This window comes from Thermus thalpophilus (genome assembly GCF_022760915.1).
GTDB lineage: Bacteria > Deinococcota > Deinococci > Deinococcales > Thermaceae > Thermus > Thermus thalpophilus.
Window position 1 is genome coordinate 1 of record NZ_JAKTNS010000023.1, and the last position, 40,930, is coordinate 40,930.

Annotated in this window: 43 protein-coding genes; 25 read left to right on the forward strand and 18 right to left on the reverse strand. The window is 67.9% G+C overall.

Features of this window, described 5'->3' with window-relative positions; all coding sequences use genetic code 11:
• Window positions 1-28: 28 nt before the first annotated feature.
• On the reverse strand, window positions 29-169 hold the full coding sequence (locus tag L0D17_RS08675) for a DUF3800 domain-containing protein (protein WP_243094804.1): 141 nt from the start codon (window positions 167-169) through the stop codon (window positions 29-31).
• Window positions 170-191: 22 nt separating this feature from the next.
• On the opposite strand from L0D17_RS08675, the gene L0D17_RS08680 reads away from it, so the two are divergent.
• Window positions 192-1,904, forward strand: a complete 1,713-nt coding sequence (locus L0D17_RS08680; protein WP_243094805.1) for a M3 family oligoendopeptidase — start codon at window positions 192-194, stop codon at window positions 1,902-1,904.
• A gap of 14 nt (window positions 1,905-1,918) precedes the next feature.
• Window positions 1,919-3,001: a tRNA pseudouridine(13) synthase TruD gene (gene truD, locus L0D17_RS08685; protein WP_243094806.1), complete on the forward strand. Its 1,083-nt coding sequence runs from the start codon at window positions 1,919-1,921 to the stop codon at window positions 2,999-3,001.
• On the opposite strand, the gene L0D17_RS08690 is transcribed toward truD, so the two are convergent.
• The 3 genes from L0D17_RS08690 to L0D17_RS08700 are packed head-to-tail and all read right to left on the reverse strand — an operon-like array spanning window position 2,998 to window position 4,449.
• A complete protein-coding gene (locus L0D17_RS08690; protein WP_243094807.1) occupies window positions 2,998-3,432 on the reverse strand; it encodes a hypothetical protein in 435 nt (144 codons plus the stop codon). The genes truD and L0D17_RS08690 overlap by 4 nt on opposite strands.
• Window positions 3,433-3,457: 25 nt before the next feature.
• Window positions 3,458-3,820: an alpha/beta fold hydrolase gene (locus L0D17_RS08695; protein WP_243094808.1), complete on the reverse strand. Its 363-nt coding sequence runs from the start codon at window positions 3,818-3,820 to the stop codon at window positions 3,458-3,460.
• Complete coding sequence (locus L0D17_RS08700; protein ID WP_243094809.1) at window positions 3,817-4,449, reverse strand: alpha/beta fold hydrolase; 633 nt, start codon at window positions 4,447-4,449, stop codon at window positions 3,817-3,819. The genes L0D17_RS08695 and L0D17_RS08700 overlap by 4 nt, the downstream gene beginning before the upstream one ends.
• Window positions 4,450-4,470: 21 nt before the next feature.
• On the opposite strand from L0D17_RS08700, the gene L0D17_RS08705 reads away from it, so the two are divergent.
• Window positions 4,471-4,917: a PaaI family thioesterase gene (locus L0D17_RS08705; protein WP_243094810.1), complete on the forward strand. Its 447-nt coding sequence runs from the start codon at window positions 4,471-4,473 to the stop codon at window positions 4,915-4,917.
• On the opposite strand, the gene L0D17_RS08710 is transcribed toward L0D17_RS08705, so the two are convergent.
• On the reverse strand, window positions 4,858-5,820 hold the full coding sequence (locus tag L0D17_RS08710) for a dipeptidase (protein ID WP_243094811.1): 963 nt from the start codon (window positions 5,818-5,820) through the stop codon (window positions 4,858-4,860). The two genes, L0D17_RS08705 and L0D17_RS08710, sit on opposite strands and share 60 nt — an antisense overlap.
• A gap of 14 nt (window positions 5,821-5,834) precedes the next feature.
• Here L0D17_RS08710 and uvrC point away from each other — a divergent pair, with 14 nt between their 5' ends.
• From uvrC to L0D17_RS08740, 6 genes are read left to right on the forward strand one after another with little or no spacing between them, the layout of a single operon-like run.
• Window positions 5,835-7,613 carry an excinuclease ABC subunit UvrC gene (gene uvrC, locus L0D17_RS08715; protein WP_243094812.1) on the forward strand — a complete coding sequence of 593 codons (1,779 nt, stop codon included), beginning with the start codon at window positions 5,835-5,837 and terminating at the stop codon, window positions 7,611-7,613.
• 10 nt (window positions 7,614-7,623) lie between these two features.
• Window positions 7,624-9,402 (forward strand): arginine--tRNA ligase, encoded by a 1,779-nt coding sequence (locus L0D17_RS08720; RefSeq protein ID WP_243094813.1) that lies wholly within the window; start codon window positions 7,624-7,626, stop codon window positions 9,400-9,402.
• Window positions 9,403-9,406: 4 nt separating this feature from the next.
• Window positions 9,407-10,450, forward strand: coding sequence for a S1C family serine protease (locus L0D17_RS08725; protein ID WP_039458688.1), 1,044 nt, complete (start codon window positions 9,407-9,409; stop codon window positions 10,448-10,450).
• Window positions 10,451-10,453: 3 nt separating this feature from the next.
• Window positions 10,454-11,053 carry a deoxynucleoside kinase gene (locus tag L0D17_RS08730; RefSeq protein ID WP_039458686.1) on the forward strand — a complete coding sequence of 200 codons (600 nt, stop codon included), beginning with the start codon at window positions 10,454-10,456 and terminating at the stop codon, window positions 11,051-11,053.
• Between the two features lies 1 nt (window position 11,054).
• Entirely contained in the window at window positions 11,055-11,663 is a 609-nt protein-coding gene (locus tag L0D17_RS08735) for a deoxynucleoside kinase (RefSeq protein WP_039458684.1), read from the forward strand.
• Entirely contained in the window at window positions 11,660-13,102 is a 1,443-nt protein-coding gene (locus tag L0D17_RS08740; protein WP_039458681.1) for a Mur ligase family protein, read from the forward strand. Before L0D17_RS08735 ends, L0D17_RS08740 begins: the two co-directional genes overlap by 4 nt.
• On the opposite strand, the gene trmFO is transcribed toward L0D17_RS08740, so the two are convergent.
• Complete coding sequence (trmFO, locus tag L0D17_RS08745) at window positions 13,083-14,411, reverse strand: methylenetetrahydrofolate--tRNA-(uracil(54)-C(5))-methyltransferase (FADH(2)-oxidizing) TrmFO (RefSeq protein WP_039458727.1); 1,329 nt, start codon at window positions 14,409-14,411, stop codon at window positions 13,083-13,085. The two genes, L0D17_RS08740 and trmFO, sit on opposite strands and share 20 nt — an antisense overlap.
• Before the next feature lie 54 nt (window positions 14,412-14,465).
• Here trmFO and L0D17_RS08750 point away from each other — a divergent pair, with 54 nt between their 5' ends.
• Genes L0D17_RS08750 through L0D17_RS08775 form a run of 6 tightly spaced genes read left to right on the forward strand, consistent with a single transcriptional unit; the run spans window position 14,466 to window position 19,813 of the window.
• Window positions 14,466-14,999, forward strand: a complete 534-nt coding sequence (locus tag L0D17_RS08750) for a Uma2 family endonuclease (protein ID WP_243094814.1) — start codon at window positions 14,466-14,468, stop codon at window positions 14,997-14,999.
• Window positions 14,996-15,754, forward strand: coding sequence for an imidazole glycerol phosphate synthase subunit HisF (hisF, locus tag L0D17_RS08755; protein ID WP_039458677.1), 759 nt, complete (start codon window positions 14,996-14,998; stop codon window positions 15,752-15,754). The genes L0D17_RS08750 and hisF overlap by 4 nt, the downstream gene beginning before the upstream one ends.
• Before the next feature lie 4 nt (window positions 15,755-15,758).
• Entirely contained in the window at window positions 15,759-16,385 is a 627-nt protein-coding gene (gene hisIE / locus L0D17_RS08760; protein WP_039458674.1) for a bifunctional phosphoribosyl-AMP cyclohydrolase/phosphoribosyl-ATP diphosphatase HisIE, read from the forward strand.
• Window positions 16,386-16,403: 18 nt separating this feature from the next.
• Window positions 16,404-17,372 (forward strand): class II fructose-bisphosphatase, encoded by a 969-nt coding sequence (gene glpX, locus L0D17_RS08765; protein ID WP_039458672.1) that lies wholly within the window; start codon window positions 16,404-16,406, stop codon window positions 17,370-17,372.
• Window positions 17,373-17,381: 9 nt separating this feature from the next.
• Window positions 17,382-19,142: an adenosylcobalamin-dependent ribonucleoside-diphosphate reductase gene (locus L0D17_RS08770; protein ID WP_243094815.1), complete on the forward strand. Its 1,761-nt coding sequence runs from the start codon at window positions 17,382-17,384 to the stop codon at window positions 19,140-19,142.
• Window positions 19,139-19,813 (forward strand): DUF58 domain-containing protein, encoded by a 675-nt coding sequence (locus L0D17_RS08775; RefSeq protein ID WP_039458667.1) that lies wholly within the window; start codon window positions 19,139-19,141, stop codon window positions 19,811-19,813. Before L0D17_RS08770 ends, L0D17_RS08775 begins: the two co-directional genes overlap by 4 nt.
• Here L0D17_RS08775 and L0D17_RS08780 read toward each other — a convergent pair.
• From L0D17_RS08780 to L0D17_RS08795, 4 genes are all read right to left on the reverse strand, one after another.
• Entirely contained in the window at window positions 19,784-21,646 is a 1,863-nt protein-coding gene (locus tag L0D17_RS08780; RefSeq protein ID WP_243094816.1) for an aldehyde ferredoxin oxidoreductase family protein, read from the reverse strand. The two genes, L0D17_RS08775 and L0D17_RS08780, sit on opposite strands and share 30 nt — an antisense overlap.
• 147 nt (window positions 21,647-21,793) lie before the next feature.
• Window positions 21,794-23,044 (reverse strand): ABC transporter substrate-binding protein, encoded by a 1,251-nt coding sequence (locus L0D17_RS08785; protein WP_039458663.1) that lies wholly within the window; start codon window positions 23,042-23,044, stop codon window positions 21,794-21,796.
• 53 nt (window positions 23,045-23,097) lie between these two features.
• A complete protein-coding gene (locus L0D17_RS08790) occupies window positions 23,098-24,291 on the reverse strand; it encodes a carbohydrate ABC transporter permease (protein WP_243094817.1) in 1,194 nt (397 codons plus the stop codon).
• The gene (locus tag L0D17_RS08795) at window positions 24,281-25,474 is read right to left on the reverse strand and encodes a carbohydrate ABC transporter permease (RefSeq protein ID WP_243094818.1); all 1,194 of its coding nucleotides are present in this window, start codon (window positions 25,472-25,474) and stop codon (window positions 24,281-24,283) included. The genes L0D17_RS08790 and L0D17_RS08795 overlap by 11 nt, the downstream gene beginning before the upstream one ends.
• A 30-nt stretch (window positions 25,475-25,504) precedes the next feature.
• Here L0D17_RS08795 and tsaB point away from each other — a divergent pair, with 30 nt between their 5' ends.
• Complete coding sequence (gene tsaB / locus L0D17_RS08800) at window positions 25,505-26,053, forward strand: tRNA (adenosine(37)-N6)-threonylcarbamoyltransferase complex dimerization subunit type 1 TsaB (RefSeq protein WP_243094819.1); 549 nt, start codon at window positions 25,505-25,507, stop codon at window positions 26,051-26,053.
• Here tsaB and L0D17_RS08805 read toward each other — a convergent pair.
• Together L0D17_RS08805 and L0D17_RS08810 are read right to left on the reverse strand one after the other, a co-directional pair.
• On the reverse strand, window positions 26,050-26,703 hold the full coding sequence (locus tag L0D17_RS08805; protein ID WP_243094820.1) for a flavodoxin family protein: 654 nt from the start codon (window positions 26,701-26,703) through the stop codon (window positions 26,050-26,052). The genes tsaB and L0D17_RS08805 overlap by 4 nt on opposite strands.
• Before the next feature lie 45 nt (window positions 26,704-26,748).
• Window positions 26,749-27,735, reverse strand: coding sequence for a lipocalin family protein (locus L0D17_RS08810; protein WP_243094821.1), 987 nt, complete (start codon window positions 27,733-27,735; stop codon window positions 26,749-26,751).
• Between the two features lie 83 nt (window positions 27,736-27,818).
• Between L0D17_RS08810 and L0D17_RS08815 the strand changes: the two genes are divergently transcribed.
• The 4 genes from L0D17_RS08815 (at window position 27,819) to aspS (ending at window position 31,538) form a co-directional block, all read left to right on the forward strand.
• On the forward strand, window positions 27,819-28,571 hold the full coding sequence (locus L0D17_RS08815; RefSeq protein WP_243094822.1) for a TatD family hydrolase: 753 nt from the start codon (window positions 27,819-27,821) through the stop codon (window positions 28,569-28,571).
• Complete coding sequence (locus L0D17_RS08820; protein WP_243094823.1) at window positions 28,556-29,872, forward strand: phospholipase D-like domain-containing protein; 1,317 nt, start codon at window positions 28,556-28,558, stop codon at window positions 29,870-29,872. The genes L0D17_RS08815 and L0D17_RS08820 overlap by 16 nt, the downstream gene beginning before the upstream one ends.
• The gene (locus L0D17_RS08825) at window positions 29,859-30,158 is read left to right on the forward strand and encodes a hypothetical protein (RefSeq protein WP_243094824.1); all 300 of its coding nucleotides are present in this window, start codon (window positions 29,859-29,861) and stop codon (window positions 30,156-30,158) included. Before L0D17_RS08820 ends, L0D17_RS08825 begins: the two co-directional genes overlap by 14 nt.
• 111 nt (window positions 30,159-30,269) lie before the next feature.
• On the forward strand, window positions 30,270-31,538 hold the full coding sequence (aspS, locus tag L0D17_RS08830) for an aspartate--tRNA(Asn) ligase (protein WP_243094825.1): 1,269 nt from the start codon (window positions 30,270-30,272) through the stop codon (window positions 31,536-31,538).
• A 37-nt stretch (window positions 31,539-31,575) separates the two neighbouring features.
• On the opposite strand, the gene L0D17_RS08835 is transcribed toward aspS, so the two are convergent.
• From L0D17_RS08835 to sdhC, 4 genes are read right to left on the reverse strand one after another with little or no spacing between them, the layout of a single operon-like run.
• On the reverse strand, window positions 31,576-32,274 hold the full coding sequence (locus L0D17_RS08835; RefSeq protein WP_243094826.1) for a succinate dehydrogenase iron-sulfur subunit: 699 nt from the start codon (window positions 32,272-32,274) through the stop codon (window positions 31,576-31,578).
• 9 nt (window positions 32,275-32,283) lie between these two features.
• Window positions 32,284-34,017 carry a succinate dehydrogenase flavoprotein subunit gene (sdhA, locus tag L0D17_RS08840; protein ID WP_243094827.1) on the reverse strand — a complete coding sequence of 578 codons (1,734 nt, stop codon included), beginning with the start codon at window positions 34,015-34,017 and terminating at the stop codon, window positions 32,284-32,286.
• Window position 34,018: 1 nt separating this feature from the next.
• Window positions 34,019-34,414 carry a succinate dehydrogenase hydrophobic membrane anchor subunit gene (locus tag L0D17_RS08845; protein WP_243094828.1) on the reverse strand — a complete coding sequence of 132 codons (396 nt, stop codon included), beginning with the start codon at window positions 34,412-34,414 and terminating at the stop codon, window positions 34,019-34,021.
• Window positions 34,404-34,769, reverse strand: coding sequence for a succinate dehydrogenase, cytochrome b556 subunit (sdhC, locus tag L0D17_RS08850; protein WP_243094829.1), 366 nt, complete (start codon window positions 34,767-34,769; stop codon window positions 34,404-34,406). The genes L0D17_RS08845 and sdhC overlap by 11 nt, the downstream gene beginning before the upstream one ends.
• Window positions 34,770-35,044: 275 nt before the next feature.
• Between sdhC and speD the strand changes: the two genes are divergently transcribed.
• From speD to L0D17_RS08870, 4 genes are all read left to right on the forward strand, one after another.
• A complete protein-coding gene (gene speD, locus L0D17_RS08855) occupies window positions 35,045-35,482 on the forward strand; it encodes an adenosylmethionine decarboxylase (protein WP_243094830.1) in 438 nt (145 codons plus the stop codon).
• Between the two features lie 87 nt (window positions 35,483-35,569).
• Window positions 35,570-36,715, forward strand: coding sequence for an NEW3 domain-containing protein (locus tag L0D17_RS08860; RefSeq protein ID WP_243094831.1), 1,146 nt, complete (start codon window positions 35,570-35,572; stop codon window positions 36,713-36,715).
• A gap of 1 nt (window position 36,716) precedes the next feature.
• Entirely contained in the window at window positions 36,717-37,640 is a 924-nt protein-coding gene (locus tag L0D17_RS08865) for an ABC transporter ATP-binding protein (RefSeq protein WP_039455921.1), read from the forward strand.
• Window positions 37,630-38,586 carry an ABC transporter permease gene (locus L0D17_RS08870; RefSeq protein ID WP_039455919.1) on the forward strand — a complete coding sequence of 319 codons (957 nt, stop codon included), beginning with the start codon at window positions 37,630-37,632 and terminating at the stop codon, window positions 38,584-38,586. The genes L0D17_RS08865 and L0D17_RS08870 overlap by 11 nt, the downstream gene beginning before the upstream one ends.
• A 27-nt stretch (window positions 38,587-38,613) precedes the next feature.
• Here the strand turns inward: L0D17_RS08870 and L0D17_RS08875 are convergent, their stop codons facing one another.
• Window positions 38,614-38,994 (reverse strand): cupin domain-containing protein, encoded by a 381-nt coding sequence (locus tag L0D17_RS08875; protein ID WP_039455917.1) that lies wholly within the window; start codon window positions 38,992-38,994, stop codon window positions 38,614-38,616.
• Window positions 38,982-39,608 (reverse strand): phosphoribosyltransferase, encoded by a 627-nt coding sequence (locus tag L0D17_RS08880; protein WP_039455915.1) that lies wholly within the window; start codon window positions 39,606-39,608, stop codon window positions 38,982-38,984. The genes L0D17_RS08875 and L0D17_RS08880 overlap by 13 nt, the downstream gene beginning before the upstream one ends.
• Before the next feature lie 89 nt (window positions 39,609-39,697).
• On the opposite strand from L0D17_RS08880, the gene L0D17_RS08885 reads away from it, so the two are divergent.
• Window positions 39,698-40,930 (forward strand): AMP-binding protein (locus L0D17_RS08885; RefSeq protein WP_243094832.1); only part of this gene is annotated, 1,233 nt, incomplete at its 3' end.

A 40,930-nucleotide genomic window follows, 5' to 3' on the forward strand; every position in this document is an offset into this window, starting at 1 on the left:
AGGCGCGGAAGTCCCTTGGGGTTATGCCCTATGGAGGTTTTGACGTGTACATAGCTTCCCGGTAATGGCTTGGCTCCACCAAGACCCCAGCGAGGACGAAGACGGGATACTGCGGGTCCACCTTTTTCAGAACGTGATCCCCGGATTCATCCAAAAAGCAAAGCAGCATCCCGAGCAAGTATACTAGCCCCGTGGAATGGGACCTTTCCGACCTCTATAAAGGACCCGAGGACCCCGCGATCCAGCAGGACCTCGAGGCCGCCCTCGCCCTGGCGGAGGGCCTAAACCCTGAGGACCTCCTCTCCCCCCAAAAAGCCCAAGACCTATTCCGCCGCTACGAGGCGGCCCTGGAAAAGGCCTACAAGCCCCTCAACTTCGCCAGCCTTTACTTTGCCACCCGCACCCAAGACCCCACGGCCAAGGCCCTCTTGGACCGGGTGCGGAACCGCTTCACCGAGGTCAGGAACCGCCTCGTGCCCCTGGAGGTGGCCCTAAGGCGGCTTCCCGAGGAAGCCTTCCAGGCCCTCCTGGCCCACCCTGGCCTCGCCGACCTCCGCCACTTCCTCCTAAGGCAGCGGGCCTACGCCCCCCACACCCTCTCCGAGCGGGAAGAGGAGCTCCTAAACCTCAAGGGCCTGGTGGGAAGAAGCGCCTGGAGCCAGTTCTATACGGAATACACCGGCCGCTTCCGCTTCCTGGTGAAGGGCAAGGAGCTCACGGAGATGGAGGTGCGGGCCCTCCGCCGCGACCCCGACCCCGAGGTGCGGCGGGAGGCCCACCGGGAGCTCTACGGCAGGCTCACGGCCGAAGCCCCCACCCTAAGCGCCGTCTTCAACGCGGTCTACCTGGACTACCTCCAGGACCTAAAGCTTCGGGGCTACCGCCACCCCCTGGAGCCCGTGGCCCTAAGGGACGAGGTGGAGGTAAGGGACATTGAAGCCCTCCTCGCCGCCACGGAGGCCCACTACCCCCTGGTGGAGCGCTACTACCGCTTTAAGGCCAAGCGCCTGGGCCAGGAGAAGACCCCAAGCCAAGACCTCCTCGCCCCGTTGGGGGAGAAGCCCAAGGTGCCCTTTTCGGAGGCGAAAGCCCTCGTCCTCGAGGCCTTCCGCCGCTTCTCCCCCGAGATGGAGGCCATCGCCCGGGAGTTCTTTGAAAAGCGCTGGATAGACGTCTACCCCAGGCCCGGCAAGCGGGGTGGGGCCTTCTGCAGCGGGGGGCTTCCCTCCACCCACCCCTACGTCCTCCTCAACCACACGGACGACCTGGATAGCGCCCACACCCTAGCCCACGAGCTGGGGCACGGGGTGCACTTTTACCTGGCCCGCAAGCAACGCCTCCTCAACTTCGGGGCCTCCACCCCCTTGGCGGAGACGGCCAGCGTCTTCGCCGAGCTCCTTTTGGACGACCTCCTCATGGAAAGGCTTTCCGGCGAGGAAAAGACCCTCCTCCTGGCCGAACGGGTGGAGGACGCCATCAACACCCTCTTCCGCCAGGTGATGTACACCTTCTTTGAACAAAAAAGCCTCCTCGCCCGCCAGGAGGCCGCCCTCTCCCCCGAGGCCTTCCACGGGATCTGGGACGAGGAGCAAAAGCGCCTCTACGGGGAAGCCGTGGCCTGGACGGAGCTGGACCGGGCCGCTTGGGCCGGCATCCCCCACTTCGTCCACTACCGCTTCTACACCTACAGCTACGCCCTGGGGTACCTGGTGGTCCTCGCCCTCTACGGCCGCTACCAGGAGGAAGGCGAGGCCTTCGTGCCCAAGTACCTGGAGGTCCTAAAGGCCGGGGAAAGCGCAAGCCCCAAGGAGATCCTGAAGCAGGCCGGGGTGGAGCTCGCCTCCGAGGGGTTCTTCCGCTACGGCTTCGGGGTGTTGGAGGCTTGGCTGAAGGCCCTTTCCTAGGCGACAATAAAGGGATGGACCTCGTCTACCGCCCCGAGCGCTACCCCTTCCTCACCCAGGACCTCCCCGGGGTGGGCGGGGCCATCCGGGTGGAGCCAGGGGACTTCCAGGTGGAGGAGGTGCCCGCCTACCTGCCTAAAGGAGAGGGAGAGCACCTTTACCTCTTCCTGGAAAAGGAAGGCCGCACCACCCGGGAGGTCTTGGAGTTCCTGCGGGACGCGGTGGGGGTGCCGGAAAAGGAGATCGGGGTGGCGGGGCTAAAGGACAAGCGCGCCCGCACCCGGCAGTGGTTCTCCATCCCCAGGAAGTACGAGGACGCCCTCTGCCTCTTGGAAGACCTGAAGGGGGTGAGGCTTCTTGACGCCAGCCTCCACACCAATAAGCTCCGCACCGGCCACCTCAAGGGAAACCGCTTTCGGATCCTGATCCGGGGAGCCCAGGGGCGGGAAAGGGCCGAGGCCATCCTGCGCGCCCTTCAGGAAAAGGGGGTGCCCAACTACTACGGGCCCCAGCGCTTCGGCCTGGGGGGGCTCAACCCGGTGAAGGGCTACGAGTTGGTGAAGCGGGGCAAGGGACGTGGAAGCCCCTGGCTCAAGCGCTTCCTCATCGGCAGCCTGCAAAGCCTCCTCTTCAACGAGTGGGTGGCCCTGAGGATGGAGCGGGGGCTTTACGACCGGGTGGTCCCCGGGGACTGGGCCAAGAAGCACGCCACGGGGGGGGAGTTTTTGGTGGAAAGGCCGGAGGAGGCGGAACGGGCCCTAAGGCTGGAGATCAGCGCCACCGGGCCCCTCTTCGGCAAGAAGTACCCCGAGGCCCAAGGGGAGGCCCGGAGCCTCGAGGACGAGATCCTCGCCCGCTTCGGCCTAAAGCGGGAGGACTTCCGGGCCCGCCGGGGAGCCAGGCGGCCCATCCGGGTGCCCCTCGCCGAGTGGAGCCTCGTGGAAAGCCCGGAAGGCCTGTGGCTATCCTTCTTCCTCCCCAAGGGGAGCTACGCCACGAGCCTCCTGAGGGAGGTGATGAAGGTGGAGGTGGACGCCCCCGGGGAAGAAGAAGCGGGGGAGGAGCCTACCCCTCCCCCGGAAAACCCGGCCCTTTAAAAGCGGTAGCCGAGCTTCATCTGGGCCGCCAGGGTACCCCCGGCAAGCCCCACATCCCCGCCCAGGAAGAGGGGAACCCCTAGGGCCGCCTTCAGGTCGTACTCAGCGTCGGCGCGGAAGTAGAACTGGGCGCCGCTAAACCCGGGGAAGACCGCCCCCAGACCCACGCCGGCCTTAAGCCCCTCCGCCAGGGGGTAGAGGTAGCGGAAGAGGAAGGCCCCGTTCCAGGAGCCGCTTACCGTGTAGGCCACGTCCAAAGCGGGCCGCACCTCCCCCACCGGGGGCTGGAAGAGGAGGCAGTGCCAGGAAAGCTCCGCCCCCAACCCCTGGGTGCCGCCCACCAGGGCCAAGGAAGGCTTCAGGTTCTCCACGGAAAACTGGGCCGAAGCCAGGCCGAGCACCACCACCAAAGCGCCGAAGAGCTTCCTCATAGCGACACCTCCCACGGCCAATCTATCACAGGCTAAAGCCTCTTGACAAGGTTTCTATTAAGTTACCCCCGGGGAGCACCCGGTAGCCCCGCTCGGCCAGCGCCTCCCCCACCGCCTCCCCCAAGCCCCGGGTGAGGATGGGGGGCGAGCCCAGGTTGAGCATGACCAAAAAGCCCACCACGTACTCGGCGAGCTCCTCCGGGGCCATGGGGGGCCCTCCCGTGCGCCCGTGGCCGGGAAGGTCCAGGAGGTAGAAGGTGTACCCCTCGGGGAGGTCCTCGGGCCAGCGGGAGGCCTCCTCCGCCAGGAGGAGCACGGAAGGCCCCTTCCCCACCCGGTCAAAGACCAGGTTTAGGCCGTAAAGGTGGAGGTAGCCCGTCCGCCTCACAGGGCAAGCCCCCCCGGCAAGGGGCGGAAGCTTTCCCCCAGGAGGAAGTCCGCCACCAAGGAGCGCACCTCCTCCATCGCCTCCCAGGGCACGAAGTGGCCCGCCCCCTCCACGCTGAAGCGCAAAGCCTCCCCCTTGGCGAAGTCCGCCGCCTCCTGGCCGTGGTGGGGCGGGGTGAAGGCGTCCAGGGCCCCTTGGACCACCAGGACCCGGGCCTTCGTGCTCCTAAGCCAGCGCCTTTCGTCCCCCAGCCCCTCCACCCGTTCCAACCAGGCCCGCACCCCCTCCTCGCTTAGCCCCTCCCGCCACACCTGGAAGACCTCCTCGCTTCCCGCCGCCTCCGGCCCGAAGAAAAGCGCCCGCCCGATGGTGGCAAAACCCTCCACCCCGCCCTTCTCCAGGCCGAAGCGGAGGGCCCTTAGCTTGGCGGCGAGGAGGGCGTCTTTGCGCAGGATGGGGGAAAGGAGGACGAGGCTTCGCACCCCCTCCCGGAAGGCCGCCTTAAGGGCCTCCAGGGCGCCTTCGGCGAAGGCCACCAGGTGGAGCCCCCCCTCGGAAGGGAGGTCCCGGAGGAAATCCAGCCCCGCCGGGGGGGAGAGAAGCCCGGGGAAGGCGCGCACCTCGCCCACAACCCCTTTATACTCCAGGCCATGGAGCTTCCCGCCTTCCTAAAAGGGGAAACCCTGGACAACACCTTAGGGGTGCGCTACCTCAAGCTCACCCCCGAGGAGGTGGTGGCGGAGCTGGAGGTGACCCCTAGGGTCCACCAGCCCTTCGGCTTCCTCCACGGCGGGGCCACGGTGGCCCTGGCGGAAAGCGTGGCCAGCGTGGGGGGCTTTCTGAACTGCCCCCCGGGGCACGCCGCCTTCGGGCTGGAGATCAACTGCAACCACATCCGCAAGAAGCAGAGGGGGGTGATCCAGGCCGTGGGCCGGCCCCTGCACGTGGGCCGCACCACCCAGGTCTGGGAGGTGAGGGTCTACGACGAGGAGGAGCGCCTCATCGCCGCAAGCCGCTGCACCCTGGCGGTGGTGCCCTTAGAACCAGCGGGCGAGCCAAGCAAGCCAGCTTCCCCCCAAAAAGGCCGCGTCCCCTAAGGCCCTTAAGTCCCGGTGGCGCTCTAGGCCCTGGGGAACGGCCTCGAGGCCAAACCCCCCGTCCCAGTCCGTGCCGAGGCCCACGCCCTTGGGCCCGAGGAGGCTTTCCGCATGGGCCTTGTGGCGGAGGAAGGCTTCCAAGGGAAGCCTCGCCATCCCCCGCCGCCAGCCGGGGTCCAGGAAGGCGTTGTAGGGCACGAGGCCCAAGACCCCGCCCCTTTCCCCTAGGGCCTTCAGGAGCTCGTCGGAAAGGTGGCGGGGGGAGGGCACCAAGGCCCGGCAGTTGGCGTGGGTGGCGCACACCGCCCCTCCATAGGCCCCTAGGGCCTCCCAGGCCGCCTCCTCCGCCAGGTGGGAGAGGTCCAGGGCCACCCCAAGCCGCTCCATCTCCTTAAGGAATGCCCTTCCCTCGGCCGTTAGGGGGCCCTCCTCCGCGTTCCCCCCGGCGTAGGGGTTCCGGGTGGCCCAGGTGAGGGAAAGGAGCCTGAGGCCCCGCGCCCGCAGGGGCCTTAGTTCCTCCGGGGCCTCCAGGGCGTGGGCCCCCTCCAAAAGGAGCACCAGGCCCAAGACCCGGTCCTCGGGGTAGCGGGCGAGGTGGGCCAGGAGGTCTTCCCTTTCCCTAAGGATCCGCACCAGGCCCCCCTTCTCCCAGGCCTCGTAGAGGGCCAGTTGGGCGTAGACCTCCTCCAGCCAGTCCTCCCTTCCCCCCTCCCGGGGGTCGGCGAAGAGGGTGGCGAAGGCCACCGCCACCCCCGCCTCCTTGAGGCTTTCCAGGGTCACCAAGGGGGTGTCGGGGTGGGGGTCCTTGGCCCTTAGGGCCTCGAGGGGCAGGGTGAGGTCCCGCCCCAGGGAGCGGGCGTTGTAGGCCAGGTCCAGGTGGGCGTCCACCATCACGGGTTCCATAAGGGCACTCTACAATGGGGCTTGTGCGGCTCGAGGAGCTTCTCCCCCTGCCCGAAACCCCCGGGGTCTACCTCTGGAAACGGGGGGAGGAGGTGCTCTATGTGGGCAAGGCCAAGAACCTAAAGGCCCGGGTAAGGAGCTACTTCCACGCCGAGGGCAAGGCCCGGCGCATCGCCGAGGAGGCCACAGCCCTGGACTTCATCGCCGCCCGGGACGAGGTGGAGGCCCTCCTCCTGGAGGCCAACCTCATCAAGGCCCACCGCCCCCCCTACAACGTCCTCCTCAAGGACGACAAGCACTACCCCTTCCTGAAGCTCACCCGCGAGCCCTTCCCCACCCTCCTGGTGGTGCGGCGGGTGGAGGAGGACGGGGCCAAGTATTACGGCCCCTTCCCCGAGGCGGGGGCCTTGAGGCGCATCAAGACCCTCATTGACCGCCACTTCCCCTTGCGCAAGAACTCGGGCTTCCCCATGAAGCGGCGGCGCTTTCCCTGCCTCAACCACAGCATGGGCCGCTGCCTCGCCCCTTGCGTGGGCAAGGCGGACCTCGAGGCCTACGGGGAGGTGGTGCGGCAGGTGGAGGCAGTCCTGGAAGGGCGGGTGGACGGGCTTTTGGCGGAGCTGGAGACCAAGATGCGGGAGGCCGCCCAGCGCCTAGAGTTTGAGCGGGCGGCGGAGATCCGGGACCAGATGGAGGCCCTAAAGGCCTTCTTCGCCACGAACCAGCAGGCCTTTGACCCTGAGCTTGGCGACCTGGACTTCCTGGGCTTCGCCCGGGCCGGGGCCCTGGCGGCGGTGCAGCTTTTCCAGGTGCGAAGCGGGCGGATCCTGGGGCGCATCAGCCGGGTGGTGGAGAAGGAGGAGGCCACGGACGAGGAGATCCTTTGGGCCTTCCTCCGGGACCACTACCTCGAGGCCTCCCCCCTCCCTCCCCTGGTCCTCCTCCCCTTTCCCCTGGAGGACCTCTTTGGGCTGGAGGCTCTCCTCCGCCGCCGCGCCGGGCGCAAGGTGGAGGTTAGGGTGCCCCAAAGGGGGGAGAAGGCGCGGCTCATGGAGTTCGCCGAGAAAAACGCCCGCCTCGCCCTGGAAACCGAGCTCAAGGCCCGGGAGCGCCGGGGGGACCACCCCGCCCTCAGGGCCCTCCAGGACCTCCTCGCCCTTTCCACCCGCCCCTTCCGCATCGAGGCCTACGACATAAGCCACCTCCAGGGCCAGGCCCGGGTCTTCTCCCTGGCGGTCTTTGAGGGGGGAAAGCCCAAGCGCCAGGAGTACCGCCGCATGCGCCTAAGGGCGGGGAACGACGACTACCAGGCCATGGAGGAAGGCGTCTACCGCCGCTACACGGGAAGCCTCAAGGAGATGCCCCTTCCCGACCTCCTCCTCATTGACGGGGGCTTGGGCCAGGTGCGGGCGGCGCAGCGGGGGCTGGAGCGGGCCGGGCTAAGGATCCCCCTGGTGGGCCTGGCCAAGAAGGAGGAGGTCCTCGTCACCCCGGAAGGGCGGGAGATCCGCCTTCCCCTCACCCACCCCGCCCTAAGGCTCCTCATCCACCTGCGGGACGAGGCGCACCAAAACGGCCTCAAGCAGCACCAAAAGGACCGAAGCCGGGAGCTTTTCCGGGTGCTGGAGGGGATCCCCGGGATCGGGGAGGCCCGGCGGCGCCTCCTTTTGGAGCGCTACGGGGGCCTCAAGGCCCTCAAGGAAGCCCCCCTGGAGGAGCTCGCCCGCCTTCCGGGTATGAACCGCAAGGCGGCGGAGGCCCTCAAGGCCGCCTTAGGGGAAAAGCCCTTATGATGAGGCCCTGATGGTGCGCCGCGCCCTGGAAGAGGCCATACACGAAGCCCTGAAGGAGATGGGCCTGGAGCTAAAGCCCAAGGTGGCCCGGGCCCCCAAGGACAAACCCGGGGACTACGGGGTCCCCCTCTTCGCCCTGGCCAAGGAGCTCAAGAAACCCCCCCAGGCCATCGCCCAGGAGCTAAAGGAACGCCTAAAGCTTCCCCCCTTTGTGGAGGAGGCCGTCCCCGTGGGGGGGTACCTGAACTTCCGCCTGCGCACGGAAGCCCTCCTCCTCGAGGCCCTAAAGGAGAAAAAGCCCTTCCCCAAGCGGGAAGGCCTGGTGCTCATTGAGCACACCTCGGTGAACCCCAACAAGGAGCTCCACGTGGGCCACCTGCGGAACATCGCCCTGGGGGACGCCCTGGCCCGCATCCTGGCCTACGCCGGGCGGGAGGTCCTGGTCCTCAACTACATTGACGACACCGGCCGCCAGGCGGCGGAAACCCTCTTCGCCCTAAGGCACTACGGCCTCACCTGGGATGGGAAGGAGAAGTACGATCACTTCGCTGGCAGGGCCTACGTGCGCCTCCACCAGGACCCGGATTACGAAAGGCTCCAGCCGGGGATTGAGGAGGTCCTCCACGCCCTGGAACGGGGGGAGCTCAGGGAGGAGGTGAACCGCATCCTCCTGGCCCAGCTCGCCACCATGCACGCCCTGAACGCCCACTATGACCTTTTGGTCTGGGAGTCGGACATCGTGCGGGCGGGGCTTTTGGGGAAGGCCTTGGCCCTTTTGCAACAAAGCCCTTACGTCTTCCGCCCCAAGGAGGGCAAGTACGCCGGGGCCCTGGTCATGGACGCAAGCCCCTTCATCCCGGGGCTGGAGGACCCCCACTTCGTCCTGGTGCGCTCCGGGGGCGCCGCCACCTACTACGCCAAGGACATCGCCTTCCAGTTCTGGAAGATGGGGCTTTTGGAGGGCCTCCGCTTCCGCCCCTACGAGAACCCCTTCTACCCGGGCCTAAGGACGAGCGCCCCCGAGGGGGAAGCCTACACCCCCAGGGCCCGGGAGACCATCAACGTCATTGACGTGCGGCAAAGCCACCCCCAGGCCCTGGTGCGGGCCGCCTTGGCCCTGGTGGGGCACCCCGAGCTGGCCCAAGGGGCCTTCCACCTGGCCTACGAGACGGTGCTCCTCGAGGGCAAGCAGATGTCGGGGCGGAAGGGGGTGGCGGTGAGCGTGGACGAGGTGCTGGAAGAGGCAAGGCGCCGAGCCCTCGCCATCATCGCCGAGAAAAACCCCGAACACCCCGCCAAGGAGGAGGCGGCGGGGATGGTGGCCCTCGGGGCCATCCGCTTCGCCATGGTCAAGACAGAGCCCAAGAAGCAGATTGACTTCCGCTACCAAGAGGCCCTCTCCTTTGACGGGGACACGGGGCCCTACATCCAGTACGCCCACGCCCGGGCGCACAGCATCCTGCGCAAGGCCGGGGAATGGGGCGAGCCGGACCTCGCCCAGGCCACCCCTTACGAGCGGGCCCTGGCCCTAAGCCTTCTGGACTTTGAGGAGGCGGTCCTCGAGGCCGCGGAGGAGAAGACCCCCCACGTCCTGGCCCAGTACCTCCTGGACCTTTCGGCGGCCTGGAACGCCTACTACAACGCCAAGGAAGGGGGCCAGCCCGCCACCCCCGTCCTCACCGCCCCCGAGGGCCTGAGGGAGCTACGGCTTGGCCTGGTGCAGCGCCTTCAGGAAACCCTTGAGGCGGGCCTCGGCCTCCTCGGCATCCCCGCCCCCGAGGTAATGTAAGGCCATGCGCCTCGCCCTCCTGGCCCTCCTCCTCCTCTTCGCCTTGGGGCAGCGCCTCACCTCCCCCGAGGAGGTGGCGCGCAGCCAGGTGATCAAGAAGGCCCTGCCCGCGGTGGTGCGCATCCAGGGCACCCCCACCGCCCCCGGGGAAGACCAGGTGGTGGGCACGGGCTTCTTCGTGAGCCCTTTTCGGGTGGTGACCAACTACCACGTGGTGCGGGACCTGGCCGACCTCACCGTGCGCTTAACAGACGGGCGCACCTTTCCCGCCGAAACCTTCGCCGTGGATCCGGGGATTGACCTGGCCCTCCTCACGGTGAAGGGGGTCCAGGCCCCGGGGATCCTCGCCTTCAGCAAGGCCCCGGCGGCCAGCCTCCCCTTGGGGATGGGGCTGGTGCTGGTGGGCTTCCCCTACGGCCAGGGGCCCTTGGCTTCCTACGGCATCCTGGCCGGGTTGGGCCCCCTGGAGGTCCCCACCCCCGACCCCAGCATCGGGGCCGAGGTGGGGGAGTACCTCTTCACCGACGCCCCCCTCACCGTGGGGAACTCGGGAAGCCCCCTTTTGAACCTGCAGGGGGAGGTGGTGGGGGTGGTGGCGGACGTGGTGGGGGGGCCCTCCGGGGTGGGGGGGATTGGGGTGGCCATCCCGGCGGAGCTCGCCGCCCAGAGCGTCCAGGACCTGGAGCGCTTCGGCATCCCCCAGCGGGGGTGGCTTGGGGCCAGCCTGGTGAGCCTGGAGGAGCTTCCCCCGGTCCTCCTCCGGGCCGTGGGCCTCACCACCACCCAAGGGGCCATGGTGGACCGGGTGGAGCCGGGTAGCCCCGCCGCCCGGGCGGGGCTTAGGGGGGCGCAGCGGGACGCCCAGGGGCGGCTTGTGGCCCTGGGGGACGTGATCCTGGCGGTGAACGGCAAGGCGGTGAAGGACAAGGCGGAGGTGGTGCGGCTCATCGCCCGCTACCGCCCGGGGGACCGGGTGCGCCTCACCCTGTGGCGGGAAGGGCGGCGCCTCGAGGCCACCCTGACCCTGGTGGCCCGGCCCAGGAGGTGAGGCGTGTACGTGGCCATTGAAGGCCCCATCGGCGTGGGCAAGACCACCCTGGCCCGGCTCCTGGCCGAGGCCCTGGGGGCGGAGCCCCTTCTGGAGGTGGTGGAGGAAAACCCCTTCTTGCCCCTCTTCTACCAAGACCCCAAGCGCTACGCCTTCAAGGCGCAGGCCTTCTTCCTCCTCTCCCGCTACCGGCAGCTTTCCCGCTTAAAGGAAAGGCCCCTCTTCGGCGGGGTGGTGGCGGACTACCTCTTTGACAAGGACGCCATCTTCGCAAGCCTCACCCTGGAAGGCCCCGAGTGGGACCTCTACCTGGAGCTCTACCGGGAGCTATCCCCCAGGCTTCCCGCCCCCGACCTCACCGTCTACCTGAGGGCCCCGGTCCCGGTGCTCCTGGAGCGCATAAAGAAGCGGGGCCGGCCCTTTGAGAGGGCCATAGACCCCGCCTACCTGGAAGCCCTCTCCCAGGCCTACGAGCGGCACTTCGCCCGCTATCCCCACCCCCTTTTGGTCCTCGAGGCGGACCAGCTGGACTATGCCCCGGGGGGCCCCGACCGGAAGCGGGTGGTGGAGTTGGTGAAGGCCCACCTTTCCCTAGGGGTTTAGGATGTACGTGGCCATCGCCGGCAACATCGGCAGCGGCAAAAGCTCCCTCACCGCACTCCTGGCCGAAACCTTCGGGCTCAAGCCGGTGTACGAGGCAGTGAGCGAAAACCCCTATCTGGAAGACTTCTACCGGGACATGGGGGCCTACGCCTTTCCCTCCCAGGTCTTCTTCCTGGCCAGGCGGGTGCGGCAACACCTCCTGGAGGTGAACGGAAGCCCCCGCGTGGTCCAGGACCGCACCCTCTACGAGGACGCCTTCGTCTTCGCGCAGAACCTCTACCTTGAAGGCCACCTCTCCGAGCGGGACTGGCGGACCTACCTGGAGCTTTTCCACGGCGTGGCCCCCGCCCTGCGCAAGCCCGACCTCCTCATCTACCTGCGGGCGAGCCTCCCCACCCTGAAGGCCCGCATCCAGAAGCGGGGGCGCCCCTTTGAGCGGAACATCCCCGAGGGCTACCTCCTCGCCCTAAACCGCCTCTACGAGGAGCTCATCGCCTCCTGGGACCTCTCGCCGGTTTACGTGGTGGAGGGGGACCAGGTGGACTTCGTGGAGGACGAGCAGGCCAAGGAAGCCCTCTTTACCGCCTTGCGCCCCCTATTACGCCCATGACCCTGCAGGAACTCTTCGCTCCTTTCGGCCTCGAGGCCCCGCCCCAGGAGGTGCGGGGCATCACCCTGGACTCCAGGCGGGTGGCCCCCGGCTTCGTCTTCGTGGCCGTCCCCGGGGTGCCCCTCCCCCACCGCAAGCCCCTGGACGGGCACGCCTTCATCCCCGAGGCCCTCGCCCGTGGGGCCATCGCCGTGGTGGGGGAAAAGGACCTATCCCTGCCCGTGCCCTACCTCCGGGTGAAAGACGCCCGCCTGGCCATAGCCCTCCTCGCCCGGCGCTTTTACCGCGAGCCCGACGCCCTCCTCGCCCTCTTCGGCGTCACCGGCTCCAAGGGCAAGAGCACCACGGCAAGCCTCCTCCACCACCTCCTCCAGGCGGGAGGGGTGAAGGCGGCGCTCCTCTCCACCGTGGGCCTGAGGCTGGGGGAGGAAGCAAGGCCCCCCTTGGGCCACTTCACCACCCCCGAGGCCCCCGAGGTCTACGCCTTCCTCCGGGAGGCGGCGGACCGGGGGCTAAAGGCGGCGGTGCTGGAGGTTTCCAGCCACGCCCTGGCGCTCAAACGGGTGGAGGGGCTTGCCTACCGGGTGGGGCTTTTCGTGAGCTTCTACCCCGACGACCACCTGGACCTCCACGGCACGGCGGAAAACTACTTCCGGGCCAAGGCCCTTTTGGTGGAGCGCTCGGAGGTGGCGGTGCTCCACACGAGCCTCCCCCACCTGGAAGCCCTAAGGAAGCGGCCCCACCTCCTGGTGGGCCCCGGGGGGGAGGTGTGGGCGGAAGGCGTAAGGGAGGAGGCGGAGGGGCTTCGCTTTCGCCTCCAAAGCCCCTGGGGCCAGGGCGAGGCCTTCCTGCCCCTCCTGGGGCCCTACAACGTGGACAACGCCCTCATGGCCCTGGCGGCGGCCCTCCACTTTGGGATTTCCCTGGAAGAGGCCCTAGCGGGCCTTGCCACCTTCCCCGGGGTGCCGGGAAGGATGGAGGTGGTGCAGAAGGCCCCCTTCCGGGTGGTGATAGACTTCGCCCACACGGGGAAAAGCCTGGAGGAGGCGCTAAGGACCCTAAGGCGCACCACGCCCGGCAGGCTCCTCCTGGTGGTGGGGGCGGCGGGGGAAAGGGACCCGAGGCGGCGGGAGGACATCGGCCGGGTGGCGGCCCGCCTCGCCGACCTCACCTTCTTCACCGAGGAGGACCACCGCACGGAGCCCCTGGAGGCGATCCTTAGCGCCCTGGCGGAGGCGGCCCGGCGGGAAGGGGGGAGGTTCCGGATCGTGCCGGACCGCCGGGAGGCCATTCTCCAAGCGGTCCTCGAGGCCCAGGAGGGGGACACCGTCCTCCTCGCCGGCAAGGGGCACGAGAACAGCTTAGAAAGGGGCCAAGAAGCCCTCCCCTGGAACGAGCGGGAGGTGGCGGAGGAAGCCCTCAGGATGCGGGGGCTTTAGCGGGCAGGGGGGGCGTGAGGGCCTGAAGCCAGCGGGCGAAGGCGGAAAGGCCCCGCTGGTACATGGCCTCCCGCTTTTCCCGCTTCCCCATCCGCCCCTCCACGGGGGGCACCAGGCCCCAGTTGGCGTACATGGGCTGGAAGCCCTCGGGGTTGGCCGTGGCCAGGTAGCGGACCAGACCCCCCAAGAGGCTTTCCTCGGGCGGGGCCACGGGGGAAAGGCCTAGGGCCCGCCTTGCGGCGTTGAGCCCCGCCAGAAAACCGGTGGCGGCGCTTTCCAAGTACCCCTCCACCCCGGCGAGGACCCCAGCGGCGAAGAGGCCCTCCGCCCCCTGGAACTCCAGGGTCTCCCGGAGGAGCCTCGGGGCGTTGAGGTAGGTGTTCCGGTGCATCACCCCGTAGCGCACGATCTCGGCGTTTTCCAGGCCGGGGATCATCTGGATGAGGCGCTTTTGCTCCGGCCACTTGAGCCCCGTCTGGAAGCCCACCAGGCTCCAAAGCCGCCCCGCCTTGTCCTCCTGGCGGAGCTGCACCACGGCGAAAGGCTCCTTCCCCGTGCGGGGGTCCTTGAGCCCCACGGGCTTCAGGGGGCCAAAGAGAAGGGTCTGGTACCCCCTTTGGGCCAGCTCCTCCACCGGCACGCAGGCCTCAAAGAACTGCAGGTTCTCCCACTCGTGGGGCACGTGCCGCTCCGCGGCCACCAAGGCCTCGTAAAAGCGGCGGTACTCCTCCTCCGTCATGGGGCAATTCAGGTAGTCAGCGCTTTGGCCGTAGCGCCCGGCGCGGAAGCACTTACCGAGGTCAATGCTCTCGTAGAGGACGATGGGGCTTGCGGCGTCGTAATAGGAGAGGAAGTGGTCGCCGAAGCGGCGCCTCAGGGCCTCTGCCAAGGCCTCCGAGGTGAGGGGCCCCGTGGCCAAGATCGTGATCCCCTCGGGGATCTCCCCCACCTCCTCCCGCACCACCTCCACCCGGGGGTGGCGGGAAAGCCTCTCCGTGATGTAGCCGCTAAACTCCTCCCGGTCCACGGCCAAGGCCCCCCCGGCGGGGACCCGGGCCCGCAAGGCCGCCTCCATGACGAGGCTTCCCGCAAGGCGCATCTCCGCCTGCAAGAGCCCTTTGGCGTTGGCCGTTCCCTCCCCGCCCAGGGAGTTGGAGCAGACGATCTCCGCCAAATGCCCCGTGGCGTGGGCCGGGGTCATGCGCTTGGGGCGCATCTCGTATAGCCGCACGGGGACGCCCAGCCGCGCCAAGGTCCAGGCGGCCTCGCTCCCCGCGAGGCCCCCGCCCACCACGTTCACCCGTTCCACTCCCCCGATGGTAGCACGGGGAAGGCCCAGGGAAAAGGGGCCTATAATGGGACCATGGCGGTGCGGCACCGCTTCACCGTGGAGGAGCTTTCCGCCCCGGCAGGCCTCCATCCCGCCACCCGGTGGGAGCTCCTAGAAGGGGAGGTCTACGAGATGGCCCCCATAGGAAGCGAACACGCGGGGCTTTTGGATTGGCTCCTAGCCGCCTTGGCCCACAAGGTGCTCGGGCAGGTCCAGCTCCGGGTGCAAAGCCCCCTCCTCCTCAGCCAAGACAGCCTGCCCCAACCGGGCCTGCTTCTCCTTAAGCCCAGGGCGGACTTTTACACCCGAGCCCACCCACGGGCCGAAGACGTTCTCCTCCTGGTGGAGGTGGGGCTTTCCGGTCTGGAGTTTGACCGGCAGGTGAAGCTACCCCTCTACGCGCGGCACGGCATTCCCGAGGTGTGGCTAGCGGGGCCTGCGGGCCTCGAGGTCTTCCGGGAGCCCAAGGGGGGCCTCTACCGCCTCCACCGCCTCGTGGCCAAGGGCGAACCCATTGCCCCCCTGCTCCTACCCTCGGTGGAGCTCCTCTACGATCCCCCCCTATGAGCCTCGCCAAGCGCATCGTTCCCTGCCTGGACGTGCACGCCGGCCGCGTGGTCAAGGGGGTGAACTTCGTGAACCTAAGGGACGCCGGAGACCCCCTGGAGGCGGCCCAGGCCTACGATCAGGCGGGGGCGGACGAGCTCGTCTTCCTGGACATCTCCGCCACCCACGAGGAGCGGGCCATCCTCCTGGAGGTGGTGGCCCAGGTGGCGGAAAGGGTCTTCATCCCCCTCACCGTGGGCGGGGGGGTGCGCTCCCTGGAGGACGCCCGGAGGCTCCTCCTGGCGGGGGCGGACAAGGTGAGCGTGAACTCCGCCGCGGTGAAGCGGCCCGAGCTCATCCAGGAGCTCGCCGACCACTTCGGCGCCCAAGCGGTGGTCCTGGCCATTGACGCCAAGTGGCGGGAAGGCTTCCCCGAGGTCCACGTGGCGGGGGGAAGGGTGCCCACGGGCCTCCACGCGGTGGAGTGGGCGGTCAGGGGGGCGGAGCTCGGGGCCGGGGAAATCCTCCTCACCAGCATGGACCGGGACGGGACCAAGGAGGGCTACGACCTAGCCCTCACCCGGATGGTGGCAGAGGCGGTGAACGTCCCCGTGATCGCCAGTGGGGGGGCAGGGAGGGAGGAGCACTTCCTCGAGGCCTTCCAGGCGGGGGCCGAGGCCGCCTTGGCCGCCAGCATCTTCCACTTCGGCGAGATCCGGGTCCCAGACCTCAAGCGCTTCCTGGCGGAAAGGGGCGTGAGGGTGCGGCTAGACTAGGGGCATGGACCTAGCGGCCGTGCGCTTTGACGAGCGGGGCCTCGTCCCGGTGGTGGTGCAGGACGCCCGCACGGGGGAGGTCCTCACCCTGGCCTACGCCAACCGGGAGGCCCTGGAGGAAACCCTGAGGACGAGGCGGAGCACTTTTTATAGCCGAAGCCGCCAGGCCCTTTGGCGCAAGGGGGAGACCTCGGGGCACTACCAGGAGGTGGTGGAGGTCCTCTTGGACTGCGACGGGGACGCCGTGGTCTACAAGGTCCTCCCCCATGGCCCCGCCTGCCACACCGGGGAAAGGAGTTGCTTCCACCGCCCCCTCCTCCCGGGAGCCACCGCCCCCGGTATCGGGGAGGTCCTGGAAAGGGTCTACGCCACCATAGCGGAAAGGCTCAGGACCCTTCCCGAAGGGAGCTATGTGGCGAGACTCCACCGGGAAGGCCTGGACCGCATCCTCAAGAAGGTGGCGGAGGAGGCGGGGGAGGTGATCCTGGCCGCCAAGAACCACGATAAGGGGGAGCTTCGCCACGAGGCCGCCGACCTCCTCTTCCACCTCCTCCTCACCCTGGCGGAGGAGGGGGTGGGCCTGGAGGAGCTGGCAGAAACCCTCTGGGCCCGGCGCCGGCCCCAAGGCTAGACCCCTTATGATGGAACCATGGAAATTGAGCGCAGGCTCGTCCTGGAAGTGGTGCGGGTGACGGAGCAGGCCGCCTTGGCGGCGAGCCGCTACGCCGGCAAGGGCGACAAGGAGGCGGTGGACGAGGCGGGCACCGAGGCCATGCGCCGGGTCCTCAACGAGCTCCCCATCCGGGGTACCGTGGTCATCGGCGAGGGGGAGATGGACGAGGCCCCCATGCTCTACATCGGGGAGGTCCTGGGCCAGGGGGGCCTCGAGGTGGACATCGCCGTGGACCCGGTGGAGGGCACCACCACCGCCGCCAAGGGCCTGCCCAACGCCGTGACCGTGATCGCCCTAAGCGAAAAGGGCGGGCTCTTCCACGCCCCGGACATGTACATGGAAAAGCTCATCGTCCCCCCGCCCGCCGCCGGGCTCGTGGACCTCACCTGGCCGGTTTCCGCCAACCTCAAGGCCTTGGCCCTGGCCCTGCAGCGCTCGGTGGAGGACCTGGTCATCGTGGTCCTGGACCGCCCCCGGCACGAACGGCTCATCCGGGAGATCCGGGAAGCGGGGGCCCGGGTCAAGCTCATCTCCGACGGGGACGTGATCGCCGCCTTGGCTGCTGCCATAAGGGGCACGGGGGTCCATGCGGTCATGGGCATCGGCGGGGCCCCGGAAGGGGTTTTGGCCGCCGCCGCCTTGAAGTGCCTGGGCGGGGAGATCCAGGCCCGCTTCGTGCCGCAAAACGAGGAGGAGCGGGCGCGGCTTAGGGCCATGGGCGGGGACGAGCACCGGGTCTACCGCACGGAGGACCTGGCCCCCGGCAAGGAGATCGTCTTCGCCGCCACGGGCATCACCGACGGGGACATCCTGGAGGGGGTGCGCTTCTTCGGCGGGGGGGCCAGAACCCACTCCATCGTCATGGGCCACGCCACCCGGGTGGTGCGCTTTATTGACTCCATCCACCTCTTTGAAACCGGGGCCCGGGTGACCATCCGGGTCTAAACTGAAGGCGTGCCCACGCCCTACCGGGAGGAGGAAGCGTACCGGCTCGCCCTGGACTTCTTCGGGGGGGACGACCTCCGGGCAAGCGTCTTCCTCAGGCGCTACGCCCTGAGGGATCGGGAAGGAAGGCCCCTTGAGGCCACCCCCCCGGAGCTCTGGCGCCGCCTAGCCCGCCACGCCGCCCGGGTGGACCGGGGGATGGAAGGGGCCTACCTCGGGCTCTTCCAGGACTTCCGCTTCGTCCCCGGGGGCAGAATCCTCTTCGGCCTCGGCAACTGGCGCAAGAGCACCCTCTTCAACTGCTACTTCCTCCCCATCCGGGAAGACTCCGTGCGGGGCATCGCCCGCTTCCTGGACGAGGCCATGCGCACCTTTGCCTACGGGGGCGGGGTGGGCACCAACGCCGACGTCCTCCGCCCCAAGGGGGCCAAGGTGGGGAACGCCGGGGTGGAGAGCTCCGGGGCGGTGAGCTTCATGGAGCTCTTCTCCACCCTGGCGGGGGTCATGGGGGCGAGCGGGGGAAGGCGGGGGGCCCTCATGCTCACCTTCTCCGACACCCACCCCGAGCTTTTGGACTTCCTAAAGGCCAAAACCGACCCCGAGCGCACCAAAATCCGCCACGCCAACCTCTCCCTAAGGGCCACGGACGCCTTCTTGGAAGCGGCCCTGGCGGACGAGCCCTGGCAGCTTTCCTTCACAAGCCCAAGGGAACACATCACGGCAACCATCCGGGCCAAGGAGGCTTGGGAGGCCCTGGTGGAGGCCGCCTGGAGTAGCGCCGAGCCCGGCCTCCTCTTCTGGGACCGGGTGCGCACCTGGGCCACGGCCCAGTATGGGGGGATGGAGGTAAAGGGGGTGAACGTCTGCGGGGAGGTGCCCATGGAGCCCTACGGGGCCTGCAACCTAGGGAGCCTCAACCTGGCCGCCTTCGTGAAAGCCCCCTTCACCCCCAAGGCCCACCTGGACTACCCCGCCTTGGAAGAGGCCACCCGGCTTGCGGTGCGCTTTCTGGATGCGGTGGTGGACCTGGGCAAGAACCGCCACCCCGTGCAGGCCCAGCGGGAGGCCTCCCTAAGGAGCCGCCGCATCGGGCTTGGGGTCATGGGCCTGGCGGACATGCTGGCCATGCTGGGCCTCCCTTACGGCACGGAGGAAGCCCTCCGCCTCGCCGAGGAGGTCATGCGCCGCATCAAGGAGGCGGCCTACCGGGAAAGCGCCCGCCTGGCGCAGGAGAAAGGCCCCTTTCCCGCCTTTGACCCCAGGGAGCACCTCAAAAGCCCCTTCATCCAGGCCCTCCCCGAGGGCTTAATCCTTGAAGTGGAAAAGGGCCTAAGGAACGCCGCCCTCCTCTCCATCGCCCCCACGGGCTCCATCTCCATCCTGGCTGGGGTGACGGGGGGCATTGAGCCCATCTTCGCCCTCACCTACCTCCGCCACGCCGGGGGAGCGGTCTTCCTGGCGGAACACCCCCTCCTTCGGCGCTACCGGGGGGCCACGAAAGGCGGTGCCCCCGACTGGCCCACGGCGCACACCGTGGACCCCTTCCAGCGGGTGCGCCTCCAGGCCGCCTTGCAGCGCCACGTGGACCAAAGCATCTCCTCCACGGTGAGCCTACCCAAGGAAACCCCCAAGGAGGTGGTGGAAAGGCTCTTCCTCACCGCTTGGAAGGAGGGGTGCAAGGGGATCACCGTCTTCCGCGAGGGGAGCCGGGAGGAGGTGATTGAGCCCCTCCCCCCCGTGGGGGTCTGCACCTTCTGCCAGACGGCATGATCCGCCACCGCCTCGCCACTAAGCCCCACCTCCCTTACCCCGGGGAGCGCCTGGCCCGGCAGAAGGGCCTAGGGGGAGAGTTCCTCGAGCTCCGCCCCTACGCCCCCGGGGACGAGGTGCGCCGGGTCCACTGGCGGGCCTACGCCAAGACGGGAAGGCTCTACACCCGTCTGGAGACCGCCCCGCAAAGGGCCCGCTTCCGCCTCTTCTTGGACGAGAGCGAAAGCATGCGCCTCCACGGGAAGCTGGCCTACGCCGAGGCGGTGGCCGCCCTCCTCCTGAAGATCGCCCGGCAGGAGGACCCCTCGGCCCGCCTCCTGCGGGGCAGGCCCGGGGCCTGGGGGGCGGGGCGGGGGACCCTGGTCCTCCTCACCGACGGCCTGGACCCCCTGCCGTGGGCCCGGCTCCTCCCCCGGCGGCTGGTCCTGGTGCAGATCCTCTCGCCCTTGGAACTCGCCCCGCCCTTTGGGGAAGCCCTCCTAAAGGACGTGGAAACGGGGGAAACCCTCCCCGTGGGAAAGGAGGAGGTGGAGGGCTACCGGAAGGCCCTGGCCGCCCACCTCAAGGCCCTCCGCCTCCTCGCCCTCCTCCGGGGGCGGTACGCCCTCCTCAAGGTGGGCGAGCCCCCCCTCCCCGCCCTCCTACGCCAGGGCGTTTTGGAACTCCTCTAGCCCCAAGGCGGCAAGCCGCCTGGGGTCCACTCCCCCTTCCCAGCCGGCGAGCCGGCGGTAGGCCAAGACCCCTTCCCGGAAGGCCACGGGGTCCAGGCGGGCCTCAGGGTTCCCCTTGCGGAAGGGCTGGAAGAAGCGCTCAGGAAGCCGGTCCTCCTCCTCTCCGATCCCCTCCCGCAGGTTGAAGAGCCGGGTGAGGTGCAGGGTGCGCTCCCCCACCTCCAGCATCTCCTCCGGGGTGAGGCGCCAGCCCGTGGCGGCGTAGACCGCCTCCCGCCACTCCTCGGGGGTCCAGGGGACGAAGTCGCAGAGCACCAGGCTGTTCACAAAGCCCCGCTCCCGGGTCTTGGTCCAAAGCATGCGGATCTTGGTCTCGGAAAGGTTCTCCACGGGAAGGGGCGGGAAGTCCTCCCCGTAGAAGCGAAGCTCCTTCAAGGCCCTCCCCTCCTTGGCGAAGGCGGTGTCGTGGAGGTTGTGGTTGTGGTCGGCCCCCGTGGGGCTCACGGCGTAGCCCACCCCCAGGGCCCGCTTGTACCGGGGGTCGTGCATGGGCACCTCCTGCCCCTTCACGTGCATGGCCAGCTCGGGATGGCCGATGGCCTCCGCCAGGCGCTTCGCCCCCCGGGCCAGAAGCGCCCCAAGCCGCCCTTCCTTTCTGGCCAGCTTCTCTATGGCGGAGATGAGGGCATCCCCGTTGCCGAAGCGGAGGCCCAGGCCCTCGTCGTCCAGGTAGCCCTTCTCCACCGCCTCCATGGCGCAGGCGATGGTCACCCCCACTCCGATCACGTCCAGGCCGTACTGGTTGCAGAGGGTGTTGGCCTTGGTCACGGCGTAGGGATCGGTGACCCCGCAGGTGGAGCCCAAGGCCCCCAGGCCCTCGTACTCCGGCCCCCCGTACTCCGGGCGCACGTCGTACTTGCCCGTGCCCTCAATCTTCACCACCTGCTTGCAGCGGATGGCGCAGGCGTAGCAGGTGTCCCGCCCGATGCGGATGCCTAAAGCGTCCAGGCTGGTGCCGTCCAGGGCCTCGGCGCCCTCGAGGAAGCCATCCAGGAAGTTGTGGCTCGGGAGGACCCCCCGAAGGTTAAAGGGCTTCACCGTGCCCACGGTGCCCATGGTGACGAGGCCCGCCGCCCGCTCCATGCGCTCTTTGGCCATGCGCCGGGCGAGCTCCTTAAGGAGGGCGGGGTCGTGGTAGGCGGGAAGGGTTTCCTTCCGGGCCCGGGCGGAGACCGCCTTCAGGCGCTTAGCCCCCATCACCGCCCCCAAGCCCCCCCGCCCGGCGAAGTGGGCCAGGTCGTGGATGACGTTGGCGGTGAGGACCCCGTTCTCCCCCGCCAGGCCGATCTGGGCGATGCGGGTGTTCCCCCCGTGGACCTCCTTGATCAGGGCCTCCACCTCCAAGGGGTCCTTGCCCCAGAGGTGGGAGGCGGGGTGGACGGCCACCTCCCCCCCCTCCACGTGGAGGTAGACGGGGGTTTCCGCCCGGCCCAGGACCACCAGGGCGTCCAGGCCGGCGTTCTTCAGCTCAGCCCCAAAGAAGCCCCCGCCCTCGGCGTCCCCGTACCCCCCGGTCAGGGGGCTTTTGGCGGCCACGGTGTTGCGCCCCGAGCCGGAGATGGGGGTGCCGGTGAGAACCCCGGGGGCGAAGATGAGGGCGTTCTCCGGGCCCAGGGGGTCTGCTCCCTTGGGCACGTGCTTGAGGAGGAGGTAAGCGGCAAGGGCCCTTCCCCCCAGGTAGCGGCGCCAAAAGGCCTCGCCATAGCCTTCGTACCAGATCCGCCCCGTGGAGAGGTCCACGAAGGCCACGCGGTCGTGGTATCCCTTAGGCATGCCTTCAGTCTAAACCCTTCTTCTCCGGTACCCTTCGCACATTTGCTCTCGCCTAAGGGACTCCCGTGGTCCCCATCCTGGCTTGCGCCAGGATGGGGTGGTACAAACCGCCCGCCCCCACGGGCGGGCGGCCCAAGCGCCCTTGGCCTAGCGGGTCTTGCCGGAAAGGAGGTCTTCGGCGAGCTTTTGCGCCTTGTCCAAGGCCGCCTTGGGGTCCACCTTGTTCAGGATGGCCTCCTTGATGGCCTGGCCCAGGATGTCAAAGCGGATCTGCTCCCACTCCGCCAAGGCGGGCTCAAACTTGGCGTAGCGGCTTTGGCGGACGATGGTGGCGTAGTCGGGGTTTTCCGCCACGTACGCCTGGTAAACGGGGTCCTTGAGGGCGGCCTCGGTCACGGGCACGTACCCCGTGGCCGTGGCGAAGACCGCCTGGGCCCGGGGGCTCAGGACGAACTGCAGGAAGTCCTTGGCCACCGCCTGCTCCTCCTTGGAAGCCTGGCGGAAGACCACCAGGTTGGTGCCCTGCACCAAGCCAAACCCCACCTGCCCTTTGCTTCCGGGAAGGGTGGCCACCCCCAGGTCAAACTTAGCCCCCTGGCGGTAGTAGGTGTAGCCGGCGGAGGTGTCCACGCTGAAGGCGTAAGGCCCGGAGCCCAGGTTCTGGTTGATGTAGCCGGAGGTGATGGCCTTGGCCCACCCCTCCTTCACCCCGTTTTGCAGGAGGGTGAGGGCCTCCACCGCCTCCTTGGAGTTCAAGACGAGCTTGCCGTTTTTCAGGTAGCTGCCCCCCAGGTTGAAGAAGAAGTAGGCGAAGGTGGAGGCGTCGGGCTGGAACCAGAAGACCGGGCCCCCTTCCGCTTGGGAAAGCCTTTTGCTCAGGGCCACCAGCTCCTCGAGGGTGGTGGGCACCTTGGCCCCGTGCTTCTTCAGGAGGTCCTTGTTGTAGTAGAGGACCTGGATGCTCTTGTTGAAGGGCACCCCGTAGACCACGCCCCCGAAGCGCACCGCGTTCAGGAAGGCGAGGTTTACCCCCTGGAGCCTCACCCCCAAGGACTCAATGGGCAAGAGGGCCTTGGCCTCGAGGTAGAGGGCGATGTTGTTCTCGTAGGCCTGGGCCATGGCCGGCACCTTCCCGGCGGCGAAGGCGGCTTTGATCTTGGTGGAGAGGTCCCGGTACCCCCCTTGGGGGACGGGGCGGACGCAACGGCCCTGCTGGGCCTTGTTGAACTCCACCACCAGGTTCTCCAAGGCCAGCTTCGGGGCCCCGCCGGTAAAGCCGTGCCATAGCTCGGCCACCACCTTGGCCTTGGCGCACTGCTCCTTGATGACGTCCTCGGGTTTGGCCTGCTGGGCTAGGGCGAGCCCCAAAAGGGCCGCGAGTACCAAAGCTTTCTTCATACGCCATAGCACCTCCGCTAGCAGTATACCGCCTGGCGCCAGAGCAGGGTCAGCTACTTGAGCCCCGAGCGGGCGATCCCCTGGATGAACTGCCTTTGGGCCACGAAGTAGCCCAGGACGATGGGGAGGATCACGAAGGTGCTGGCGGCCATCAGGGCCCCGTAGTCCGAGCCCGCCTCGGAAACGAAGGCCTGGAGGCCCAGCTGCACCGTGCGCATCTCGGGGCTTTGGGTGACGATGAGGGGCCAAAGGAGGGCGTTGTAGGCCCCCAGGAAGGTGAAGATGCCGTAGGACACCAGGCCCGGCAGGGAAAGGGGCAAGGCGATGCGGAAAAGCTGGGTCAGGTACCCGGCCCCGTCAATCCGGGCGGCGTCAAAGAGGTCTTGGGGCAGGGAGAGGTAGAACTGCCGCAGGAGGAAGATGCCGAAGACGGAGGCCAGCCAGGGCACGATGAGGGCGTAGTAGGTGTCCAGCCAGCCCAGCCGGGCCAGAAGGACGTAGTTGGGGATGAGGAGGACCTCCCCGGGCACCATCAGGGTGGCCAGGATGAGGACGAACACCCCCTCCTTCCCGGGAAAGGGCACCCGGGCCAGGGCGAAGGCGGCCAGGGCCGCCAGGAAGAGACCCACCGCCACCTGGGTGAAGGCGGTGAAGAAGCTATTGAAGAAGTAGCGGCCCCAAGGGGCGGCCCGCCAGGCCTCGAGGTAGTTGTGGAACACGTACCCCAAGGCCCCGGGCACCGCGTTCACCCACTCCAGGCGCCATATCTCCCCTTGGGAGCGGAGGGCGTCCGGGGGCAATGGCGGGGCCAGGGGCACCTCCTTGGGCCAGAGGACCACCAAGGGCAGAACCCGGAAGGCCTTTTCCGTGGCGTTGGTGAGCCGGACCCGCCAGGCCCCCTCCCGGTAGGCCACCTCCACCCGGGTGCCGTCCGCCACCGGGTCAAAAAAAGCCCCGGGGGTTCGGGGCACAAAGGCCCTGGGGGGCTTCCCCTCTTCCCCGGGAAAGGCGAGCTCCACGCTCCGCCCCGGGCCCAAGCCCCCCCAGAAGGGGCTATCCCCGAGCTTCGCCGCCTTCACCCAGTTCCTTGGCTTCATCCGCTCCGGCACCCAGATGGGCTTGGCCTGCAGGGCCTCCTGGGGGCTTTTGAGGCTCGTGGCCAGCATCCAGTAAAAGGGGAAGGCCATCACCACCCCCAGTCCGAGGAGAAGGAGGTGGACCAGGAGGGAAAAGGCCCTAAATCTCATAGTTCACCCGCCGCTCCAGAACCCGCCGCTGCACCAGGGTGAGGACCAGGATGAGGAGGAAGGTCACCATGGCGATGGCGCTGGCGTAGGAGAAATCCGAGTCGCGGAAGCCCTTGTTGTAGAGGTAGAAGGCCAGGGTCAGGGTGTCCTGCAACACCCCCCCCGTGGGGGTCAGGACGTAAACCTGGGTGAAGACCTGGAAGGCCCCGATCACCCCCAGGGTGAAGAGGAAAAAGGTGGTGGGGGAAAGGAGGGGCCAGGTGATGAGGCGGTGCTTTTGGAAAAAGTTGGCCCCGTCCAGCTCCGCCGCCTCGTAGTACTCCTTGGGGATGGCCTGGAGCCCCGCCAGGAGGATCACCACCTGGTACCCCAGGAAGTGCCAGACGCTCATGGCCATCACCGCCACGAAGGCCAGGCTCGGCCCGGCCCAAAAGCCCTGGGGCTCGAGGCCCAAGGGTCTCAGGAGAAGGGCGAAGACCCCGGTGGGAGTGTTGAGCCAGTCCAGGCCCGGGGTGCCGAGGAGCCAGTTGAGAAAGCCGAACTCCGGGTGGTAGATCCAGCGCCACACCGCCGCCGCCGCGGTGAGGGCGGTGATGTAGGGCAGGAAGAAGAGGGTGCGGTAAAACCCCTGGAAGGCCACCCCCGTGTTCAGGAGGATGGCGATGGCCGTGGCCAGAAGAAGCCCCGTGGGCACCGTGAAGACCACGTACCAGAAGGTGTTGCCCAAGGCCCGCCAGAAAAGCGGGTCCTTGAGGAGGATGTGGTAGTTCTCAAGCCCGGCGAAGGCCGCCGGGCGCAAGAAGTTCACCTTCTCAAAGAGGCTCAGGTAAAAGGCGTAAAAGGTGGGAAAGACCTGCCAGACCAGTAGAAGCGCCAAGGCGGGCCAGACCAGGGCCCAGCCGTAAAAGGCCGCCTGCTCCTTCTCCCCCAGGCGCCGGCCGAAGAGGAGGGCGAAGGCCAGGGGAGCGAGGACGGGCGCCCAGGGAAACCAAGGGGCGAGAAGCCCCAAAAGCAAAAGGGCGTGGCGCAGGCCATAGCGGAGGCCATGGAGGGCCAAGGCGCCGTAGGCGAGAAGGCCCAGGGAAACCAAAAAGCCGGGGGCGAAGCGGAGCCTTTCCGCCAGCACCGCCAAGGCCAAAAGGGCCCCCAAGGAAAGGAGGAGGTGCAACGGGTACCCCCGCATCCCGTGCCGGAGTATACCAACCCCCTTAGGATGGAGGCTGTGTGGACCCTGACCCTGGACACCGCCACCCCCTATTTGGCCCTGGGCCTCTTCCGGGGCGAAGAGGGAGTGGGCCGGGTGGTGCGCCTGGGAAGGCGGCACGAGGAGGTGCTCTTCCCCCTCTTGGACGAGGTTCTGGCCGAGGTGGGGGCCAGGCGGGAGGAGATCGGGGCCTTGGTCCTGGGCACGGGCCCGGGCTCCTACACGGGCCTTCGCATCGCCTTGGCGGCGGGGCTCGGGGTGGCCCTGGCCCAGGGGGCCAGGGTCTACGGGGTGAGCTCCCTCCTCGCCGCCTGCTGGCCCTTCTTGGAGGAAGGGGGGCCTCCCCTCACCCCCCTCTTCACCGCCCGAAACCGCCTCTACTACGGGGCCACCTACGCCAAGCGGGAAGGGAAGCCCTTGGTGCTGAGCCCCCCCCGGAAGCTCAAGGCGGAGGAGCTTCCCCAAACGGGCCTCCTCCTGGACCCGCCCCCGGACCCCTGGGCCCTTTACGCCCTACAACCCTTCGCCCAAGAAGGGGTGGAGCCCCTCTACCTCTAGTCCGCCGCCACCCCCGGAAGGCGGGGAACCCGGTAGACGTAGCTGGGAAGGGGTTCTTGGAAGGGGGCTCCCCGGAGCCTTTCGGCCATGAGGACCAGGTTCTCTCCGGCGATGCGGGCGTCCTCCACCAGCTCGGGGTTTTCCTTGAAGGAGGTAATCCCCCGCCGGTGGGCGTAAACCAGCCCCAAGGGGGCGAGGACGAAGCCCATGTAGGAAAGGGGCAGGAGCATCTGGCTCAAGGCCTGGCTCGCCCCCTCCTCCTCGGCCACGGCCAAAAGGGCCATGGGCTTGCCCAGGTTCAAGAGCCCCTGGTTCTCCATGGAGGTCATCCGCTCCAGGAGGGCCTTCATCCGGGCGGAAACGCTAAACCAGTACACGGGGGTGGCGAAGACCACGGCGTCGGCGTTCAGGATCCGCTCCGCCACCTTGCCAAACCCGTCCCAAGGCCCCTGCACGCAGGTTTCGGGGCCGCAGGAGGAAGGGTCTTGGGAGTAGTTCCCCACGCACAAGGGGAAAGGGTGCTTCACCAAATCCAGGCGCTCCGTGGTGGCTCCCTTGCGCCTGGCCGCCTCCAAAACCTCGTCCAGAAGCTCCGCCGTAAACCCGTCCGTCCGTGCCGATGCGTTGACGCCGAGCACGCGTAAACCCATAAATATCACCCAAGCACTAAACCTCCTTTAGTATAGCAGGCGCATTTAAGGGCGGAAGGTCCCCGCCACAAACTCCCCCATCCCCCGGGCCCGCACGGGGTAGCCCTTTAGCCTCCCCTCCCCCGCCACGGGGCCTTCCCAGTAGGCCACCCGGGTGGTGCGGGAGAGGATCTCCCCTTCCCGGAAGAGGGGGCGTAGGGTGAGGTCCAAATCCGCGCCCTCGAGGCGCCAAGAAAGGGTGTAGACACGGCCCGAGGGGCTTTTCCAGGCCTCCAGGGGCACGAAGGCGAGGTCCAGCGCCTCCACCCGCCCCAAGGGATCCACCCGGCTTCCCAGAACCTGGACCACCCGGCCCCGGGCGTCCTTCACCTGGTAGGCCATGAGCTCGGAGCCGTCCGAGAGGTGGAGGCCGAACCAGTCCCAGGTGGCCTCGAGGCCGGCAAACTGCTCCCCCCACTGGTGGTCCAGCCAGGCTTCCCCAACCACCTCCTCCCCCAAGACCCTCCCCCAGGCCCGGGCCCGGGTGTAGGACTGGTAGTACATCCGCCCCGTCGCCTCCGTGCCCGAGTAGCCCGGGGGGTGAACCACGGGGGGCTTTTCCGGGAGGAGGAAAAGGGCCAAGGGACCCGCCTGGAGGGCAAAGCCTTCCCCCTCCCGCCCAAAGCGCCAGTCCCCCACCCAAAGCCGCGGCCCCGGCTCCGCCCGGCCCCGGGGGGCCAGGAGGTCCCGGTCGGAAACCTCTAAAAAGCGCCTTTCCCCCGTGCGCAGGTCCGTGAGGGCCAGGTGGGCGGCGTGGAAGGGGCCGAAGAGGCTTCCCGGAAGGCCCAGGATGCGGTAGGCAGGCGGGGGGTAAGCCTTGAAGAAGGCGAAGTGGAAGGCGTAGGGCCCGGCGAAGCCCGAGGCGTACCACCACTCCAAGGGAGCGGGCTTGGGGTCCCAGTCCCCGGGGTCGGGAAGCCGCGCGGGGTCCACCCCCAAAAGAAGGGGGGCGCAGGCGGAAAGGAGAAGGGCTAAGGGAAGTAGCCGCTTCATGGAAGCCTCCCCTTCAGGATACGGGGAAGGCATAGGCCCTTCGTAGCCCGGCCGACAAGGGCCCCTTGGGCTAAGCTGAGCCCATGACCGACACCCACGCCCACCTGGACTTCCTGGAGCCCGAGGAGCTGGAGGAGGTGAAGGCCCACCTGCCCGAGCTCAAAGCGGTCCTCACCCTAGGGGTGGACCCAAGCCGCTGGGAGAAGACCCTGTCCCTGGCCCAGGAAAACGTCTACGCCGCCATCGGCCTCCACCCCACGAGCGCCCACCTCTTCTCCCCCGAGGTGGAGGAGGCGCTCCTCCACTATGCGGGCCACGGCCGGGTGAAGGCCATCGGGGAGACGGGCTTGGACTACTACTGGACCCCCGAGACCAAGGCCGCCCAGCTTAGGGCCCTGGACTTCCAGGCGGCCTTGGCGGAAGAAAGGGGGCTTCCCTTGGTCCTCCACGTGCGGAGCAAGGACGCTAGCGCCGAGGAGGACCTCGCCGCCTGGCTTCTCCTCCACCGCCCCAAGCGGGCCGTCCTCCACGCCTTCGGGGGGCACCCGGCTTTGGAGCGGGCGGGCCTCGAGGCGGGGGCTTACTTCAGCTTCGCCGGCCCCCTCACCTACAAGAAGAACGAGGCCCTCCGGGAGGCGGCGAAGCGCCTGCCCAAGGACCGCCTCCTGGTGGAAACCGACACCCCCTTCCTCCCCCCCGAGCCCCACCGGGGCAGGCGCAACCGCCCCCACTACGTGCGCCACACCCTGGCCAAGTTGGCGGAGGTCCTGGGGATGGGCCTAAAGGAGGCGGAGGCCCTCACGGACCAAAACGCCCAGGTATGCTTTGGGTGGTGATGCGAAGGCTTCTCTTTACCCTGGTTTTTCTCCTCCTCACCGCCCTGGCGGCCCCCCGGCTGGTGGTGGAGCCCGAGGACGGGGTGGCGCCCCTTTTGGACCTCATCCGCACCGCCAAGGCGGAGATCCTGGTCAAGGCCTACCTCTGGACCCCAAGCCGCATGGACGTGGTGGAGGCCCTGGGGGAGGCGGTGGCCCGGGGGGTCAAGGTGAGGGTCCTCCTGGAGCGGGAGCCCTCAGGGGGGCGGGTGGACCTCACCGTCTACCAGGCCCTGAAGGAACGGGGGGTGGAGGTGCGCCTCACCACCCCCTTCCGCTTCGTCTTCGTCCACGAGAAGAGCCTGGTGGTGGACCGGAAGTGGGCCTGGGTGGGGACCATGAACTTCACCGGGAGCTCCTTCAGCGCCAACCGGGAGTACGCCCTCATCCTGGACGACCCCAAAGAGGTGGCGGAGGTGGCCCGGGTCTTTGAGGCGGACTGGAAGGGGGAGCGCCTGGACCTCTCCCGGCCCCTCCTCGTCTGGGCCCCAAGCCGCGTCCTGGGCGGGGTCAAGGAGGGAAACGCCCGCGAGGTTCTCCTTGCCCTCATCCAAGGGGCCAAGCGCGAGCTTTTCCTGGAGCACCAGGCCATGGCGGACCCGGAGGTGCTGGCGGCCCTGCGGGCGGCCTTGGCCCGGGGGGTTAGGGTGCGCCTGGTGGGAAGCCCCGCCGAGCCCGGGGACACCTACTTCCTGGCGGGGGCGGAGGCGCTAAGGGAGGCGGGGGCCGAGGTGCGCTTCCTCCCCGACCCCTACGTCCACGCCAAGGTGCTGGTGCAAGACGGGGAAGTAGCCCTTTTGGGAAGCATCAACCTGAGCGCCAACTCCTTAAACGCCAACCGCGAGCTCGCCGTGCGCCTTTCCCGCAAGGAGGCCCCCGAGGCCTTCGCCCGCCTCCTGGCGGTGATGGAAAAGGACTTCCAAGCGGGGCTAAGGGAAAACCCCTTCGCCCTGCCCGAGGTGGAAGGGACCATCCCCTGGCAGGAGGCCCCCCGGTATTTCGGCCGGGTGGCCCGGGTGGAAGGGGTGATCCAGCGGGTGGAGGACCGGGGCACCGTGGCCTTCCTCCACTTCGGCACGGGGGAAAGCGACCTGCGCCTGGTGGTCTTCCCGCGAAGCTACAGCCTTTTCCAACAGCCCTTCCCCCAAAGCTACCTGGGCAAGAAGGTGCGGGCCAAGGGGCGCATCGTCCTTTACGCCGGCTACTACGAAATCGTCCTGGAAGGCCCCGAGGCCCTCGAGGTCCTGGATGGAAGCCCTTAAGGCCTTGGGCTACGAGGTGAGCCCCATTGAAGGGGGGTGGTACGCGGAGAAGCGCAGAGGCGGCGTGGTCTACCAGGTCTTCTACGGGGAAGGAGGGGACTTAAGGCTTCGCCGGCGGCGCTTCCTCAAGGAGGAGGCGGGCCCCAAGACCCTGGCCGGTGTGGCGGGGGAGTGGGCGGCCCGCTGGGAGGTGGAGGAAAACTTCTTCGCCGTGGCAGGGCCCGGGGCGCTTCCCGAGCTCGTCCTGGCCTTTGAGCGGCTTGACCTCCCCCAGGAAAGCCCCTAAACTTAGGCGCAACATGCGCCCGCGCTTTCTCAACAACGGCTAGCTGGGGGGCGGCGCACCCGGCCCCCCCGGTCCCCATGGCCGGGGGGGCCAACGCTTAGGGAGGGAAGCATGCGCGTACTGGTGAAAGACCTAAAGGAGCACGTGGGCGAAGAGGTGGAGCTTTTGGGCTTCCTCCACTGGCGGCGGGACCTGGGGAAGGTGCAGTTCCTCCTCCTCCGGGACCGAAGCGGGGTGGTGCAGGTGGTCACGGGGGGCAGGAAACTTCCCCTTCCCGAGTCCGCCCTCCGGGTGCGGGGGGTGGTGGTCTTAAGCCCCAAGGCCCCGGGGGGCCTCGAGGTCCAGGCCCGGGACCTCGAGGTCCTCTCCCCCGCCCTGGAACCCACCCCGGTGGAGATCCCCAAAGAGGAGTGGCGGGCCCACCCCGACACCCTCCTGGAATACCGCTACGTGACCCTAAGGGGGGAAAAAGCCCGCGCCCCCCTCAAGGTCCAGGCCGCCTTGGTGCGGGGCTTCCGCCGCTACTTGGACCGGCAGGACTTCACGGAGATCTTCACCCCCAAGGTGGTGCGGGCCGGGGCGGAAGGGGGCTCGGGGCTCTTCGGCGTGGACTACTTTGAACACCGGGCGTACCTGGCCCAGTCCCCCCAGCTCTACAAGCAGATCATGGTGGGGGTGTTTGAGCGGGTCTACGAGGTGGCCCCGGTGTGGCGCATGGAGGAGCACAACACGAGCCGCCACCTGAACGAGTACCTCTCCTTGGACGTGGAGATGGGCTTCATCGCCGGGGAAGAGGACCTCATGCGCCTGGAGGAGGAACTCCTTCAGGAAATGCTGGAGGAGGCCCTCACCAGCGCGGGGAACGAGATACGGCTCCTCGAGGCCGAGTGGCCCTCCTTCCCAAAGGACATCCCCCGCCTGACCCTGGCGGAGGCCCGCCGCCTCCTCAAGGAGGAGCTCGGCTACCCCGCCGGCCAGGACCTCTCCGAGGAGGCGGAGCGCCTCCTGGGCCAGTACGCCAAGGAGCGTTGGGGCACGGACTGGCTCTTCCTCACCCGCTACCCCAAGGCGGTGCGCCCCTTTTACACCTACCCCGAGCCCGACGGCACCACCCGGAGCTTTGACCTCCTCTTCCGCGGCCTGGAGATCACCTCGGGAGGCCAGCGCATCCACCGCCACGAGGAGCTCTTGCGAAGCCTAGCGGAAAAGGGCATGGACCCCGAGGGCTTCCGGGGCTACCTGGAGGTCTTCAAGTACGGCATGCCCCCCCACGGGGGCTTCGCCATCGGGGCGGAAAGGCTCACGCAAAAGCTCCTGGGCCTGCCCAACGTGCGCTACGCCCGGGCCTTCCCCCGGGACCGCCACCGGCTCACCCCCTAAAAAAGCGGGGAGCTAGGCTCCCCGCTTTCTCCCCACCCTAGAAGCGGTCAAAGAGGATTTCCCGCTTCACCTCCTCAATGAGCTGGGTGACGGGGATCTCCCGCGGACAAGCCTCGGTGCAGTTGTAGGCCGTGCGGCACCGCCACACCCCGCTTCCCGAGCCCAAAGCCTTAAAGCGCTCCCGCTTCCCCCGGTCGCGGGAGTCAAAGATGAAGCGGTGGGCCTGGACGATGGCCGCCGGGCCCAAGTAGGTGCCGTTCACCCAGAAGACGGGGCAGCTGGTGGTGCAGCTGGCACAGAGGATGCACTTGGTGCCCTGGTCAAAGCGCTCCCGTTCCTCGGGGGACTGGAGGCGCTCCCTTTGGGGCGGGGGCTCCTCGTTGATGAGGAAGGGCTTCACCGCCCGATAGGCGGCGAAGAAGGGTTCCATGTCCACGATGAGGTCCTTCTCCACCGGCAGCCCCCGGATGGGCTCCACGGTGATGACGCTGCCCAGGTCCTTCACCAGGGTTTTGCAGGCCAGGCGGTTCCGGCCGTTGATGAGCATGGCGTCGGAGCCGCAGATGCCGTGGCCGCAGCTGCGGCGGAAGGCCAGGGTGCCGTCCTGGTCCCACTTGACCTTGTGCAAGAGGTCCAAGACCCTATCCCAAGGCTCGGCCTCCACCTGGTAGGTCTGCCAGCGGGGCTTTTGGTCCTTAGCGGGGTCAAAGCGGAGGATCTTCAGGGTGACCTGCATGGGCGCCTCCTAGTAGGTGCGGGCCTTGGGCTCAAAGCGGCCCAGAACCACGGGCTTGTAGCGGAAGGCCACCTTACCGTCCGCCACCTTGTAGGCCAGGGTGTGCTTGAGCCAGTTCTGGTCGTCCCGCTCGGGGTAGTCCTCCCGGGCGTGGGCCCCGCGGGACTCCGTGCGGTTGAGGGCGGAGTGGACCAAGGCCTCGGAGACCTCCAGGAGGTACCCAAGCTCCAAGGCCTCCACCAGCTCGGTGTTGTAGGCGTCCCCCTTGTCGTCAATGGAGATCCGCTGATAGCGGTCCATGAGCTCCTTGAGGATCTCCACCTGCTTTTGCAAAAGCTCCCCGGTGCGGAAGACGGAGGCGTGGTCCATCATGGACTGCTGTAGCTCGGCCCTAAGGACCGCCACCTTCTCCTTGCCCGTGGAGTTCTTGATGCGCTCAATGCGCTCCCGGCTTGGGCCCAGGTGCTCCTCGGTGAGCTCGTGGTAGTCGGCGTCCTTGGCGAAGCGGGCGGCGTGGATCCCCGCCCGGCGGCCGAAGACCACCAGGTCCCCCAAGGAGTTGGTGCCCAGGCGGTTTGCCCCGTGCAGGCTCACGCAGGCCGCCTCCCCGGCGGCGTAGAGCCCGGGAACCACGGTGTTCTTCTCGTCCTGGATCACCTGGCCCCAAAGCGTGGTGGGGATCCCCCCCATGGCGTAGTGGGCCGTGGGCATCACCGGCACTGGCTCCTTCAAGGGGTCCACCCCCAGGTAGATGCGGCTGAACTCGGTGATGTCGGGCAGCTTTTTCTCAATGACCTCGGGGGGCAGGTGGGTGAGGTCCAGGAGGACGTGGTCCTTCTTGGGACCCACCCCGCGCCCCTCCCGCACCTCCAGGTACATGGCCCGAGAGACCATGTCCCGGGGGGCCAGGTCCTTGATGGTGGGGGCGTAGCGCTCCATGAAGCGCTCGCCCAGGGCGTTGCGCAAAATCCCCCCCTCGCCCCGGGCCCCCTCGGTGAGGAGGATGCCCAAGGGGTAAAGCCCCGTGGGGTGGAACTGGTAGAACTCCATGTCCTCCAGGGGCAGGCCCTTGCGGTAGAGGATGGCCTGCAGGTCCCCCGTGAGGGTGTAGGCGTTGGAGGTCACCTTGTAGATGCGGCCAAACCCCCCGGAGGCGATGACGATGGCCTTGGCCTGGAAGAGGTGCAGCTCCCCCGTGGCCAGCTCCAAGGCCACCAAGCCTTTGGCCACCCCGTCCTCGAGGATCACGTCGGTGACATGGAACTCGTTATAGAAGGTGATGTTGTGCTTGACGCACTGCTGGTAGAGGGTCTGGAGGATCATGTGCCCGGTGCGGTCGGCGGCGTGGGCCGCCCGGTGCACCGGGGCCTTGCCCCAGTCCTTGGTGTGCCCGCCGAAGCGGCGCTGGGCGATCTTGCCGTTGGGGAGGCGGTCAAAGGGAAGGCCCATGTGCTCCAGCTCAATCACCGCCTCAATGACCTCCTTGGCGAAGACCTCGGCGGCGTCCTGGTCGGTGAGGTAGTCCCCCCCCTTGACCGTGTCAAACATGTGCCATTCCCAGTGGTCCTCCTCCACGTTGCCCAGCGCCGCACCTATCCCCCCTTGGGCCGCCCCGGTGTGGCTCCGGGTGGGATAGAGCTTGCTGACCACCGCCACGTCGGCGCCTTCCCTGGCCGCATAAAGGGCGGTGGCGAGGCCCGCCCCGCCCGCCCCCACCACGATGACCTCGTGTCTGTGCGCCATACTACTTCACCCCAAAGTCGTGGTTGAACAGGCTCAGGCTCCCCAGGAAGAAGAGGAAAGCGATGAGGCCGTAGAGCACCACCTTGGTCCAAAAGCGCTTGGCCGGGTGGCGGATCCAGTCGTCCAGCACGTAGCGAAGCCCGTTGCCCCCGTGCAGGAGGGCCAGGGCCAGGATGAGCCAGTCGTAGATTTTCCAGGTGGTCTGGGAAAGTCTCTTGGCCACGTAGTCGTAGTTGATGCTGTTGAGATCCGTCATCACGGCGTTCATCCACATGTGGCCGATGAGCAAGAAGACCAAGACCACCCCAGAGATGCGCATGAAGACCCACCAGTAAAGCTCCAGGTTGGTGCTGGCCTCGAGCCGGGCCTCTTGGTAGCGCTTGGACTTAATCGCCATGGCTCCCTCCCAGGATGCCGCCGCCAATCTTCACCAAGAAGGGCAGGTAGAAGAGGACAAAAAGCACCCACACGGCGTACCAAAGTTGCCGCTGGTAGCGCACCCCCCAGGCGGTGAAGTCCATGAGGATGATCCGAAGCCCGTTGAAGCCGTGGTAGAGCACCCCGGCGATGAGGAACAAAAGCCCCACCTGGAACACGGGCTGATGGTAGAACTTCATGAGGGCGTTGGACACCTCCGGCCCCCACATGGCGCTGGCGATGTCGGCCACATGGAGCATGAGGAAGACCAGGATGCCCAGGCCCGAGATCCGGTGCAGGTAAAACGCCCACTGCCCTTCTCTTCCCCTGTACATGGCACCTCCTTGCCGGGGTTATCATACACCCTCCTCCTCGCCCGTTGCGTCGGGAAGGGCACACTCCCCCCTCAATACCCCTATCCCGTATAAAAGGCTTGAGCTGAGGGCATCTCCCCCCAAGCCCCCTGGACCAAGAAGCCCCGGCGGTATCCCCCGGGGGCAATCCGGGGTTTTTCCGCCAGGGAACGAGGTATTGACAGGGGGGGGAGGGGGGGGCATAATGGGGGGCGTGCCGCGGGGAATACCCCGGGGGGCACGGGAAGGAGGTGGTCATGGTGGAACTCTTCGGATTCGGTCCGCATCTCATGGTGGACGGGTACGACGCCAACCCCGCCAAGCTCCGGGACGCCAAGCTGGTGCGCCGCGTTCTGGACGAGCTCCCCGAGGAAATGGAGATGACCAAGGTGCTTCCCCCCTTCGTCTACAGCTACGGGCCCAACGGGGAAGAAGGGGTGACGGGGGTGGTGATCATCGCCGAAAGCCACATCGCCATCCACACCTTCCCCAAGAAACGCTTCCTCTCCATTGACATCTTCTCCTGCAAGGCCTTTGACATGGCCAAGGCCCTGACGAAGCTGGCCGAGGTCTTTGAGATCGGGCGCTACGAGACCTACATGATCCACCGGGGCAAGGAGTTCCCCAAGGACCCCGAGTTGGCCCGAAAGATCGTCCTGGGCGAGCGGGAGTACCTGGAAGCCCGCATGGGCTAGCAGGCCCACCCCCCTTCCCCGGGCGCGCCCGGGGTTTTCATTTTGCGCTCATCCTTTCTGCCTAGCCTTGATAAAGGAGGCTTAGGTATGGCGCGCAAACTGCTTCCCTTGGCGGTCATCCTCTTGGGTCTGGCCCTGGCCCAAGGTTTCCGGGGCCTTTCCCTGGGCACCCCTTACCCCGAGATGGGGGTGCAGCCCGGGGAGAGCGTGAACCTGACCCTCACCCTGAAAAACCACGGCCTGCCCCCGGGGGTGGTGCGGCTCTCCCTGGCGGAGGTGCCCCCAGGCTGGCAGGCGAGCCTCATCGGAGGCGGGCGGTTGGTGCGGGCCGTCTACCTAGCCCCCGATGGGGAGGCCACCTTGACCCTCCGCCTCCAGCCCCCCAAGGAGGTGAAGACGGGCACCTACCGCTTCCTGGTCCGGGCCGAGGGGCTGGGCCAGACGGCGAGCCTGCCCATCGCCTTGGTGGTGGGCCAGGGGCTGCCGCAACGGCTTAGCCTCGAGGCCGAACTCCCCGTGCTCAAAGGCCCCCCCACCAGCTCCTTCCGCTACCGGGTGACCCTCAAAAACGAGTCCGACCGGGACCTTTTGGTCTCCCTGGAGTACGAGGCTCCCAAGGGCTTCCAGGTGACCTTCACCCCCGCCTTCGCCAGCCAGCAGGTCACGAGCCTCCCCATCAAGGCGGGGGAAAGCAAGGACCTGGACGTGGAGGTTTCCCTGCCCAAGGATACCAAGGCGGACACCTACGGCCTCACCCTGCGGGCGGTGGCGGGGGAGGCCAAGGCGGAGCTCGCCCTCACCCTGGAGGTCACGGGGCGGCCCGAGGTGCGCTTCACCACCAAGGAAGGAAGGCTTTCCGGCCAGGTGGTGGCGGGCCGGGAGAACCCGGTGAAGCTCCTGGTGAAAAACGAGGGGAGCGCCCCCGCCAAGAACCTCTCCTTCAGCGCCATGGAGCCCTCGGGCTGGGAGGTGAAGTTTGAGCCGGACAAGCTAGAAGCCCTGAACCCCGGCCAGGAACAGGAGGTGACCGCTCGCATCAAGCCCACCCCCAAGGCGGTCACCGGGGACTACATGGTGACGCTTTCCCTCTCGGGGGACGAGGGGGTTTCCGCAAGTCTGGACTACCGGGCCACCGTGGTCCGCTCCAGCCTCTGGGGCCTGGTGGGGGTGGGGATCATGGCGGTGGCCCTACTGGTCCTGGGCTTCGCCGTGAACCGCTTCGGCCGGAGGTAGCATGACGGTCATCCAAACCCGCGGCCTCACCAAGCGCTACGGTCGGGTGGTGGCCGTGGAGAACCTGAACCTGGAGGTGGCGGAAGGGGAGGTCTTCGGCCTCCTTGGCCCCAACGGCTCGGGCAAAACCACCACCATCCTCATGCTCCTGGGCCTCACCGAGCCCACCGCGGGGGAGGCCCGGGTCCTGGGCCTGGACCCCATGCGGGAGCCCCTAAAGGTGAAGGCCAAGGTGGGCTACCTCCCCGACCAGGTGGGCTTCTACGGGGAGCTCACCGCCTGGGAGAACCTGCGCTACACCACAAGGCTTTTGGGCCTTCCCGAGGCCGAGGCCAAGGCCCGCATTGAGGAGGTTCTAAAGCGCATGGGGCTTTGGGAGGTCAAAGACCGCCGGGTTTCCGCCTTCAGCCGGGGCATGCGGCAGCGCCTGGGCCTGGCGGAGGTCCTCCTCAAAAGGCCCAGAGTGGCCATCCTGGACGAGCCCACCCTGGGCCTGGACCCCGAGGCCGCCCGGGAGTTCTTGGCCCTCATCAAGGGCCTGAAGCAGGAGGGCATCACCGTGCTCCTTTCCAGCCACCTCCTGCACCAGGTGCAGGAGATCTGCGACCGGGTGGGGCTTTTCCACAAGGGAAGGCTCGCCCTCCTGGGCACCGTGGAGGAGCTGGCCCAACGGGTGCTGGGGGGCGGGTACGAGATCCTGGTGGAGGCGAGCCCGGGCCTCGCCCAGGCCTTCGCCGCCCTGGACGGGGTGGCCAAGGTGGAGGCGGAAGAGGGGCGCTACCGCATCCTCGCCACCCGCGACCTCAGGCCCGAGCTGGCCCGCATCGCCGTGACCCAAGGTAGCCTCTACGGCCTCTCCTTACGCAAGCCCAGCCTGGACGAAGTCTACGCCCACTACTTCCAGGAGGTGGCCCATGCGGCGTGAAGGTTCCCCGTGGACCGGGCTTTGGGCCGTCTTCTTCAAGGAGATGGCCGACCACCTCTCGGGGCTCAGGATGCGGATCCTGGAGGCCCTCATCCTCCTTTCCGCCCTGGCCGCCCTGTACACGGGCACCCAGACCCTGCGGCAGACCGTGGGGGAGGACCCCTACCTCTACCTCAAGCTTCTCACCACCGCCCAGGACCCCCTGCCCTCCTTCGTGGGCTTCCTCTCCTTCTTTGTTCCCCTGGCGGCCATCGCCCTGGCCTTTGACGCCGTGAACGGGGAGTACGCCCGGGGCACGCTTTCCCGCATCCTCTCCCAGCCCATCTACCGCGACGCCCTCCTCTTCGGCAAGTTCCTGGCGGGGCTCGGCACCTTGGCGGTCCTCCTCCTCGCCCTCTTCCTCCTGGTGGTGGGCCTTGGGCTTTTCACCCTGGGCGTGCCCCCCGAGGCGGAGGAGATGGCCCGGGCCTTCTTCTTCCTCCTGGCCACTCTGGCCTACGCCGGGTTCTGGCTCGCCTTGGGCCTTCTCTTCTCGGTGCTTTTCCGCCAGCCCGCCACCGCTGCCCTGGCCGCCATCGGGGTCTGGCTCTTCTTCGCCGTCTTCTTCCCCATCCTCACCGACCTGGCGGCGAGCGCCCTCCTCCTCCAGGCCGACCCCTTTGACCCAGAAAGCCAGCTGAGGCAGGCCAACCTGGCCCTCTGGATCTCCCGGCTTTCCCCCAACACCCTCTACGCCGAAACCCTCACCGCCGTCCTAAACCCGGCGGTGCGCTCCCTGGGGCCCATCCTCATCACCCAACTGGAAGGGGCGGTGCTCGGGACCCCCTTGCCCCTGGGGCAGAGCCTTCTCCTAGTGTGGCCCCAGCTCACCGGGCTTTTCGCCCTGGTCATCCTCCTCTTCACCCTGGCCTACGTGGCCTTCCAGCGGCAGGAGGTGCGGGCCTAAAAAGGGCCGCGGGCGCGCCCACGGCCCTTACTCCTCCAGCCATTCCGTGGCGTAGGCGCTGGTCTTGGGGATGACGCAGAGGAACTCCACGGGCTCCTCCCCCTCGTTCACGTAGGCGTGCGGGGTGTCGGGGGGAATGTAGACCGCCTGGCCGGCGGAAACCTCCCGCACCTCGTTCCCCAAAAAGACCTTCATGCGCCCGGAAAGCACGTACTGCTCGTGCTCAATGGTGGGGTGCTTGTGCTTGGGGATCCGCCCCCCGGGGAGGAGGGTGAACTTGCGGGTGATGAAGTGGGGCGCCCCGTCCTCGGGGCCGATGAGGACCTGGATGAAGGCCTTCTCCCCCCGCTCCACGGGGCGGGCCTCCACGCTGGCCGCCTGCTTGACCACGGGCTTCATGCCGCCCATTGTAGCAAAAGGCCCTCCACTTCCTCGTCCGTGACCTCGCTGAAGTCCAGGTAGTAGGCCCCCACGGCGGCGAAGTCGGGGGGGGCGGAAAGGGCCACCACCTCCGCCCGCTCCTTCAGCTTTTCCACCGCTTCCGGGCTCGCCACGGGCACCGCCACCACCACGCGCCTCGGGCCCTCCGCCAAGATCACGGAAAGGGCCGCCTCCATGCTGGCCCCCGTGGCGATGCCGTCGTCCACCAACACCACGTCCCTCCCGGCCAGGGGCACCTTGGGACGCACCTTGCGGTAGCGTTCCGCCCGCTTGCGGATCACGTCCTTTTGCCGGGCCGCCTCCCGTTCCAAATAGCTTTGGTCGGCGAACTGCAAGGCGTAGGGGCGGAGGATGAGCTCCCCCCTTTCCCCCACCGCCCCCAAGGCGAACTCGGGGTTGCCGGGCGCCCCCACCTTGCGCACCAAGACCACGTCCAGCTCGCCCCCCAGGCGCCGGGCCACCTCGTCCGCCACCACCACCCCGCCCCGGGGTATGCCCAAAACCACGGGACGCTCCAAGCCCAAGGGTTGTAAGGCCTCGGCCAAGAGGGCTCCGGCGTGCCGGCGGTCACGGAAGCGCATAGGAAACCTCCGCCATCCATGCTACACCAGCCCCTGGTCTTGAACGCGGTATAAAGTGTTTGGTAGCCTGAAGGGCAAAGGAGGGTAGCATGTCCGAAGTCGGCACCAAGCCTTGGTTGGCCCATTACGACCCCGGTGTACCGGCGGAGATAGACGTCCCCCCCATTCCCCTTTGGCGCTTTTTGGAGGAGAGCGCCAAGCGCTTTCCCCAAAACGTGGCCCTGGAGTTTTTGGGGAAAACCCTGACCTACGGGGAAACCTGGGACCTCGCCCGCCGCTTCGCCCAAGGGCTTAAGGACCTCGGGGTGAAACCCGGGGAGCGGGTGGCCATCATGCTCCCCAACTCCCCCCAGTTCGTCCTGGCCTTCTTCGGCACCCTCCTGGCGGGGGGCGTGGGGGTGAACGTGAACCCCCTGTACACCCCAAGGGAACTCAGGCACCAGCTATCCGACGCCGGGGCGGAAACCTTGGTGGTCCTGGACCACCTCCTCCCCCGCTTCCTCGAGGTGGAAGGGGAAACCCCGGTGAAGCGGGTGGTGGTCACCGGGATCAAGGACTTCCTGCCCTTCCCCAAAAACCTCCTCTACCCCCTAAAGGCCAGAAGGGACAAGCTTCCCCTGGGCTTCCCCAAGCGGGAAGGGTTTCACGCCTTCCTGGACCTCCTCAAGCGCCCCCCCGCCGCACCCCACGTGGCCGACCCCGAGGACCTGGCCCTTCTGCAGTACACGGGCGGCACCACGGGGATCTCCAAGGGGGCCATGCTGACCCACCGCAACCTGGTGGCCAACGTGCTCCAGATTGACGCCTGGGACCCCACCTCCCGGGAGCTTTTGGGCAAAGGGGTGATGCTGGGGGCCCTTCCCTTCTTCCACGTCTACGGCATGACCGTGGCCATGAACTACGGGCTCTTTTCCGGCTACAAGATCGTCCTTTTGCCCCGCCCGGAGATCGGCCCCATCGTGGAGGCCATAGAGAAGCACGGCGTCACCCACTTCCCCGGGGTCCCCACCCTGTACGTGGCCTTCAACAACTTCCCCGGGATTGAGAAGCGCAACGTCAAGAGCATCCGCATCTGCCTCTCGGGGGCGGCCCCCTTGCCGGTGGAGGTGGCCAAACGCTTTGAGGAGATCACCGGGGCCCGGCTCATTGAGGGCTACGGCCTCTCCGAGGCCAGCCCCGTGACCCACTCCAACCCGGTGGAGGGGGTGGTGAAGAAGGGCTCCATCGGCATGCCCCTCCCCAGCGTGGAGGCCAAGGTGGTGGACGAGGAGGGGCGGGAGGTGCCCCCGGGCGAGGTGGGCGAGCTCATCGTCAAGGGCCCC

What these genes read in the sequence shown, in the direction of transcription:
- L0D17_RS08675 (WP_243094804.1), bottom strand. Translation starts at nt 169, where the DNA reads ATGCTGCTTTGCTTTTTGGATGAATCCGGGGATCACGTTCTGAAAAAG.
- truD (WP_243094806.1), top strand. Translation starts at nt 1,919, where the DNA reads ATGGACCTCGTCTACCGCCCCGAGCGCTACCCCTTCCTCACCCAGGAC.
- L0D17_RS08690 (WP_243094807.1), bottom strand. Translation starts at nt 3,432, where the DNA reads ATGAGGAAGCTCTTCGGCGCTTTGGTGGTGGTGCTCGGCCTGGCTTCG.
- L0D17_RS08705 (WP_243094810.1), top strand. Translation starts at nt 4,471, where the DNA reads ATGGAGCTTCCCGCCTTCCTAAAAGGGGAAACCCTGGACAACACCTTA.
- L0D17_RS08710 (WP_243094811.1), bottom strand. Translation starts at nt 5,820, where the DNA reads ATGGAACCCGTGATGGTGGACGCCCACCTGGACCTGGCCTACAACGCC.
- uvrC (WP_243094812.1), top strand. Translation starts at nt 5,835, where the DNA reads ATGGGGCTTGTGCGGCTCGAGGAGCTTCTCCCCCTGCCCGAAACCCCC.
- L0D17_RS08720 (WP_243094813.1), top strand. Translation starts at nt 7,624, where the DNA reads ATGGTGCGCCGCGCCCTGGAAGAGGCCATACACGAAGCCCTGAAGGAG.
- L0D17_RS08725 (WP_039458688.1), top strand. Translation starts at nt 9,407, where the DNA reads ATGCGCCTCGCCCTCCTGGCCCTCCTCCTCCTCTTCGCCTTGGGGCAG.
- L0D17_RS08735 (WP_039458684.1), top strand. Translation starts at nt 11,055, where the DNA reads ATGTACGTGGCCATCGCCGGCAACATCGGCAGCGGCAAAAGCTCCCTC.
- L0D17_RS08740 (WP_039458681.1), top strand. Translation starts at nt 11,660, where the DNA reads ATGACCCTGCAGGAACTCTTCGCTCCTTTCGGCCTCGAGGCCCCGCCC.
- L0D17_RS08750 (WP_243094814.1), top strand. Translation starts at nt 14,466, where the DNA reads ATGGCGGTGCGGCACCGCTTCACCGTGGAGGAGCTTTCCGCCCCGGCA.
- hisF (WP_039458677.1), top strand. Translation starts at nt 14,996, where the DNA reads ATGAGCCTCGCCAAGCGCATCGTTCCCTGCCTGGACGTGCACGCCGGC.
- hisIE (WP_039458674.1), top strand. Translation starts at nt 15,759, where the DNA reads ATGGACCTAGCGGCCGTGCGCTTTGACGAGCGGGGCCTCGTCCCGGTG.
- glpX (WP_039458672.1), top strand. Translation starts at nt 16,404, where the DNA reads ATGGAAATTGAGCGCAGGCTCGTCCTGGAAGTGGTGCGGGTGACGGAG.
- L0D17_RS08775 (WP_039458667.1), top strand. Translation starts at nt 19,139, where the DNA reads ATGATCCGCCACCGCCTCGCCACTAAGCCCCACCTCCCTTACCCCGGG.
- L0D17_RS08780 (WP_243094816.1), bottom strand. Translation starts at nt 21,646, where the DNA reads ATGCCTAAGGGATACCACGACCGCGTGGCCTTCGTGGACCTCTCCACG.
- L0D17_RS08785 (WP_039458663.1), bottom strand. Translation starts at nt 23,044, where the DNA reads ATGAAGAAAGCTTTGGTACTCGCGGCCCTTTTGGGGCTCGCCCTAGCC.
- L0D17_RS08790 (WP_243094817.1), bottom strand. Translation starts at nt 24,291, where the DNA reads ATGAGATTTAGGGCCTTTTCCCTCCTGGTCCACCTCCTTCTCCTCGGA.
- L0D17_RS08795 (WP_243094818.1), bottom strand. Translation starts at nt 25,474, where the DNA reads ATGCGGGGGTACCCGTTGCACCTCCTCCTTTCCTTGGGGGCCCTTTTG.
- tsaB (WP_243094819.1), top strand. Translation starts at nt 25,505, where the DNA reads ATGGAGGCTGTGTGGACCCTGACCCTGGACACCGCCACCCCCTATTTG.
- L0D17_RS08805 (WP_243094820.1), bottom strand. Translation starts at nt 26,703, where the DNA reads ATGGGTTTACGCGTGCTCGGCGTCAACGCATCGGCACGGACGGACGGG.
- L0D17_RS08810 (WP_243094821.1), bottom strand. Translation starts at nt 27,735, where the DNA reads ATGAAGCGGCTACTTCCCTTAGCCCTTCTCCTTTCCGCCTGCGCCCCC.
- L0D17_RS08815 (WP_243094822.1), top strand. Translation starts at nt 27,819, where the DNA reads ATGACCGACACCCACGCCCACCTGGACTTCCTGGAGCCCGAGGAGCTG.
- L0D17_RS08820 (WP_243094823.1), top strand. Translation starts at nt 28,556, where the DNA reads ATGCTTTGGGTGGTGATGCGAAGGCTTCTCTTTACCCTGGTTTTTCTC.
- L0D17_RS08825 (WP_243094824.1), top strand. Translation starts at nt 29,859, where the DNA reads ATGGAAGCCCTTAAGGCCTTGGGCTACGAGGTGAGCCCCATTGAAGGG.
- aspS (WP_243094825.1), top strand. Translation starts at nt 30,270, where the DNA reads ATGCGCGTACTGGTGAAAGACCTAAAGGAGCACGTGGGCGAAGAGGTG.
- L0D17_RS08835 (WP_243094826.1), bottom strand. Translation starts at nt 32,274, where the DNA reads ATGCAGGTCACCCTGAAGATCCTCCGCTTTGACCCCGCTAAGGACCAA.
- sdhA (WP_243094827.1), bottom strand. Translation starts at nt 34,017, where the DNA reads ATGGCGCACAGACACGAGGTCATCGTGGTGGGGGCGGGCGGGGCGGGC.
- L0D17_RS08845 (WP_243094828.1), bottom strand. Translation starts at nt 34,414, where the DNA reads ATGGCGATTAAGTCCAAGCGCTACCAAGAGGCCCGGCTCGAGGCCAGC.
- sdhC (WP_243094829.1), bottom strand. Translation starts at nt 34,769, where the DNA reads ATGTACAGGGGAAGAGAAGGGCAGTGGGCGTTTTACCTGCACCGGATC.
- speD (WP_243094830.1), top strand. Translation starts at nt 35,045, where the DNA reads ATGGTGGAACTCTTCGGATTCGGTCCGCATCTCATGGTGGACGGGTAC.
- L0D17_RS08860 (WP_243094831.1), top strand. Translation starts at nt 35,570, where the DNA reads ATGGCGCGCAAACTGCTTCCCTTGGCGGTCATCCTCTTGGGTCTGGCC.
- L0D17_RS08865 (WP_039455921.1), top strand. Translation starts at nt 36,717, where the DNA reads ATGACGGTCATCCAAACCCGCGGCCTCACCAAGCGCTACGGTCGGGTG.
- L0D17_RS08870 (WP_039455919.1), top strand. Translation starts at nt 37,630, where the DNA reads ATGCGGCGTGAAGGTTCCCCGTGGACCGGGCTTTGGGCCGTCTTCTTC.
- L0D17_RS08875 (WP_039455917.1), bottom strand. Translation starts at nt 38,994, where the DNA reads ATGGGCGGCATGAAGCCCGTGGTCAAGCAGGCGGCCAGCGTGGAGGCC.
- L0D17_RS08880 (WP_039455915.1), bottom strand. Translation starts at nt 39,608, where the DNA reads ATGCGCTTCCGTGACCGCCGGCACGCCGGAGCCCTCTTGGCCGAGGCC.